This is a genomic window from Amycolatopsis sp. NBC_00438, from assembly GCF_036026695.1.
Lineage (GTDB): Bacteria > Actinomycetota > Actinomycetes > Mycobacteriales > Pseudonocardiaceae > Amycolatopsis.
Window position 1 is genome coordinate 3,694,477 of record NZ_CP107923.1, and the last position, 53,697, is coordinate 3,748,173.

Consider the following 53,697-nt stretch of genomic DNA (forward strand, 5'->3'; position numbering starts at 1 on the left):
ATGATCCCGGCCTTGTCGGAACCGGTCGCCTCGACCAGGTCCCGCTGCGTCGTCGGCCCGCGGTCCACGAGGATGACCAGCACGGCGAAGTGCCGCAGCTCCAACCCGTGCGGGCGCATCGCGGCGGCCATCGCCCCCGCCGCCCGGGCGTGCGCCCGGCGCAGCAGCAACCCCAACGCGAACGGGGACACGTCCCCCGGGCGGTCGGTGGCGCGGGTCCTGGACTTGGCGGTCATGCGAGCACCCTACCCCCACGGGTATCGGATGATACGGTTTCATTCGATACGGAACGGCGGTGGTCACGATGATCGGCCTCGGCGTCGCACCCCGCGCGGGCGAAGTCGCCGCCCCCGCACCCGGCGACGACCTCGTCCCCTGCCCGGACGTCGTGCTGGACCGCGGGTTCACCCTGAACGCGCCGCCCGAGCGGGTCTGGCCGTGGTTCGCCCAGCTCGGCAAGAACCGTGCCGGCTGGTACCTGCCCACCTGGGTCGAGGCGCTCCTCCCCCGGCGCCGCCGCGCGCTGCGTCACCTCGATCCCGCGCTGCAGCACCTGAGCCCGGGCGACGTCATCGACGACTGGGGCGGCCGCGACGCGACCTTCGAGATCGTCACCCACGACCCGCCGCACACCCTCGTCCACCGCTCCACCCGCGGCCGCCTGGAGATCAGCTGGGCGATCCGCCTCACCGGCGACGGCGACGGCACCACCCGGGTGCACCTCCGGTTCCGCCTCAGCGGCGCACGCCGCCCCCGTCTGGTCGAATACGGCGGCGGGTTCGTCGACCTGCTGACCGTGGCCGGTCTCGCGGCCGGTCTGCGCGACCGGCTGCGCCCGGCCTGACCCGGGCGTCGGTGCGTCCGTCAAGGATTTCCGGTTGCCGTCTTGAATTCTTCGCGCCTGGCCGGTGACTTTCTGCGAGCGAACCAGACGATGAAGACGATCACCGGCAGCCCGGCGAGGCCGAGCCACCACCACCCCGACGTTCCGGCCGCGGCCGTATCCGGGTGCTGGGCGAAGCCGAGGCCGCCGTCGCGCTGGTACTGAGAGCCGGGTTGTTTGTCCGCGTACCGGTCGTGGACCTGGCGCTGGTAGTCCGCCAGCGGCACGAACGCGCCGACCGGCGTCTGCGGCAGGCTGGCCTGCAGCAGCCGGACGCCGTCGGCGCTCAGCGCGTACCAGCCGTTGATCTGCGGCTCGTCGAGCAGGACGGCGCCGGCCGGCAGCCGGGTGCCGAGCCGGGTCTCGTCGTCCCCGGACAGGACGCTGCCGACCCGCCACCCCGCCGCGCCGGGTGCGGCCTGGATGGTGGCGGTGCGGCCGTCCTGGGCGCGCGCGACGACCGCGACGTACTCGAGGACCGCCACCCGGCCGGCACCGTCGCCCCGCACGAACGCCGGGTCGAGCGTGTAGGCCGGGACACCCGTGTCCGCCACGGTGATGACACCCGGGTCGGGCTGACCAGGTCTGCGGAAGTTGGTCCTGGCGAAGCTGATCGCCTCGGCCGAGTGGGCCGCGGTCACCGCCGCGGCGACCTGCGCGCCCGGCAGCGGCACCCACGCGGGTGGCGCGGCCGAGGCCGCCGCGCCGAACCCGGCCGAGCTCGCCAGCGCCAGCAGCACCGCCGTCAGGACCTTCACCGCAGACCTGGTCATGGCCTAGCTCACCGCCCGCCCGTGATGCCGACGACCGTGTCGCCCCAGGTGAACTCGCTGTTGCGCAGGTAGTCGTTGTAGGACTGGGTGCGGTAGCGCTGGTAGGTCGGCCACGGGTCGCCGACGTCCATCGACTGGTTGCCCGCGTCGTAGCCGTAGATCACTTCGGCGTGGCCGCCGCCGGAGGTCCAGTAGATCCCGGTGAGCGCCGGGTTGCCGGCGTCGATCTGCTGGGTGATCGTCGAGAACGACACCGCTCCCCCGGCGCTGCTGGCGGAGAACCCGGTGCCGCGGAACCCGTTGACGATCTCGCCGATCTGCGCCGCCTGGTTCGGGCAGTTGCCCGCGGTGGTGCCCTTGCCCGCGGCGCAGAACTGGTCCTGCGACGTCGACGCGCCGTGGAACTGCTCGATGCTGGCGCCGTCCGCGGCCCAGCACCATTCGTCGTTCTGCTGCACCTGCTGGCTGTAGTCGAGGCTGCGCGCGGCCCTGGCGTCGCGGGCCGCGTTCGCGGCGGCCGGGAGCCGCAACGCGCTGTTGTCGGTGAGCGGGTGGGTGAGCGTCACGCCGTTCGGCGCCGCCGGCGCGACCGGCTGGGCCCCGGCCACCGGGGTCAGCGCGAGCGTGGCCGTGACCACGACCGCACCACACGTGAGAACCAGGCCCATCATTCGTTTGTCCAGCGCGATGACCACGAGCTTCTCCTTGCGCAAAAGGGAAAGGGGGACGACGGGGAACGGTTCCGGACCCATTCCGCGGCAACTTCGCCCCACCACTGTGCGACAGGAGAAAATCTCCAACAACCGACGCAAGTCGGTAAACGATGAGTAAACGACCGGCGCGCCGTGCCGTGGCCCGCGTCACATATCCGCTGGTCGGGACGCTGCCGTCCCGGCGGGCGGCAGGTGCGGCCGTCTCGGTGTTATGCCAGGTGTTATGGGTGCGGGCCGGCCTCGCCGCGTGCGGTTTTCCGGGCCTTTCGGTTCCCGGCGGCGGGCGGGCTGACAGACTCGACCGGTGATCCTCGGATACGTCCTCGCCCTGCTGGCCGCCGTCGCGTCGGGCAGCGGCTCGATCCTGGAGTCCGCCGGGGTCCGGCGGGCCGGTGCCTACGGCGGCGCGCCCCAGGACCTCGTCGCTCTGCGCGGCCAGCCGCTGTACTTCCTCGGCGTGGGCGTGGACCTGCTGGGCTTCATCTTCGCCGCCGCGGCGCTGCACCGGCTGCCGCTGTTCCTGGTCCAGTCGGTGCTGGCCTTCAGCGTCGGCGTCACCGCGACGATCTCCGCGTTCCTCGGCATCCGGCTGGCCTCCGCCGGCTGGGCCGCCCTGGGCGTCGGTGCGACCGGCCTCGTCCTGCTGGGCCTGTCCGCGGACCCGGGTCCGGCGCACCTGCTGCCCACCTTCGGCAAGTACCTGCTGCTGGCGGCGGCGGTGCCGATCGCGGCGACCGGCTTCTACGTCCAGCGCCACGACCACCGCTGGTCGGCGCCCGTGCTGGGGTTCTGCGGCGGCCTGGGCTTCAGCGTCGTCGGCATCTCGGCCCGCACGCTCGACACCTCGGGCCCGGCCTGGCGCCTGGCCCTGGAGCCGGCGATCTGGGCGATGATCGCCAACGGCCTGGTCGCCGCGGTGGTGTTCGCGATGGCCCTGCAACGCGGCCGCGCGACCGCCGTCACGGCGACGATGTTCACCACCAACACCGCCGTGTCGTCGCTCATCGGCGTGACGATCCTGGACGACCGGGTCCGCGACGGCTTCACGGTCGCGGCCATCGCCGGGTTCGTGCTCGCCGTCGCCGGCGCGATCGGCACCGCGCACTACGCGGCCGCCCACAAGGCACCCGCCAAGGAGACCGCGGAACCGGTCTAGCCTGCCGCAGGGGATCACCCGGCGCCGGGTGGCCGGGCTGCGCCGCGAGGAGATCGCGCAGCTGCCGGCCGGGTCGAACTCGTGCCCGGCGACCGTCAGGCTTTCCGGTGGCGCCCTTGATGACCGCCTCGTTCGCCGCGCGGACCGCCGCGAAGTCCATCTTCTTCACCTGCCGGTCGTAGGTGAAGAAGCCGTTGGCCTCCTTCTCGACGTCAGTGGTCTGCGTGTAGACCCCGGCCGAGACGCCGCACCGCTGGGCGACCAGCACCGTGTTGGCCACTCCGGTCGGCATGGCGGCTGACGGACGGGCCCGGCGACGCACCGCAACGGCCACCACGCGACGCTAGGCCGGGACTACCCCGGCTTTGAAGCCCGCCGCCGCGGCGAGGCCGGGGAGGTCGGCGGCCCGGGCGTGCGGCAGGAGCACCAGCGGGTAGCAGTCGGATTCGATGTCCAGGACGGCGAGCGCGGTGCCCGTGGCCGCCAGCTGCCCGCCCGCCAGTTCGAGGAACTCGAACGTCGGCAGGTCCGCTTCGGCGAGCGACGCCCAAGCGCTGTCCTCGGCCGGCGCGGACCGCAGGGCGCGCAGCCGGCCGACGATCTCGTCCGGCGCTTCCTTCCAGTCCACTTCGGCCAGCAGCCCGTGGTCGGCGAGCGCGTCCACGAGAGCGATCCAGGCGAGTTCGGGCAGCGGTTCGTCGATGCCGCGCTCGTCGAGGCTGTCGGCGTGTTCCCGCAGGTAGGCGTCGGGATCGTCGTGCGCGGCCGCGGCGCGCTCACGCACCTGCGGCACGTCCGGCGCCAGCAACGCGGCCACGGCGATCAGGGCTTCGCGAGCGGTCATGAGTGTCCTCCCAGGACGCCCATGATCGCACCCGGGCCGACGAATGGCGGCTTGACCCCCGCCACGTTCAGGAGTCACATGTACGCCGTGATCCGACTGCGCTCGTCCGCCGTGCTCCTCGCCCTCGCCGGCCTCGTCGCGGCCCCGGTGCCCGCACTGGCCGCCGCCGCTCCCGCTCAGGCCGGCCCGTCTCTGGGCTTCGACCTGGACGCGGCCACCATCCCCGAGCTCCAGCAGCGGATGGACCACGGCCGGCTGAGCGCCGTGGCACTGACGACCGCCTACCTCCGCCGGATCGACGCGCTGGACGGCAAGATCCACTCCGTCGTCGCCGTCGACCCGACGGCGTTGCGCGCGGCCGCCGCCAGCGACGCGCGCCGCCGCAGCGGTCACTCGCTCGGGCAGCTCGACGGGATCCCGGTGCTGCTCAAGGACAACATCGACACCCGGACGCTGCCCGCCACCGCGGGTTCACGCGCCCTGCCGCGCAGCCGGCCGGCGGCCGACGCCGCCCTCGTGGACCGGCTCCAGCGCGGCGGCGCGGTGATCCTCGGCAAGACCAACCTCTCCGAATGGGCCAACTACCGCTCCACGAACGCGACGTCGGGCTGGTCCGGGATCGGCGGCCAGACGAACAACCCGTACGTCCTCGACCGCAACCCGTGCGGCTCCTCCTCGGGCTCCGGCGCCGCGGTGGCGGCGAGCCTGGCGCAGGTGGCGATCGGCACCGAGACCGACGGCTCGATCGTCTGCCCGGCCGGCGCCAACGACGTCGTCGGCGAGAAGCCGACACTGGGCCTGGTCAGCCGCACTGGCGTCGTGCCGATCTCGGCCGAGCAGGACACCGCCGGGCCGCTGGCGCGCCACGTCGTCGACACGGCCATCACGCTGTCCGTCCTGCAAGGACGCGACGCCGCCGACCCCGCGACGGCCGCGATCCCCGCGGGCCAGCCGAAGGACTACGCGGCCCTGCTGCGCCCCGGCGCCCTGCGCGGCGCGCGGATCGGCGTCTGGCGGAAGGCCGGCCAGGACGCGGACGTCGACCGGGTCGTCCAGGACGCCGTCCGCACGCTGACGTCCCGCGGCGCGACCGTCGTCGAGGTCGACCTGCCCTACCAGGATGAGATCGGCGCGGCCGAATCCCCGGCCCTGCTCACCGAGTTCAAGCGCGACGTCAACGCCTACCTCACCCACCGGCCGGGCCACCCCGCGAACCTGAACGAGCTGATCGCGTTCAACAAGAAGGACCCCATCGAGCTCTCGAAGTTCGGCCAGGAGCTGTTCGAGCAGGCGGCGGCCGCGCCGGCCCCGACCGACCCCACCTACCGCGCCCAGCGCGCCACGGCCACGTCGCTGGCGCGCCGCTCGATCGACGAAACCCTGGCGGCGCACCACTTGGACGCCATCGTGGCGCCGACCAACAGCCCGGCGTGGAAGACGACCTACGGCACCGGTGACGCGTTCGTCCTGGGTTCCTCGACCCCGGCGGCCGTCTCGGGCTACCCGAACGTCTCGGTCCCGGCCGGCTTCGCGGGCCCGCTCCCGATCGGCATCTCGTTCTTCGCCGGACGCTGGGCGGACGCGCGGATCCTCGCGCTGGCGGCGGCGTTCGAGAAGGCCGCCCCGGCCCGGAAGGCACCCACCTTCATCCCGTCGATCGGCTGACCGTCCACAGCGGACTACCGGGCGGCGCGGTACTGCGACGGGCTGCTGCCGCGCGCCCGGCGGAACGCCGTGCCCAGGTGCTGCGGGTGGCTGAACCCGGCCACCGCCGCGAGCTGGTCCACGGTCACCGGGTCCCGCAAGTTCCGCCGGACGTGGGCGTCCAACCGTGACAGTGTCCCGGCCAGCAGTCCGGCGGCGGGCGTACACGTCGATCATGGGCATGGTGGTTCTCCGTTTCGACCGGTCCAGAGCGGTTCAGCGGTGCAGTCATCCTCGAGTGGCCCGGCGGCGGTGCACTTCCACGAGGCCGCCGTCTGCTACACCTGAGCGTCAGGAAACGAGGAGGTGGCCGGAGTGGCCGATCTGCTGGGACCACGGATTTCCGGGCCGGCGCGACTGCGGGACCTGCTGGCCGGCGAGGAGATCGTCGTCGCGCCCGGAGCGTATGACGCGCTGAGCGCCCGGCTGGTCGAGGCGGCCGGGTTCCCCGCCGTCTACATGACCGGGTTCGGCACGACGGCGTCGCTGCTCGGCCGGCCGGACGTCGGCCTGCTGACGATGACCGAGATGGTCCAGGCGGCGAGCCGGATCCGGTCGGTGGTCGAGGTGCCGGTGATCGCCGACGCCGACACCGGCTACGGCAACGCCCTCAACGTGATCCGCACGGTCCGCGAGTACGAGGCCGCCGGCGTCGCCGCGATCCACCTGGAGGACCAGGTCGCGCCGAAGCGCTGCGGGCACCTGGAAGGCAAGCGCGTCGTGCCCGCCGAGACGATGACCGACCGGATCCGGGCGGCGGTCGACGCGCGGTACAACCCGGACTTCGTGCTGATCGCGCGCACCGACGCCCGCGCCGTCGAAGGCCTCGACGCCGCGATCGACCGCGCCCGCCGCTACTCCGACGCCGGCGCCGACATGCTCTTCGTCGAGGCGCTGCAGTCCGAGGCCGAGATCGAACGGGTCGCCGACACCTTCCGCGACGTGCCGCTGCTGTTCAACTGGGCCGAGGGCGGCAAGACGCCGCCGCTGGGCCGGGATCGCTTGCGGGAGCTGGGTTTCCGGCTGGTGATCTGTCCGATCTCGACGCTGCTGGCGGCCACCGAGGCGATGCGGTCCGTGCTCGCTCGCATCGCGCAGGACGGCACTCCGGTCAACGCCGTCCGGGACCTGCCCGGGCTGACGGACTTCGCCGAGCTGGTCGGCCTGCCCGAGATCGAGGACATCGGCGACAAGTACGGCCAAGGCTGACCCGAGTGTTGTGCCCTGCATCACTCCTCTTGACGACTCTAAGACGACCGGTCATATTGAATCGAGCGAAGAGAGGACGAGGACATGAGCGAGATCAAGCCCCGGTTCCGCAGCGTCGACGGGCTGTCCGTCCGGTACGCCGAGAGCGACGGGCCGCACGAAACCGAGGCGATGCTGCTGAGCCCCTGGCCGGAAAGCCTGTACGCCTTCGACGCGAGCTGGTCGCGGCTGGCGGAGCACGCCCGCCTGGTCGCCGTCGACCTGCCCGGGTTCGGGCACTCCGAGCTGCGGGAGGACATGCTCGCACCGCAGGCGATGGGTGAGTTCGTCGTGCGCATCGCCGACGAGCTGGGCCTGGCGAAGCCGCACGTCGTGGGGCCGGACGTCGGCACCAGCGCGGCCTTGTTCGCCGCGGCCCGGCACCCGGGCCGGTTCGCCACGGTGACCGTCGGCAGCGGCGGGGCGTCGGTCCCGCTGAACCTCGGCGGCGTGCTGGACGAGTGGGTGCGGGCCGAGGACCTGGCGCCGTACCGGGCCATGGGACCCAAGGACATCGTGCGGTTCGCGCTCGGCACCATCGAGGGTTACGAGCTGCCCGACGTCGTGCGCGAGGACTACCTGGCCGCCTACCGGGGTCAGCGGTTCGCCGACCAGATGCCCTACGTCCGGGCGTACCCGACCGAACTGCCGATCCTCGGCGACCTCCTGCCCGGCATCGAAACGCCGGTCCAGATCGTCGCCGGCGGCAAGGACCCGGTCGTACCGGTGGCCAACGCCGAGTACCTGCACGAGCGGCTCCCCCACAGCAAGCTCGACGTCCTCGACGCGGGTCACTTCACCTGGGAGGAAGCCGCGGCCGACTACGCCCGCGTGACCACCGGCTGGTGGCGGGCTAACATTTGACCGGGCGTAGACGACCGCCCATATTGCACGGGAGGAGACCCCGATGGCCCGGGCCAGTGTGCGGGAACAGATCGTGGACGCCGCGTACGAGCAGTTCCACCGGCACGGTTACAACGCGTGCGGCGTCAAGCTGATCACCGACAGCGCGGGCGTGCCCAAGGGGTCGTTCTACAACCACTTCGAGAGCAAGGAAGCGCTCGCGCTGGTCGTCATGGAGCGCTACGGCGCCACCCGGCGCGTGCCGGACCTGGCCAAGGCGGACGTCGCCCCGCTGGCCAGGCTGCGCGCCCACTTCGACTTCCTGGCGAGCGACATCGAGAAGTACGGCTACGAGCGCGGGTGCGTGTTCGGCAACTTCAGCAACGAAGCGGCCGACCACAGCCCCGCCATCCGCGACGGCCTGGTGACGAGCTTCGCGACCTGGTCGGCGGCCGTGGCGGGCGCGATCCGCGAAGCACAGGCGGACGGTTCGGTCACCTCGGCCCAGGACCCGGAGGTGCTGGCCCGCTTCCTGGTCAACGCGTGGGAAGGCGCCATCGTGGGCGAACGCGCGGCGAAGGACGGCTCGTCCTTCGCCGCGTTCTTCACCCTCGCGTTCGGCACGCTGCTGCGCTGAGCGGACATCGAGACCCGTCCGGGAGTCGAACCCGGAGTCGAACGGCGTTGCAGGCCGTCGCACGACCGTCGTGAAGCGGGCCGGGAGTCGCGCGTCCTGGTGTCGAGCCAGGCATCCCGGGGTTATGGGTCCCAGGTGGCCGCCGGGCCACGCGCGGGGTGGAGTGACCGGCCGGACTCGCACCGGCTGAACCCAGGGCCACAGCCTGGGGCCTCGTCTCCTTCGGCTTCGGTCACGGTGGAAGACGAGGGGGTCGAACCCTCCCCGGTGATCGTGCGAGGATCACCCGCGCTCCGGCGCGCCTCCCCGGACCGGATGACAGGCCTGGTTCGCCTTCATGGTCGCCATCACGGCCTGCCCTCCCTCGCCCAGTAGTAGTAGCTCCACCCCAGGATGCGCCATCACCGATGCCGGCGGCCACCCATTTACCGTGGCATCAGTTCCGGGTGATCCGGCGGCGTTCGGTCAGGTAGCCGACAAGGATCGTCCCGAGGATGGGCAAGGCGAACTTCAGCTGCGGCCAATCGTCTTCGCCGGGCGGGTCGACGCTCGCCGTTCCCGGGTAGAGCCCGGCGGAGAGCTGGGTGAACCAGTACAGGCTCGCGGTGATCGTCGCACTGTCCAATGACGCCCGCGAGCGGCCCGGTTTCCACAAGTGGTACAGCGTCGCCAGGGACAGTGCGGCGCCCATGCTCATGGTCTGGGCGTTGTGGAACTTGGCGTGCGGCGGCCATTTCGGATTGCGGATGTGGGTTTCGTTCCAGTCGAAGACGTAGGGGCCCACCATGGTCGCCAACGCGGTCAACGAAATGAGGCCCCGCCCGACCGGAGTCCTCTTGAGACTGAGCTTGGTCACCGGACTCCCCTCAATCGGTCGTGATGACGAGCTTGCCGCCCTTGGGCGTGCGGTCGACTTCGAGCTCCGTGAGCGCCGCGATCGCCTTGGCGAGCGGCACGGTGCGGGCGATCGGCAGTCGCAGCACGCCGTCGGCCGCCGCCTGGGCGACCGCGTCGAGGTCCGCCGCGGCGACTTTCGCGACCAGCAGGCGATACGGCCCCGGCAAGGCGCTTCGCACGAACTTCGCCGGCGTGGGGTTGATGTCGAGAATGCGACCGCCGGGCTTGAGCAACGCCTGCGCCACTTTGCCCGGCAGCGTGCCGGCGGTGTCGAAGACGACGTCGAAGCGCCCGGCGAGGTTCGCCGCGTCGAAGTCGAATTCGACGATCGGGCTGACGCCGAGGTCGCGCGCTTCCTGCGTCGCGGTGGCGCGGCAGCTGCCGGCCACGGACGCGCCGCGCGCCATCGCGAGCTGCGCGGCCGACCGGCCGACTCCGCCGAGGCAGCCGTGGACGAACACGGCCTGCCCGGCGCGCAGCTCGCTTTTGCCGACCATGGCTTGAAAAGCGGTGAGCCCGACGATCGGGAGCGCGGCGGCCTCCTCCCACGAGAGGTTCGCGGGCTTCTTCACGACGGCCTTCTCGTCGGCGACGACCATCTCGGCGAACGCCCCGGCCGCCTTGATGCTCGCCCCGCCGAGCACCTCGTCACCGACCTCGAGCCGGCTGACGCCGTCACCGACCGCCGCCACGACACCCGCGAAGTCGTGCCCCAGACCGCGCGGGAACTTCCGGCCGGTCAGCACCTTCATCTCCCCGCCGCGGATCTTCCAGTCCATCGGGTTCGCGGCCGCCGCCTTCACGCGGACCAGGACCTCGCCGGACCCGGGCCGCGCCGGCTCGAAGTCCTCCAGCCGCAACACTTCCGGGCCGCCGTACCGGTGGTACTGGATGCGCTGTGCCGTCATGGCGAAGTCCTCTCACGCACTGATGTCATCGAGTGACATCACTCTAGCACGGTGATGTCACTCCATGACATCAGTGATCGGTGAGCGGCGGCTTTAAACTCGGGGCATGGGACGATGGGAGCCGGGAGCCGGCGGCCGGCTGCGCGAGGCCGCGCTGGCCTTGTACCTCGAACACGGCTTCGAGCAGACCATGGTCGCCGACATCGCCGAACGGGCCGGCGTGACCGCCCGCACCTTCTTCCGCCACTTCGCCGACAAGCGCGAGGTCCTCTTCGACGGGTCCGCCGAGCTGACGGAGGCGTCGCTGGCCGCCCTGGACGCGGCGCCCGCGACGGCGTCGACACTGGAGGTCGTCGCGGCCGCACTCGACGCCGTGGCCGGCCTGATCGGCCAGGACCGCGAGCTCGTGCTGACGCGGCACGCGGTGATCATGGCCCACGCCGAGCTGCGCGAACGTGAGCTGATCAAGCTCGCCGAGATGACCACCGCACTCGCCGACGGCCTCCGGCGGCGAGGCATCGGCGCCACGGAAGCGACGCTGGCCGCCGAGACCGGCGCGGCGGTGTACCGGGTCGCCTTCCAGCACTGGGCCGACGCCGACGACCTCGACCTGCGCGACGCCATCCGTAGATCGTTCGACCAGCTGCGCGCCCTGACCGCCACCCCCTGATCGCCGCGGCCCGGCCCTCAGGGGCCGCTCGGCCCCACCGGTTCGGCGGCCGACGAGGCCGGCGTCTCTCCCGCAAGTCCAGTGACCTGCCGCCGCTCGTGAACGTCCGGAGGGTTTCCGGCAGCGCGGGGTGCTCGTCGAGCGGCGCGAGCTGCACGGACGCGGCACCGGGCCGGGTGAGCCGGTACTCGACGCCGCACGCCCGGCCGGACTCTCCCCCGCGGTCGTCCGGCGGGAGCTGCGGCGGCGCAACGGTTTCTCCGGCGTCACCGTCACCGACGCACTGGTCACCGCCGCGCGCAACGGAACCCTGCCCAGCACGGACGTCACGGCCACGGTCAACCGATTCTCCGACCTGCGCGGCCGGCTGCCCCGACACGGCAACGTCGCGGGGTTCCCAGCCGCTCTCCCGCACCCGGGCGCGCAAGTCCGTGAAGGCCTCCTTGAGGGACTCTGAGTCCCTCAAGGAGGCCTTCACGGACTTGGCATCAGCTCCGCACGCCCCGGGTATCGGCGGGGGTCAGATACCGCAGGACGACGCCGACCAGAACCGGCTCGATCGGTGCGCCACGTGCGTGTGGTCGCTGTGGCCCGGGTATCCCGGCCCGAGGATCTCGCTGAAGCCGTGGTTGCGGGCCTGCAGGGCCAGTCCGCAGAAGCCCTGGGCTCCCGCGCCGAGGTCGACCGCGTCCCCGTAGAGGTGCCGGCTGGCCGCCGCTCCGCCGACCGCGTTGTTGCAAGCGACGCTGCGGAAACCGCCGTTGACCACGATCGGGCGGTCCCCCATCGCGTGCCGCATCGCCTGCAGCTTCCACATCGACACCAGCGCGTTGGCCTTCGCGGTCGCGGCGGGGACGTTGCCGCCCGACCAGTCCGCGTTGCACCTGTTCAGTTCCGCGTAGCCGAAGTTGACCGGCGTGCAGTCGTCGTCCTGCAGCTGGTAGATCTTCGCGAACGTCGCGGGCCCGGCGATACCGTCCGCGCCGAGCCCGTAGGCCTGCTGGAACCGGGTGACCGCGGCCTTGGTGCCCGCGCCGAACTGGCCGTCGAGGGCCAGGACCCCGCCGTAACCCGGGTAACCGGCGACCCGGATCTGCAGTTGCCGGACGTCGTCCCCGGACGCCCCCTGCGACAGGGTGCGGCCCCAGGAGTAACAGGCGTCGGCCGTGCTCCCGGCCGTCATCGGTCCCGGATCGGCGGCCGCCGGAGCAGCCACCGCCGAACCGAGTCCGGCCACCAGGGCGAGCAGGGGCAGAACCAGACGAAGGCGCATGACAGGAACACCTTTCAAGCAGGGAAGGTGAAACCCGTGACCCCACGGATTGTCGACGATTCACTGCCCCGCACGCTAACGCGGTTGCGGGCACCCTGCTGTGGGGCGTTCGCACCACACGCCGCGCGGTGACCGCGGCGGCCACCCGCACCTAGGAAGTGGACGCGATGAAATAAACGACAACGCCGATCAGCGCGAGCACCTCGGTCAGCACGAAGGTCGAGTAACCGATGGTCTGCAGTTTGCTCCGCGCTTCCGGCTGACGAGCGGTGCCATTGATGACAGCGGCGAAAATCAGGCCCACACCGATTCCCGGGCCGATCGAACTCAGTCCGTAGCCGATGGCGGCGAGGCCGGGGTTGATGGTGGCGGCTTGGGCCAGAATCAGGTCGCTCATGGGCATTCCCCTCCACATCGGTCCACGCGCGTTCGCGCGGACAGCGGCCGGCGAGGTCACGCCGGACGTGCGATCGGAGCAATGGCGGAGCTGTGCGAAGGCATCGGGAATCGACGGCTTTCGCCGGGATCGATCGAAGATCGCTGGAATTCGCCGGGCAGGATATTCGACTGGCCGAGTTTTCGCGGAAACCGAGCTGTTCGGTCAATCCGATGATATCACCTGATTCGGACATGCTCGCCGCCTCGCGGGTCGACGCCGGGATCGACCTGGACGGAGCAGCGGGGTGGCCGGGCCGAGGTTGCCCTCCGGCGCACGCAGGGCTACGTTTGATTACGTGCCCGTTTCGTTTCGTAACTAGGAGGTGGCCGTGCCCAGTGCCCGCGACGCGCAGCCGGCCCGGGGCCGGCCGCGTGACACCGGCCGCGACCTGGCGATCCTCGACGCGACCCTGAGACTGCTGGTCGAGGTCGGCTACGACCAGCTGTCCATCGAGTCGGTCGCGGCCGAAGCCGGCGTGGGCAAACCCACCGTCTACCGGCGCTACGCCGGCAAGGCCGCGCTGGTGGCCGCGGCCGTCGAGCACCGCGCGGGCAGCGTGCCGCCCGCGACCGGGACCCGTGATCTGCGGCAGGCCCTGCTGCAGACCGTGGGGTGGCTGGCCGAGCAGATCGCCGAGCAGGAGGTCGGGTTGCTCGGCGCCCTGTTCGCCGGCATGCGCAGCGATCCGGACCTGGCGGCGCACATGCGGCGGATCCTGCGACGCGACGAAGCGGCGATGACCGAGCAGCCGTTCGGCGGCGCGCGAGGCGAACACCTCGTCCCCGGAGCGGCCGGACTGTTCGCCGAAATCGTTCCGGCGCTCATCGTGCACCGGCTCGTGGTCGTCGGGGAGCCCAGCGACCGGAGCTTCGTCGAGCACATCGTCGACGACGTCCTGCTGCCGCTGCTCCGGCGCCGGTGAGTGCCGGTGAATGCCGGTGAATGCCGCTGAGCAACGATCCCCGATACGACGGAGGCCATGATCATGATCGTCATCACCGGCGCGACCGGCGCCCTGGGCGGCGCCGCCGTCGAGCACCTGCTCGAGCGCGTCCCCGTGGACCGGATCGGCGTCAGCGTCCGCGATGTCGCCAAGGCCCGGCGTTTCGCCGACCGTGGTGTGCGCGTGCGGGGCGGCTCCTACGATGACCCGGCCGCACTGCGTGACTCGTTCGAGGGGGCCGAGCGCGTGCTGCTGGTCTCCCAGAACGATCCCGCCGGCGACGGAATCGGCTTGCACCGCACCGCGATCGAGGCCGCGGTCGCCGCGGGCGCCCGGCGCATCCTGTACACCAGTCACCAGAACACCCGCGCCGACAGCCCGTTCGCCCCGGCGCACGAACACGCCGCCACCGAAGCGCTGCTCGCGAAGTCGGGGGTCGCCTGGACCGCTCTGCGCAACGGGTTCTACGCGCACAGCCTCGACTGGCTGCTCGGCCCTTGGCGTCAGACCGGCGTCATCGCCGCGCCGGCCGACGGCCCGGCGTCCTGGACCGACCGCGCCGACGCAGCCGAAGCGGCCGCGATCCTCCTTACCGGACAACGTCCCTTCGACGGCCCCGTCACGCTCACCGCGCGCCGCGCCGTCACCTTCGACGACATCGCCACCACCGCGACCGAGCTCACCGGCCGCGAGATCACCCGGGTCGTCGTCGAGGACGACCAGTGGCTGGCCGACCGGATCGCCGCCGGCACACCCGAGCCGATGGCGGCCATGCTGCTGAAGTTCTTCCACGCCGCGCGGCGTGGCCACTTCGCCGACACCGACCCGTTGCTGGCCGAACTCCTGGGCCGCGAACCGCGCACGGTCACCGACTTCCTCACCGGCCGGGTCGGCGCCTGAGTTCCGGCTGAACGCAAGCGCGTCCCGTCGGGCTAGGCGCCGTCGTCGCGCAGGGAACGGATCATGCTCCGCAGGATCCGGAACGCGCCTGCCTGCTCGGCCTCGGTCATCCCGGCCAGCATCCTCACCTCGACCGACCGGACCGCCACGGTCGCCTTCTCCAGGCTCCGCCGGCCGCGAGGCGTGAGCCGCGCGGGGAGCACCTTCCCGACGGGCGCCGCCGCGGGCCGGGTCACGTGACCCTCGCGTTCCAGGGCCTGCAGCAGCACGTTCATCGACTGCCGGGTCACGAACGCGCCCCGCGCGAGTTCGGAGTTCGACAAGCCCGGACGTTGAGCCAGCAGCTCGAGGCAGGAGTAGTGCGTCACGCTCATGCCGAGCGGCCGCAGCACCTCCTCCATGGCTGCGCGCAGGACGCTCGACGCCTCTTTCAGCAGGTAGCCCAGTGACGTCTCCAGGTCGACGCCGGCACCGTCTTGACTCATGTCAGCATTCTGACATACAGTGACCCGTGTCAGAAGACTGACACACAACGAAGGAGCAGCATGCCCGCCACCGGCCCCGACTTCATCTCCCTCCAAGCGAGCGACCTCGACGCGTCACAGGCGTTCTACGAGCGGTACCTCGGCCTCGTCCGCTCGCCGGCCGGACCGCCGCACGCGGTCGTCTTCGAGACGAAGCCGATCGCGTTCGCCCTGCGCGACGTCCTTCCCGGCACCGACCTCGCCTCCGTCGACCAGCCCGGCATCGGTGCCGCGATCTGGCTCCACGCCACCGACGTCCAGGCCATCCACGACGCTCTCGCCGCGGACGGTCACACGATCGTGTCGGCCCCGATCGACGGCCCCTTCGGCCGGACGTTCACCTTCGCCGACCCCGACGGCTACCGGATCACCCTCCACGACCGCAGCTGATCGGCAGGCAGGGTCACGCCGAATCTCGGGTGCACACGGCGGTAGCTCGACCTACCCTGCCCAGGTGATCGAAATCGGTTCGCGGGCGCGCACACTGCCGGCACCTCCGTCCGTCGTCTGGGACTCACTCGTGGAGCCTCGCCGGCCGGGAACCCGGCAGTGGCTCCACTTGCTCGACGACGAAGTCGATCCCCGAGTCCTGGCCGCGGAGAAGCCCGGTCACGCCGTGTGGTCGTCGCTGTGGCCGAGCCGGCCCGATGATCGAATACAGTTCGCGCTGACCACCGCGGCCGACGGAGGGACCTTGCTGAAGTTCACCTTGCTCGCGTCCGGCGAGGCCCCCGACCAGAGCAAGACCGGCCACCTTCGGCGCCGGCTCAACCAGCTGCTGTTCGCGGATCTTCGCTTCTCCTACGGCCAGTGACCGAAACCGGCTCCGGCGTCGCTCCCCCGCTACCCCGAAAAGTTCGCCTGGCCTGGGAACTTTTCCAGCCTGTCGGTCCGCGCCGAATGGTTTCCTTCATTTCACTCTGATGGAACCGGACACGACGTGATTTCCGCGTTAAAATAACTCCATGCAAATGGGGGTAATGCGCCGCTTGGCCACGTACGGAGCTGTAGTCCTGTCCCTGCTCGCCTCGGCGCTCGCACTCGGCGCGTCCGCCGCGCAGGCCGCGTCGGCGCCGCTCGGCAAGCAGAACTGGGTCGTCAGCGTCGCCGGGTTCACGAATGCGGTCGGCAACAACTACCTGCGGCTGGGCTACCTGGTGTTCGACCCGGCCAGCAACGTCGTCCGGCACAACTTCTGGACCTGGAGCCAACGCGACAACCCGGTGCCGGTCAACAGCGGGGACGTGTACTTCTGCGGCCAGTGGCAACCGGGCACCAATCCGCGCAACAATTGCGCGATCAAGACCGCGCCGGGTTTCACCGGTGACCCGAACGGCCATTTCACCGGGACCTACGATTACGACGCCACGTCCGGCCGGGTGGCGATCACCTGGACCAGCAGCACCGTCAACGGCGCCACGACCACGGTGAACCTCGGCGAGACCTGGGCGGTGTCCGAGCTGCACCCGGGACTCGGCCGGCTGCAGCTGGTGAACGACACGTACTCGATCACCGGCGGGTTCGGCTACGGCAGCAACGCCTCCCTGGCCCAGACCACCAAGGCCCCGATGAGCGCCGTCCGCGCCACGAAGCGGGCGTACCTCTACGAGGCCCACAGCTGGCACGGCAGCACGATCACCGACTCGCCCCGGGGTGCGGCGGGCAGCGGGAGCTTCACCGTCGGCCCCGACTGGAACGCCTGCACGGACGGCTCGTGCCTCGGGTTCGTGCAGTACAACGCGCACTGCGACGAAGCTTCCTGCTGTGGCCTTCCGAGTGCCCCCGGCTACGCCGCGTGCGTGCAGAAGCTCGCCGACAGCGGCAACCGCCGGTTCTACTACCTGACCGGCGACCTGGGCGGGCGGCGCAACAGCTATGAATTCTGGTGCGAATGCCTGTCCTACGACGGGTGTTACCTGCTCAACAGCCACGTGCGACCGCTGCTCCAGGTGATCGACGACTCGGGAGCCTTCCAAGGCTGGGTCGGGGCCGAAGTCAACCCGGACCGCAGCGGCACCCGCGATCCCTCGGGTGAGTACTACGCCAGCTTCGCGATGGTGGCGTAGCGCTCGCCCGGCAAAGCGTCCCCCGAAGGCCTTCGGTGCCGTCACGCCTCACCCGCGGTCGAGAGCGTCCTCGGCGCGTCCGGGAATAAGTCAGCCGTCTTGATTAAGACAGCTGACTTATCTAGGCTGCGGGCATGTCCACCGACAGCGCGCACGCAGGTGACGACCAGGCCGGACTGCCGCCCTACCCGTTCCCGAACCCCACCGCGCTGGAGCCGCCGCCGGAATGGGCCCGGCTGCGGGCGCGGTGCCCGGTGGCACGCATCGAACTCGCCAGCGGTGACGAAGCGCTGCTGCTGACCCGTTACGACGACGTCCGGACGATGCTTTCGGACCCCCGGTTCAGCCGTCAGCTCGACGCCGACGACGCCTCCCGAGTCTCCGACAGCGACGACGGCGGGGTGTTCAGCCGGCCCTCGGCGTCGACCGGCACCGAAGTGGCCACGGACGAGCCGGCGGCGTCGATGCTCGGCGGTCCCGGGCACCGGCGCTGGCGGCGACTCGTCGGGAAAGCGTTCACCGTCAAGCGGGTGCAGGCGCTGCGGCCGGGCATGACGGAACTGGCCGAACAGCTGATCACGGACATGGTCGAAGCCAGTGCGCCCGCCGACATCGGCCCCGCGCTGGGATTCCCGCTGCCGGTGTTCGTGATCTGCGACCTGCTCGGCGTCCCGAGGGAAGACCGGGGCCGGTTCGCGCACTGGTCCGACACGATGCTGAACATGACCCGGTTCACCCAGGACGAGATCGACCGGTCGGGCTGGGAGTTCCACCGGTACATGACGGAGCTGGTCGCCGCCAAGCTGTCCGCGCCCGGTGACGACCTGCTGAGCGACCTCGCCGCCGACATGACCGCGGCCGAGCTGGTCATGACCGGGCAGGGCCTGCTCATCGCCGGCCACGAGACCACCGCCACCATGATCGGCAAGATGGTCGCGATGCTGCTGGCGGACCGCGAGCACCGCTGGGAGCGGCTGCCGGCCGACCCGTCCCTGGTGCCCTCGGCCGTCGAGGAGGCGCTGCGGTTCGACGCCAACCCCGGGTTCGGGATGCCGCGCTACGTCTCCGAAGAGACCGTGATCGGCGGCACCGTCCTGCCGCGCGGCACGACCGTGGTGTGCAGCATGGCCTCGGGCAACCGCGACACCGACGCGTTCGACGGCGCCGGCGACATGGACCTCGCCCGCCGGCCCAACCCGCACCTGGCCTTCGGTGCCGGGCCGCACTCGTGCGTCGGCCAGCAACTCGCGCGAGTCGAGCTGCAGACCGTCCTGGAAGTGCTGCTGCGCCGCCTGCCCACCCTCGAACTCGTCGAGGACGCCGCGGATCTGCGCGCCCGGCAGGGCCTGATCGTCGGCGGCATCGACCGGGTCCTGGTGCGGTGGTGACGGGCGGGAGGTCGGCGGCCACCCGGGCGCGGCTGCTGGCGACGGCGGAACGGCTGATCGCCGAGGACGGCGTCGCGCAGGTGTCGAGCCGGCGCCTGGGCCAGGAAGCCGGACAGGCCAACAACTCCGCGGTCGCCTACCACGTCGGCACGATGGCGGAGGTGATCCTCGCGGTGCTGCGCGAACACGGCGAAGCGATGGACCGCATCCGGGCCACGATGGTGGCCGCGGCCGAGGGTTCGACGCGGCTGCGTGACCACGTGGCCGCGCTGGTGCTGCCCACTACCCTGCACCTCGCCGACCTCGGCGTCCCGAGCTACTACGCCCGCTTCGCCGCCCACGTCGTCAGCGATCCGGTCCTGCGCGCGCCGGCGATGGCGGTGACCACCTCGACACCCGTGATGCAGCGCGCGATGCGCGTGGTCGCCGCCCACGCCGGCGACGCCACGGATCCCGCGATCCTCACCCGCTCGGCGATGGCCCGGCACGCGATCGTCCACACCTGCGCCGAACGGGAGGCCGAACTGGCCGCCGCGGGAGACTCCTCCGGCATCCCCGGCTGGGCCGAGACCGGCGAGATCCTCGTCGACGGCATCACAGCCCTGCTGACCACACCGCCCCGGTCCGCCGGTTAAGCGCTTGCCCGCTTCTTCGCGCCGCCCCGGCGGGCCGGGTCGGTCAGCCGGTGCATCATGGTGACGCTCGCCCGCCGGGGCACCAGGCGGCCGATGCTCGCGCCCAGGCGGTTCGATCGGCCGTCGATGACGCTCGGGCCGGGGTTGCGGCTCTCGAGGTGGGACAGCGCGGTGGCGACGACGTCCTCGGGGGTGCGCGCCTTGGCTCCCGCGGTGGCGTCGTCGGTGCCGACGACGGCGTTGAACTCGGTGCTCGTCGCCCCCGGGGACAGCGCGAACGCGGTGACCCCGCTGCCGCGCAGCTCGGCCCAGAGGGATTCGGTGAAGCTGAGGACGAACGCCTTCGTCGCGCCGTAGACGGCCATCCGCGGGGTCGGCGTGTAGGCGGCCATGCTGGCGACGTTGATCAGGAAACCTTGCGCCGCAACGATGTCCGGGAGAAACGCGGAGCTCAGCTGCACCGGGGCGGCGACGTCCACCGCGATCTCCTGGGTCAGGCGGACCGGGTCTTCGCCGGCGAACTCGCCGAACGTGCCGAACCCGGCGTTGTTGATCAGGCTGGTCGCCGTGAGACCGGCGTCGGCCACCGCCGCTTTCAGCTCGGCGCCGACGGCGGGCGAGGTGAGGTCGAGCGCGATCGCCGTCGCGGCGACCCGGTGCTTGCTCTCCAGTTCCGAAGCCAGCTCTCGAAGGCGGTCGAGCCGGCGCGCCACCAGGATCAGGTTCGCGCCCCGGGCGGCGAGGGCGTGCGCGAACGAGGCGCCGATGCCGGAACTGGCTCCGGTGACGATGACGGTCTGGCTGCGGTAGTCCGGTCGCGGCATCGGTTCTCCAAGGGGGTGATCGGCCGGCTGGTCATTTCACCGTATGCCCGTCTGGCACTCAGTGTCAATCTGGCGCTCAGTGTAGGATCGCGGGCATGGCCAAGCAGGACGACCTCTGGACCCGATCGCGCAAGGCGGCGTACGCGGAGATCACGCGCGTCGCCATGAACTTGTTCCTCGAGCAGGGGTTCGACGGGACGACGATCGATCAGATCGCGGCGACCGCGGGCATCTCGCGGCGCTCGTTCTTCCGCTATTTCGGGACGAAGGAGGACATCGTCCTCGGCGACCTGGCGGACCAAGGCGCGCTCGTGCGCGACATCCTGGAAAGCATTCCCGTGTCGGTGCCGCCTTGGGAGGCGTTGCGCGAAGCGCTCTGGCGCGTCGACGGCGAAGGACTGCAGTCCGAGGTGGCGCTCAAGATCGCCAAGATGATGTACGAGACCCCGTCACTGAGGGCGCGCAGCATCGAGAAGCACCTCCAGTGGCAGGAGCAGCTCGTCCCGAACATCCGGCTGCGGCTCGGCGTCGCGGCCGACGACGTGACCGACCCGGCGGCCGACGCGATCGTCGCCAGCGCCATCGCCTGCCTCGACGTCGCGGGCCAGATCTGGGCGAACGCCGACGGCGCGCTCGACCTCGCCGAGCTCTACGACCGCGCGGTGCGCGCCGTGGGAAACCCCGGCTGAGGACACGAACGCCGCGTTCCGTTCCTCGGCCGCCCCGCTACGAGACCGGCTCGCCTGCCGACACCTAGGCCGCCGGCACACCGGTCACCGGCGCCAGACCCGCCAGGGCGGACTCGGCCCCGACGGTTTCACGCCGAGGCGTCAGTCGGATTCGAGGAGCTCGGCCAGCCGAAGGGTGTCTTCGAGGTAGCGCTCGTAGGGGAACCCGGCGGCGACGAGCCCGGCGCGGAACTCGTCGTAGAGCGGTTTCCCGTTGACGTGGAAGGCTTTGCGGCCGGTTTCGGTGAGCGTGACCAGGCGCCGCCGCGCGTGGGCGGGGTCGACGACGACCTGCACCAGGCCGTCCGCCTCGAGGGACCGCAGAGCCCGGCTGATCGCCGGGTCCGACACCGACAGCGCCTGCGCCAGGCGATGCTGCGTCGCCGGTTCGATGTCCTCCAGTGTGCCGAGCAGCCGTATCTGGCTGTAGGTCAGGCCGTCCCGGCCGTCGGTGCGCCGCCGGGCCGCGTCGCCCAGCAGCATGACCACGCGGTGCAGCAAGTCTGCGAGTCCTTCGTCCACGTGGTCAGCCTAACAGAGTGTTGACTAGTTAATGTTAACCATGCAAGATTCACGGCATGGACAACTTCGGTTACGTCGCCCAGTCAGCCTTTCCCCTGGTCTGGATCGTGGTCCCGGCCATCGGCGCCTACGTGCGAGCCCGCCACGTCACCTCGGCCCGGGAGCGGCTGGAGATCTGGCAGCGCTGGTGGGCCATCGGCGCCTTCGGCATCGGCAGCCTCTGGATGACGGTGGCGTTCCTCGCCTTCCCGGACGTGATGGCCACCGCGATCGGCTTTCCCCGCACGCCTTTCCTGTTCGAGATCGCCTTCGCCAACCTCGGGCTGGCCATCATGGGCTTCCGCGCCGCATCGGCATCGGCGCGTGAGCGCATCACCATCGGCCTCGGCGGCGGCATGTTCCTGTGGGGCGCCCTCGCCGGCCACGTCTACCAGTGGTTCGCGAACGGCGACCACGCCCCCGGCAACACCGGCGGCGTCCTCGTCAACGACCTGCTGATCCCGGCGGTCATGATCATCCTCGCGGTGCGCTCGCGGCGCCTGGCCGCCGTCACGCCCCCGCCGGCCGTCACCGTCTGACCACCATGGAAACCCAACCCAGCCGCCACCATGACGACAAGACCGGCGACGCGCGAACGGCCGCCGCCGACCGGCTCACCATGTTCGTCGACGCGGTGATCGCGATCGCGCTCACCCTGCTCGCCCTGGAACTGCCCGTCCCCACCGGCGACACGACCGACGCCGTGCTGAGCTCGGCTTTGGCGCACGGCAAGGAGTACCTGGCGTTCGCGCTCAGCTTCACGGTGATCGCCGCCCACTGGCGCGCCCACCACGAGATCTTCCGCTACGTCGGCTCGCTGAGCCCGCGCCTGACCAGCCTCACCCTGGCGTGGCTGTTCATGCAGGTCCTGATGCCGTTCGCCACCCGAGCGCTCACCGCCGAGGGCGCTTTCCCGCCCCGGTTCAGTTTTTACGCGCTCGTCCAGGTCCTCGCGTCCACGACGTTCGCGCTCATCATCCGCGAGATCCGGCGCGAGCACCTGTACCGCACGGACGTCACGCCCCCGGAATTCGCCCAGAGCCTCGTACGCAGCATCTGCCTGGCAGCCGTCTTCGGGGTGTCGGTTCCCCTCTCGTTCCTGATCACGGGCACCGGCGCGTACCTGTGCTGGCTCGCGGCGCCGATCGTGCTCGCCGCCGCCCGCCGCATCCAAGGTCGCAGGGTCCGATGAGCACCCGTGCTGATAGCAGGCGGAGGTCATCTACGCCGTACCGACGCCAGCCAGTCCTCGGAGGCCAGAAGGATCGAGTGGCCACCGATCTCGTCCCAGGCGCCTGACCCGCCTCGCCACCATGCGATGGCTGCGACAGCGGGCGACGGGAAGGTGCTCAGCTCGAGGCTGACCGAACGTGGTGGAGCTTCCGCCGGTCACGCAGGGCCGGGCAGCTCAGCCGCGCTCCTGATCCTCGCCATCGATTCGCTCGGCCGCGTCGAGCAGGTACCGAGGCAGCTTGGAACTCGCTGCAAGCACCTCGACACCGACGAGCTGTCCGCCTTCATCGAAGTCCAGGTTGATCATCCCGCCCACCCCAACCGGGTCACACGGGTACATGCGCAACACGCTCCGGCGTTCCCGCGGTTCGGTGAAGTAGACGTAGGCCGCATCGGCCCCCTTGTCGTATGTGACTTCGACGACTGCCACGACGGACGGCCTCCCTGCTGACGACGGAGATCTGGCCGACGGCAGAGACTACAGCTAACCGCCTGCGACTTCGCCAACCTTGACGACCGCACGGTGACGGCTTCACATCAACGCGCCTGCCGATTACCGCCGAACGAGATGGTCAGTCGGTGGCGAGGAGGCGTTCCAGCCAGTTGTGGCGCGCCGCGATAGCGGCCTTGCTGATCCGCGCGTCGGGAACCTCCCGATCGAAGGCGTGGAATCCGCCGGGCCACACGTGCAGTTCGGCCCTACCACCCGCCTCCCAGATCCTGCCGGCGTAGCCGATGACCTCGTCACGCAGGCCCTCCGCAGAACCGACATCGAGGAACGCGGGCGGCAGACCGGCCAGGTCTGTGGCGCGTGCGGGCGCGGCGTACTGCGGTACGTCCGTGCCGCCCTGGAGATCGCCCAGCAGCGAGCTCCAGCCGAACAGGTTGTGGCTGCGGTTCCAGAATTCGATCCCGTCCATCTGCATGGCCGAAGCACTGTCGTTGCGATCATCAAGCATGGGAGCCATCAACAGTTGGCCGAGCAGGCGAGGACCGCCCTTGTCGCGCACGGTCAGGGCCAGCGCAGCACTCAGTCCACCGCCGGCGCTGGGACCGGTGACGACGATGCGGTTCGGGTCGATACCGAGTTCGTCCGCGTGGTCGACGACCCACAGCAGACCGGCGTAGGCGTCGTCGACCTGGGCGGGATAGGGGTGCTCGGGCGCGAGCCGGTAGCCGATCGAGATCAGGGTGGCTCCGAACCGCTCGGCCGTGTCGAGGAACTGGTCAAGCCCGGTGCGGTGATCGTTGCAGAAGAAGCCACCACCATGCATGAAGTAGAGCACCGGCCGCGACACGGGCGCACCGGCGGGCGTGCAGATCAGCAGCGGGATCTCGGAGTCGCCATCCGGACCGGGCACCGAAGGCTGGGAGACGGTGAAACGCCCACCGCGGCCGAAGTCGTCGAGCATGGCCACCGCGGCGTCGACCTCCGCACGGATCCCCGCCAACATCTCGAGGCTCATCCGCTTCAACTCCGGCTCTTCCGCCATGAAGGCGTCGTAAGCGACCTGAAGTTCGGCATCGAGCGGAACGGTCACGGTGGAGACTGTCTTCCCCGGTTCACGATTCACACGCCCAAGCTAGTACCCCCGTTCCCTGCAACCAACCGATTTCGATACTCGCCGACTACGCAGCAAGGGCCGGCGGGCACCTCTCACAACGCACTCTCATGCCGCTGATCAGTCGCCCGCTGGGAGTGGTCATGGTTGCGGTTGGTGACTCCGACACGTGAGGATGCGGCTGCAGTGAGCTGGAGGATTCGTGCACGAGTTGAGCGATCAGGAGCTGGTTGCCGAGCGCAACCGCCGCCTTCTTCACCCGGGCTGCCGGCTTCGAAATCGAGTTTTTCGCGCGCGGCAGCAGCACAGCAATGCGGTTCACGGACGGCCAGGGTCAGACGATCGCCGGCTTTCCGTGGTGGGACGGCGTCTGCCGCGATCTGCGGACGTGGACCTTGGCTGATGTCCCCTTGGGCGACGTCAGCCATCCGTACTGCGATCTTGATCAGTGCTGGCACATCCTGATCTGGCGACACGTCGGCCGTGTCTACATCGCCGAGGGCGAAGACGAGACATCGTTCCACAACCTGCACTGGGTGGCAGCTGACGAGTACGACAGCGCCTGGACCGACGCTCTGGCGCAAGCGCGAGCGATGCCATCCTGACACTCGACCTCTATGGCACGGCGCACTCGTCTGCCGCGTGTGGGTGTCTGCCGTAGTGACGCCGACCGTGGATCCATGACCACAACACCGGAAACTCGCCCAACGCCACCGTAGAATGATGACCTTGTGCTCCGACTTGCCGCGGAGGCCCACCTAGGCCGCTATACCGGTTTGTCCCGCGTCCACACACAGTCTGACCTGCGACTATTCTTCGTATGGTGCGCCGATCACGACATAGGCCCCCTGGCGATCCGGCGGACACAGATCGAACGCTAAGTACGGTGGATGCAGGAGGTCCGCCGGTTCAAGCCGTCGACGGTGTCGCGTCGGATGGCGGTGGTCACCGGCTTCTACCGGACCTGCGTGATCGACGCCGTGCTCGAGCACTCACCTGCCGACTACGTCCGCCGGCCCCTCGTCCCCGCGGAATCACCCACCCTGGGACTGTCGCATCTGCAGTTCGAAGCGTTGCTGTGTGCCGCCCGTGAATCAGACAACCCGAATGACTTCGCATTGGTGGCGATGCTCGGGCTGCTGGGCCTTCGGATCTTCGAAGCCTGCGGCACCGACGTCTCCGACGTCGGCGAGGAACACGGACACCGGGTACTGCGAGTGGTCGGCAAAGGCACCAAGATCGTGCTGGTGCCGCTGCCTCCTGCGGTCGGACGAGCCATCGACCGAGCTGCCGGTGACCGGCCGGTCGGAGCGATCCTGCTCAACCGGCGGGGACGGCGGATGGACCGGCACTGCGCCACCCGCCGGCTCCACCGGCTGGCCGAGCAGTCAGTGGTGCGATTGCCGCGGATGCACCCGCACATGCTGCGTCACACCTTCGTCACCACGATGCTGGACGCCGGAGTCGACCTGCGGGGCGTGCAGATCGCCGCTCGTCACGCCGACCCGCGCACCACCATGCGTTACGACCGGGCACGCAAGAACCTCGACCGACACCCGAACTACATCCTCGCCGCCTACATGGCCTCCGGCACCTGACCGCACGAACCTGGCAATGACCGTGTGAGCTAACCGCGGATGTTCGTCGGTTGTGATGCGCTGAAGAGGCTAGGTCGACTGGTGTCCGCGGCTGATCCAGCTGCGCATGATTTCGGCGGCCAGCCAATGCCCGCGGATTTCTGCTTCTTCGACGACAGGCATGCCGTTGCAGCGCCGCAACGGGTCGGCTCCGCGGGCAAGCAGGAACGCGGTGGTATCGGCGTGGAGTGGTTCGCCAGTCTGAACATGACCATCGTGTTCGACATCAATGGCGTGGCGCAAAAGGGTCCAGCCGTCCCCGCAGTCGTCTTCGATATCGTGACCAGCGTCGAGCAGGTCTCGTAGCTGGGGCAGGTCTTCGTGTTCGACGGCGTGGTGAGCTGGTGAATAGGGCATTGTGTGGCCTCTGCGTGGTCGATCGGGTGCTGGTGCTGCCGGCACGATATCGGCCGTGGGCAGGAAGCCGCTCGGCTGCGAGGGAGCTCGATCAGTGTCAGTGGCTGTCGGCGATGGTGTTCCGGGGTCGTAGCGGAGTTGCGCGTCGTCGGGGCTGGCGCCGAGGTGTGGACTAGCCTGGCCCGGCATTGGTCGTACCGCCATTCCACGGAGTAGCCGATGAGCGGACGCAGATACGGTCGATCGGTGCAGACAGCCACGACCGCACCGGCTACCTCAGCTGGGCATCACCCGACGCCGACCTGGTGCCGTCGAGATCAGATCTTCGACACGGAGCCCGCGTGCGGCGAGGCAATGACGGATCCACTCCTGTTGGTACCGACTCCGGTTGTCCCAGGTGAACTGCAACGCGTCTTGAGGGCGACGTGGACCGGTCGACCGCAACCCGGGCACGAGGTTGTCACATATGTCCGCCAGCTCATGGATCTGCTGCTGGTAGTCACAACCGGGGAAGAACTCATCGCACATGCTTTCCCGTCGATGCGACATCGCCCTCATGAACAGGACCGATTCGTGAACCACGGTGACGATCGCCTCCGCGATCACCGACGCCCGGCCTGACTTGCCCCTCCACATGAAGCTCAGTCTCCCAGAACCGTCCTCGCGAGCTGAGCGCACGCTCGTACCACTGGTCCGGCATGCACGTCCGCTCGTGCCGATGAGCGAGCGAACTGCCCGCGCGGCTCCTCCCACGGGCGCCAGGCCGGTTCAGCGCGCCTGATGTGTGCGCGGCTTGGTCGCTACGTCCGGCTCGCGGCCTGCTTGACGGTCCTGATCACCGGTGCGGTCTCGATGTGGGCGATGGCGGGCAGTATGGCCACCCGGGTGGTCAGGTACCGGTACAGCACTCGCTGGTCCGCGCACACCACGGTCGCGTAGAGGTTCGTCGGCCCGGTCGTGGCAGCGGCGAACGCGATCTCCGGATGCCCGGCCAGCGCCGTACCGACCTCCTCCAGGTACGCGGGGGCGACCGAGAGCCAGAGCAGCGTCCGAGGTCCGATACCCAACAGGCTTCCGTCGACGTCGATGTCCAGGTACAGCACCCCGCGTTCGCGAAGCTCGGTCATCCGGCGCCGGACCGTCGTCGGCGACCAGCCGGTCACCGCGGCCAGCTGCTCGAGCTCGGCCCGGCCGTCGGTGGCGAGCGCGGCGAGGAGCTCGCGGTCGCCGTCGTCGAGCCGCACCGGTCCCGGCCGGTACGGCACCGGGGGCGGGCGTAGCCGCTCGATCGCCTCATCGTCCAATGACCCGAGCTTGGCGACCAGGCTGTCCGGGCCGCCGTAGAACGCGTGCAGCACGGAGTGCGCGGTCACGCCCTCGACGCGTGGGGTGCGGGGGAGCTTGGCCAGCAGCAGCGCTTCGCTGTCGGCCTCGCTTTCGGTGCGGACGGTGCAGGTGATCTCGGTGCCGCCGGAGGTGATGCTCACCCAGGACGTGTCAGGGCGCCGGGCGAGCGCCTCGGCGACCGGGACCGACGCTGCGGGCGCGCAGCGCACCCGCAGGAACCACAGCACCGCGCCCAGTGCGGTCGGGTCGACGCCGCCGAGCACCCGCACCGCCCCGGCCGCCCGCAACCGGGCGTACCGGCGGGCGATGGTGCGATCCGACACGCCGAGAACCTCGGCGATCGTGCTGAACGGGGCCCGGCCGTTGATCTGCAGGGCGTGCACGAGCCGTCGATCCAGCTCGTCGTAGTCGGATTCCACTGGCCAGAGCGTAACAGCGTCGGATACCGACGCAATCGACGCCGTTTCTGGCGCATTCGTGTCATCGGGCGGAGCGTCGTTCTCGTCCTGATCGACACAACCAGGGGAGAACCCATGGACACCGAGGTGCTCGTCGTCGGCGCCGGCCCGACCGGCCTGACGCTGGCCAACGAACTGCGGCTGGCGGGAGTGCCGGTCGTGCTGGTCGACAGGCTGCCGCGGCGCAGCACGTTGTCGAAGGCGGGCGGTGTGCAGTCCCGCACGCAGGAGGCCTTCGACCAGCGCGGCCTGCTGGAACCGTTGCTGGCCACCGGAAACCACCCGGCAGGCATCGCCCACTTCGCCGGTATCACGCTCCCGCTCACCCGGGACAGGCACCGCCATCCGTGGCGGTCCGTCCCCCAGGTGGTGATCGAGGGATTCCTCGAGCAACACCTTGCCACGCAAGACATCCACGTGCGACGCGACCACGAACTGACCGGCGTCGCCCAGGACGAGGACGGGGTCACCGCGACCTTCGCGAGCGGCGGTGTCATCCGCTCCCGCTACCTGGTGGCCGCGGACGGCGGCCACAGCACGGTGCGGTCGCTGGTGGGCGCCGAATTCCCCGGCAGGCCGGGCACGGTGACCGTGGTCGCCGCCGACGTGCGATTGAGCGGCGACGACCAGGCGATGACGCACACCCGCAGCGAGGACGGGCACTGGGCGTCGGTGTTCCCGCTCGGCACCGACCCGCGGGGCAGGCCGCTGCGCCGGCTCTCGCTGGGTGGGCCGGGCCGGTCGCTGCCCCGGGAGGTCCCGGTCACCGAGGACGAGCTCCGCGTGGGGCTGCGCGCCGTCTTCGGTGACCGGGTGCGACTGCTCGAACTGCGTTACGCCCGCCGCATCACCAACGCGGCCCGGCAGGCGGCGCGGTACCGGCACGGGCGGGTGTTCCTGGCCGGCGACGCCGCCCACGTGCATCTCCCGATCGGCGCGCAGGGCATGAACACCGGCATCCAGGACGCGCTCAACCTCGGCTGGAAACTCGGTGCCGCGGTGCACGGCTGGGCCCCGGAGCACCTGCTCGACAGCTACCACGCCGAACGCCACCCGGTCGCGGCCGCGGTGCTGCGCAACGTCCAGGCGCAGAGCCTGCTGATGGACCAGCAGGGCACCGGCGACCCGGATCTGCTGGCCGCCAAGGACCTGTTCGCGACCCTGACAAAGCTGCGGGACGTGCAGTACCACCTCGACGACCTGTTGTCCGGGATGGGCATCCGCTACCCGCTGCCGGGCACCGAAGCCCAGCCGCTCATCGGCCTTCCCGCGCCGGACCTGAACCTCGGCCCGGTCCGATCGCACGAGCTGCTCCGCTCCGGACGCGGCCTGCTGATCGACCCGGCCGGCAGGTTCGCCAAGGTCGCCGCCTTCTGGCCGGATCGGGTCGACCGCGCGGGTCAGGACGCCGGCGTCGAGCCGATGCTGATCCGGCCGGACGGCTACGTGTGCTGGGCGGGCGATCCGGACGCCCTCGAACCGGCGCTCGGTCACTGGTTCGGTGAGCCGCACTGATCAACGGCGCCCGACCGATTCCGGCGTTGCCGAACATCCGCACATGCCGCTGAGGATGCGGTCGGCGGCACTCGCGTGGCCGCTGTGGTGGTATCCCGATGGGATCACCGCCGGGACACCACCCGGCCGGCCGCGACGAGGAGCCGCCGGAGTTCGCGCCGATCGTGTTCGTCGAGCTCGGCCAGGACCCGATCCTCGGCCTCGGCCACCTCGGGATCGAGGCGCGCAAGCACGGTCACACCCTCGCGCGTCAACGTGGCAGGCAACGACCTCCCTGACGACACCGTGGCGGGTCGCGTCACCAGGCCGCGATCCTGCAACGCGAGAACCACCTTGTTCATCGCCTGCGGTGACACCTGCGCCTCGCGGGCCAACTCGGCGTTGGACTTCGGCGACTGCGACAGCATCCGCAGGCAGAGGTACTCGGGCGCCGCCAGCTCCGCCGGCTCGAGCACGGTGGCGGCCACCTCGGCGCGCAACGCCGCGGTGACCCGGTGCAGCAGGTAGCCGAGTGGCTCGTCCCGGGAGGTTTCCATGTCAACCATGTTGACATATATCAACCTGGTTGACATCCTCGGGTGCATGACGAGCTCATCCAGCGACGCGCTGTTCGAATCCGCCTATCGTGGTCAAGCTCCCGAGATGGGGCAGGGCTTCCGGCCGCCGTGGAGCATCGGCGAACCGCAACCCGAGATCGCCGCGCTCATCGACACGGGCGCATTCCACGGCGAGGTCCTCGACGCCGGCTGCGGCGAGGGCGCAACGTCGCTCTACCTCGCCGAGCGGGGCTTCACGACGGTCGGCCTGGACCAATCACCGACCGCGATCGAGCTCGCGCGTGCGGAAGCCGCCCAACGCGGCCTCGCCAACGCCGCCTTCACAGTCGCCGATATCAGCACCTTCACCGGCTACGACAGCCGTTTCGGCACCGTTTTCGACAGCACCTTGTTCCACTCGATGCCGGTCGAGCTGCGCCGGGGGTATCAGGAATCGATCGTGCGTGCCGCGGCGCCCGGCGCATCCTATTTCGTGCTGGTGTTCGACAGTGCGACCGTGCCCTCCGGCAGGGTCAACCCGGTCTCCGCGGAGGAACTGCGGGAAGTGGTGGGCGAGTACTGGACGATCGACGAGATCCGGCCGGCCCGCATCCACGCCAAGGTCCCCGAGAACTTCCCGGACTTCGCGGACTTCGCCGGCAGCGATGTCCGCGACGAGGGCAACGGCCGCAAGTCGACACCGGCCTGGCTGCTGTCGGCCCACTTGTCCTGACCATGACGTCGTGCCGAGCCACTACCCCACCAGGTGACGCCGGTCACTCATCTTGACTGTCTACCAACTAGAAGGTAGAAATTGTCGCGTGACCACGACAGCGGATCGGATCCTGGACAGCGCTCAGACGCTGGTGCAGGTTCGGGGGTACAACGGCTTCTCCTACGCCGACATCAGTGCCGAGCTGTCCATCACGAAGCCGAGCATCCACCACCACTTCCCCACCAAAGCCGCACTGGCCGAGGCGCTGATCGCGCGTTATCGGGAACGGTTCGCCGTAGCGCGGAAGGAAGTCGACGACGACGCGGCGGGCGCGCGGCAGCGCCTGGTGGGTTACGCCGGGCTGTACGCCGAGACCTTTGCCCAAGGCGGCCGCATCTGCCTCTGCGGCGTCTTCGCCGTGGATGCGGAGAGCCTGCCCGCTCAGGTACGGCAGGCGACGGACGCGTTCTTCGCCGATCAGCGGCACTGGGTGGCCGGCGTGCTGGCCGAGGCGGGCATGCCCGCCACCCGGGCCGGTGCGGCGGCCGAGGCTTACCTGGCGTCCCTGGAGGGGGCACTGCTCCTGGCCCGCGCCCACGGGCAGCCGGACAGCGCCGCCGGACAGGATCGGGATGTGGTCCGGTCGGTGGCGGCAACCCTGGTCGACGCCCTGCTCTGAAAACGCACCACCGCGGCGCCCTTTTTCATGACCAGTCAACCTTCCAACTAGTAGGTAGTCAGATGAGGAGAATCACCATGGGACAGGACTTCACTGGTCGCAAGCTCGTCGTAGTCGGCGGCAGCAGCGGCATGGGCCGTCAGATCGCCGAGGACGTCGTCAGCGGCGGCGGCAGCGCGGTCGTCATCGGTTCCCGCCCCGAGCGGGTCGAGAAGACCGTGGCCGACCTGGCCACCCGCGGACAGGCGTGGGGCATCACCGCCGACCTGCGCGATCCCGCCGAGGTGACGCGGGTGCGCGAGGAACTGGCCGGCCAGCACGCTGACACGGCGTTGCTGGTCAACGCGGCAGGCGTCTTCAGGCCGCTGCCGTTCCTCGAACACACCCCCGCCGACTACGACGCCTACCTGGACCTGAACAAGGCCACCTTCCTGATCACCCAGACCGTGGCGCAGAACATGGTGAACAGCGGCCGCGGTGGCGCCATCGTCACCATCGGCAGCATGTGGGCCAAGCAGGCCATCGCCGCGACGCCGTCCTCGGCGTACTCGATGGCCAAGGCCGGCCTGCACGCCCTGACCCAGCACCTCGCCCTGGAACTGGCCGCCCACAAGATCCGGGTCAACGCCATCTCCCCGGCCGTGGTCGCCACCCCCATCTACGAGGGCTTCATCCCACCGGCCGAGGTCGACACCGCCCTGGCGGGATTCAACGAGTTCCACCCGATCGGCCGGATCGGCACCACCGAGGACGTCTCCGCCGTGGCCACCTTCCTCCTCTCCGACCAGGCCGGCTGGGTCACCGGCGCGATCTGGGACGTCGACGGCGGCGTCATGGCAGGCCGAAACCAGTAACCTCCGAGGCGCTTCCAGGCCTGTACGGGTTTTGACGGTTCGGAGCCCGTACAGGCCCTCACTCCCCTTGGGTGCTCAGCACTTCGCCCACCACAAGGCACAACTGCGGATACCACCGGTTCGAGACCAGCCGAGGACCCGCTCACGCCGCTGATCGCGCGCTCAGCGAGGTGCGCTCGACCCGATCTTCCACAGCGCAGAGAAGACCGAGCGGGGTACTGAGGTGAGGCCGGGTTCGGCGACGTCGAGTGCCTGATCGGTGAGTCCGCCGGCGTCATCCTCCAGATGCCGCCACCAGTAGCAGCGAGCGGCCCCGGACGAACCCAGCTCGATCTGCCTGATGGCCACCGTCTCGTCGTTGACGACGACGGCCTCCCACAGCCAGCGAGCTCCCATGTCGACCAGGCCTTCGTGGTCTACGTACTCGAAGTACTGACGAGGTTCGGAGCTCTCGTCCAAAGCGCGGTACCACGCGACGGCTGCCCGGAAGGCGGCCTCGGTCTCCGGCGACCAGCGGTGTTGCACCGCCAGACGCCGGCAGTGCGCCTCCACGTCCGCCGGAAAATCGGTCACCGCCGGAGTATTCCAGTGACACCACGTCTCGCATTCTCATGCCCGTGATCGTGCGCTGGCATCCGTTCATGACCGGATGCCGGCGGCGGTCACCGGCCTGCCGCGGTAGAACCGTTGCCCCGCCACGGTTGCCGGCATTCTCGTCACCGTTCAGCTCGACGGACGCGTTGCCTGCACGAAGGTGATGCGGCCGAGCCGGCGCTCGGCGTGGCCGACTTCCCGGGCGTCACCGAACCCGGCGTCGGTCAGCAGCGCGACGTTGGCGTCGTCGTGGCCCGCGATCGGGCTCTGGGCCACCCCGTGACGCCGGGGCAGGTGCCGGAAGGGGTGGGCCCGGCCGTGGCCATGGCCGTGTGCGGGAGCACCCGCGTCGGGCACCGGGCCGCCGAAATCGAGGATGGTGATCCGTCCCCCCGGCCGGAGTGCGCGAAACGCGTCGCGCGCGAACGCCACCCGCCCGGCGTCGTCGAGGTGGTGCAGGGCCAACGACGAGATCACGTGGTCGAGCGAGGCGTCTTCGGCGGGGATCCGGTCGGCGTACCCCTGCACGAGGATGAGGGCGACACCCCGGCGGCGGGCCTTGCGCACGCCCCGGCGCAGCGCGTCCCCGTCGGGGTCGAGACCGGTCACCCGGGCACCCGGCCGGGCCGCGAGCACGGTCAGCGACAGGTTGGCCGTGCCGCAGCCGACGTCGAGCACCGCCTGCCCGGACTCGATGCCGGCGAGCTCGGCCAGCCGCTCGTGCAACGCGCGGACGCCGGCCAACCGCGTGAACACGTCGTAGAGCGGGAGAAGCCAGGTCTTCCTCATGCCCGGCAGGAACGGGCGGTCCCGCTCCTGCGGGGTGCGCTGATCGAGGAACCGTACGTCGGTCGTAGCCATGAAGTTGCTCCCTGCGCGGTCGGTGTCGCTTACCTCCAGTCTTGGACATCCTGCGATCCTCCAGCAGGATGTACGTTGGTCGGCGTGGGACATTCTTCGGACCGTGACACGACTCGGCATTCCGGCGTGCTGCGCACGGTGCGCTCCGACGGAACGCCGGTCTACCGCCACCGGCAGCGGCCCGGCGTGCCGCCGGTCTCGGTGGTGCGCTTCGACACCGAAGACGCCCACGCCCACCTTCCGCCGGACCACCGGCACGCCCACGACTTCCTCGTCCTGGTCTACGTCGAGGAAGGCGCCGGCTCGTTCGCCGTCGACGGCGCCGAACGGACGCTGCGGGCCGGCGAGGTCCACGCCGTGCCTCCCGGGCAGGTCATCGACGTCGCGGCCGTCGCGGGGCCCGCCCGCGGCCGCGCGTGGTCGGTCGCGTTCACGCCGGACGCCGTCCCCGCGTTGTCCTCGGTCTCCCCGCTGGCCTGGGCCCACCATCCGCTGCTCGCCCTGTTCGTCCCCGGCGCGGCGCCCGGCCGGGTCGCCGGGCCCGACCGGGCGAGCTGGTCGGCTTGGCTGACGGACCTGACCGACGAACTCGCCGACCCGGACCGTCTCGGCGCGCACGAGGCCGTCGCCGCGCTGCTCACCCGGCTCCTGGTCGCGGCGGCACGACTGGCCCCGACCGCTCCGGGCCGGCCGGACGCGCTCACCGAGCGCGTCTTCGCCCAGATCGAAGCGACGTTCCGGGAACCGGTCTCCGCCGCGGACGTCGCCCGCGCGCTCGGCTACACCCCGGGACACCTCACGACCGTGCTCCGCAAGCGCACCGGCCGCCCCCTGCTCGAATGGATCACCGAACGGCGCATGACCGAAGTCCGGCGCATGCTGCGCGAAACCGACCTGCCACTCGACGCCGTGGCCACCCGGACCGGCCTGCGTGACGCCACCTATCTCGTCCGCCGCTTCCGCGACCGTTACGGCATCACCCCCCAGCGATGGCGCCGCACGCAGTCGCGGTGACCGCCGTCCGGGCATGCCCCGAAGACCGGGACATTTCTCCAAAATGTTGGTAAAACTTTCACGTGTTCGGGCCCGCAGATGGTTTCCTCTGTTAGGTAACTTTCCTAACGAACTGTGGAGGGTCCCCGCTCATGTCATCCCGCAAGCGCTTCGCTGTGGTAGCCGCCGCGGCTCTGACGCTCATCGCGCCGCCGCTCGGCGCCAAGGTCGCCGAGGCGGCCACGACGAACACCGCTTCCCCGGCCTCGGCAGACAGAACGTACACGGCCGCCGAGGTACTGGCCGGCGTCCAGAAGAACAGCACGACCGCGAACAAGGTCAATTCCAAGCCCCACATCAACACCATGACGCGGTCCCAGAACGTCAACGTGTTCCAGGTGTCGTCGGGCGTCTACGCCTACAGTTCCTCCTTGGCCGTCGACGACGACGGCAGCGACCCCGATTCCGACCCGGATCACCAGGGCGAGACGACGTTCCAGGACAGCAACGGCGCGCAGCTGGCCGCGCACCACGTGCCGTTCTACGTGCTGGGCGACGACTGCTACGACCGCAAGAGCCCGTGCCCGCATTTCTTCTACAAGGAGCACGGCATCAAGGGGCGCCAGTTCGCGCTGATGTTCTACAAGAGCAAGGTGATCGGCGCGATCTTCGGCGACACGCAGACGGGCAACGACCAGACCACTTCGGACAACGACTCCCGCGAACTGGGCGAGGCGTCGGTGAAGGCGGCCTCGTCGCTCGGCATCCCCAGCAGCGGCACCACCGGCGGCGTCGACAACGGCGTGACCGTGGTGATCTTCTCCGGTTCGTCCTGGGTCGTGAACGGCACGAACTCCAACCTCAACGCCAACGCCCAGGCCTTGGTCCAGAAGGCTCTCGACAGCCTCGGCGCCGGCATGGGCCTCTGATTCCGCGCGAAGAAAGCACGTTGACCGCGACCACCGCCACGGCGACCATGGCGGTGGTCGCGGCCGATCAGGCGGTCGCGATGTGGCGACCCCACCGCGGCACCCGGCGGTGGGAGCACAAAAGTTCACCAGTACCGCACGGAGCAGATCCAGCACGGCGCCGTCGTCTCGTCGTGCTCGCACAGCGCGTTGCAGGCGGCTTCCGAACGCCGGTGGTCCGTCAGCCGTCCGCGCAGCCATTCGCGCGCGGTCAGCCGCCGCACCCCGGTCGGCTCCGGGGCCGGAGCGCGACGCGGATGCCGAAACCGTTCTCGAGCGGCCATGGGAACGACACCTCGTCGGTGATGCTAGATGAAAGCGCTTTCCTGTTGATCACACGCCGAGCATGCGCCGCAGATCCGGGGCGTGGCGCCGGGAAACGGGCACGAACTCGTAGGTCCGGGAGTCCATGATCAGGAACAGCTCCCCCTTGATGCCCCGCTCGACTTCCGCCACCCGGCGCAGGTTCACCAGGAACCGCCGGTGCGCCCGGCGGAATCCGTAGGAGGTCAGGGCTCGCTCGACGTTGTCCAGGCCGCGGGTCGCGGCCTGGATCCGGCCGCGTTCCGTGACCAGCCAGACGATGTTCCGCTCGGCCTCGGCGTAGCGGATCTCCGACGGGGCCAGCAGGACCAGCCGGTCGTTGCGCATCCCGATGACGCACCGGGGCAGCGGCCCGGCGACGTCGTCGGCGCCTCCCTCGTAGGCTTCGCCCTCTTGCACCCCGAACGCGCACAGCATGCCCACCACGTGGTCCGCGTCGACGACCGACCGCATGGTCACCGGCGTCGGCTCTTCGCCGGGACACAACGACAGCCGCGCGTAGCCGCTCCACCCGGCGCTCCCCCGCGCCCGGTCTTTCGCCCACCGCAGCACTTCCGGCAGCCCCGTGATGTCCGGGGTCCACCGCCGCGCCGGTTCGGTCACTCCCGCGACGATGGCGGCTTCGGCCGCCAGCCCGAGCATCGCGACGGCCGGTTCGTTCGCGGCGAGCACGTTTCCCCCGCGATCCAGCGCCACGAACGCACCACCGGCCTGCGCGCACTTCCGGGTGAACTCGGCGATCACCTTGTCGGCTTCGTAGATGGCGCGCCGGTAGATCTCCTGTTCCACGAACGCGGCCGCTTGTGTCAGCCACGGCGGCACGCGCTCGGACAGCGTCGCGTTCCACCGCGAGATGTTGATCGAGGCGACCGGCGCGCCGGTCACCACGTCGCGGATGGAGGTGCCCGCGCACGCCCAGTGGTGAAACGCTTCGCACCAGTGTTCCGGCCCCGTCACGGTCACCGGACCGGACACCTCGAGCGCCGTGCCCATCCCGTTCGTGCCGGTGCACTCCTCCGACCACGACGACCACGGCGCGAGGTTGTGCAGTTCGGCGCGCCGCTGTGCGGTGGGGTCGCCCCACGCGCCGAGGACCCGCCCGTCCCCGTCCGTCACGGTGACGACGGCGCCGTCGCGCTCCACTTCCCGGCCGGCCAGCGCGCCGAGGCCGCCGAGCGCCGTGAAGATCACGCCGGTGTCGCTCCGCCGGCCCTCGTCGCCCCGGGCCCCCGGCGCGACGTCCAGCGCGCGGTCCACGTCGTAGCGATCCCGGCACCGGTACCACGAAGCGAGGATCTCGGGCCGCACGCCTGTTTCGACGTTTTCGCCCCCGGCGAAGTTTTCCCACGCGCGGGCCACTTCCTTCGCCGACGGGGTGGCCATCAGGGATCCGGCGGACACGCGCTCGCGTCCGCCGGGCCGGCTCGGCGCGATCACCAAGGGCGGCACTCTCCCGGTCATCGCGACCTCCTTGTCGCCGGGCGACGCGTCTCACGACATGTTCACGCCGTTCGACTACTTCGCTGTAGAACTACCCGCGCGGACGGGTAGGCTGGGAGAAGCAATCCGGGCAGGCTTCGAGCATATGCCCGGCCGGTGGCGAAACGCCGTCCCGACCGCTGGTGGGTGAATGGCCGCCGCCCGTCATCGCCGCACCACCGTTCGTGGGACGTTCGCCCGCGGTCATCACGCGCGGCTTGCCCTCGATCCGATACCCGGTTTAGCTTGCTACGAAGGCCAATCGCCGCGCCCGGGCCCGACAGACCAAAGGCGGTCTCCCCATGGCACAGGTACGCCGGCTCGACCCGGGCTCCCGCGGCCCTGGCGGCGCGACGGTGTACCAGGCGTGGGAACGGTTCGCGCGCGGCGGGGACGACCTCAGCGGGGTGCGACCCGAGATAGCGATCTCCTGGCACCGGTGCCGGGACCAGTACCGGGTCGACCCGGGCCTGACCGAAGCCCCGGCGGCCGTCGCGGAGGTCGGCCACGCGCTGGAGCACGACGTCGTGTTCGCCGAACTCGGCTTCCGCGCCGCCTCGCTGGCGCACGAGGTCGGCACCCTCGGCGGCATCGTGACCATCACCGACGGCACCGGCCGGGTGCTGGCCCAATGGGGTGACCAGGCCACGCAGGACGTTGCCGCGGAAGCCAACCTGGCCCGGTGGTTCTGCTGGTCCGAGGGCGCCACCGGGACGAACGGCATGGGTACCGCGCTGATGTCCTACGCCCCGGTGCTGATCCGCGGCGCCGAGCACTGGTGCCGGGCGTTCCACGACTGGACCTGCGCCGGGGTGGCGGTACGGGACGTGGTGACCCGGGAACCGGTCGCCGTGCTCAACATCTCGTGCTGGCGCGGCGATCTCCCCGGCACGGTGGGAGCCTGGCTCGGCAACGCCGCCACGATGACCCAGCGCATCCTGCGCCGGCGCGCCAAGGACGACGGCGCCGAGCTGATGGCCGCCTTCAGCCACGTCAGGTCGGGCTCGAGCGCGGCGCTCGCGGCCGTGGACGCCGCGGGCCGGGTCGTGCTCGCCGACGACACCGCGGGCGTGCTCCTCGGCATCCCGGGCTCCACGCCGGCACCCGATCCCGCGGTGCGGTGGAAACCGGAGCTGCCGGAGTTCATCCGGGCCGCCAAGCACGCCGCCGCGCAGGCGGTGCGCAACCCCGGCTGGGCCGGCTCGACGCAGATCTCCACCCGGCTCGCCAGCGAACCGACGTCGATCAGCTTCCAGCCGGTCTTTCTGTCCGGCCACCTGGTCGGCAACGTCGTTTCCTTCGGCGTGGCCGACGGGGATCCGTTGCCACGGGCGAAAGAGGACGTGCCGCCGCACGTGCAGCCGCACCGGATGGTCGCGACCCGTGAGAACCGCATGGTCCTGTTGTGGCTGCCCGAAGTCTCCTTCGCGCAGTCGGACGGCAACGACGTGTGGCTGTCCACCGACCAGGGACTGCTGCGCTCGGCATCGCCGGGCCTCGACCGGCTCGAAGCCGAGCTGACCGATTCCGGGTTCCTCCGGGTACACCGCCAGTACGTGGTGAACCTCAGCCGGATCCGGGAGGTCGAGCGCCGGCACAAGGGCGAGCTGTTCCTGGTCATGGACGACGACGCCCAGACCATGGTGCCGGTTTCCCGGCGCAACGCCCCGACCGTGCGCCGGGCGCTGGAGATCTGACCCGGCGGGTCAGCCGCGGTACCGGTGCACGTCACAGACGCAGTACATGAGCCGGCAGTCGAAGCACGCGGGCTTGTCGACGCACGTGATGCAACGCCCGCAGCGCACCGGCTCGGTGTGCCGCACGACGTCGCCGGGCCCGTAGCGCTCGCCGCAGTACAGGCACGGCAGCCGCGCACTTCCTTCGCCCGGACGGGGTATCGACGGCTGGTCCATCACATCACCTCGGTCCCGTGGCCGGGTCGCCGAAGCGGCGACCCGGCCACGTCGTCAGCGGTGGTTTCCCGTCACAGGGAGAACACGATCAGCGCGGCACCGTGTCCCTGACCGGACATGCCGGGGACGATGCCCTCGAGCCAGCCACCCCAGCCGACCGGCACCGCGATGTACTGCTTGCCTTCGACGGTGTAGGTGCTCGGGCTGCTGTGGTGACCGCTGCCGCACTGGAAGCTCCAGAGCTTCTCCCCCGTTTCCGCGTGCAGCGCCAGGAAGTCACCCGCCGGCGTGCCGGCGAACACGACGTTCCCCGCCGTGCTGAGGGTCGAGGCGGCCATCGGCATGCCGTCGAGCCGGTGGCGCCACTTCTCTTCACCGTGGGAGTCGAACGCGCTGACCGAGCCGGCCATGTTGTCGATGTCGACCTCGACGGCGGCACCCCAGTAGGGCATGCCTTCCTTGAACTCGCGACGCCGCCGGGTGGCGGTCGCACCGACGTCGGCCACCGGGACGTAGAACAGGTCGTGGTCCGGGTTGTACGAAACGTGCGTCCATTCCTTCGCACCGGCGGGGCCGGGGAAGAAGTGGCAGGGCTCGCCTTCCTTGTCCGGGTACTTCCGCGCGGTCACCTTGCCGTCGCGGGTGATGACACCCCAGTCGATCCGGTCGACGAACGGCGTGACGTGCTGCAGTTCGCCGTTGGTGCGGTCGAGGACGAACATGTACCCGTTCTTGTCGAAGTGGGCCAGCAGCTTCTTGCCGTCCCGCTCGAACAGGGTCATCTCCATCGTGGAGTCGTAGTCCCACAGGTCGTGCGGGGTGAACTGGTAGTGCCACTGGATCTCGCCCGTGTCGACGTCCAGCGCGACCACGCTGTCGGTGTAGAGGTTGTCCCCTTCGCGGACCTCGCCGTCGAAGTCGGGAGCCGGGTTCCCGGTGCCCGCGTAGTAGAGGTTCAGCTCCGGGTCGAAGCTGCCGGTGACCCAGTGGTTCGCGCCGCCGCGCTGCCAGGCTTCGCCGTCGGCGGGCCAGGTCTCCGAGCCGGGCTCCCCCGGCTTCGGCACGGTGTAGGTGCGCCAGCGCCGCTCACCGGTCTCGAGGTCCCAGCAGTCGATGTGGCCGCGGACGCCGTACTCGCCCCCGGAGGACCCGGTGATGAGGGTGTCCTTGATGACCAGCGGCGCGATCGTGGCGCTCTCGCCGGCCCGCACGTCGCCGATGGGCTTCTGCCAGACCTTCCGCCCGGTGGTGGCGTCGAGCGCGAGCAACTGGGCGTTCTGGGTCACCATGTAGACCTTGCCGCCCGCCACCGCGCAGCCGCGGTTGACGTTGGCGCAGCACAGGGTCACGTCGATCGGGATCGCGTGCTTGTAGCGCCACAGCTGCTCGCCGCTCTTCGCGTCGAGCGCCCAGAGCCAGCCGTCCCAGCCGGTGACGAACATGACGCCGTCGACGACCAGCGGGCAGGCCTCGAACGCGTAGGTCGACGTGGACGCGATCATCCCGCTCGCGCCCGCCTGGAAGATCCAGGCGACCTTCAGGTCCTTGACGTTCCCGGCGTCGATCTGGTCGAGCAGGCTGTGCCGCTTGCCGTCGTAGTCGCCGTAGTAGGTGATCCAGTTGTGGGATTCGCTGCGCGCCTGGAGGATGCGCTCGTAACCGAGGCCGCGCGTCACGTCCGGCGCGCTGTGCGGCAGGTTGGACAGCTTGCTGTGGTCGAACGCCTTGCCGGCGTCGAGGTATTCGAGTGTCATGGTGTCTCCTGCCTTTCTACGGCCGCGGCTGGGCGGGTCGGTCGAGCTTGGCCTCCGGCGGCACTTCGCCGGTCACGACGATGGCGGCGGTCAGGCCCCGGCCCTCGTCGTTGCCGGCCGGCGAGCCGTACCAGTAGCAGCCGGGACCGTCCAGTTCGATGGTCGCGCTGCCCTTCGAGTGGTTCAGCAGGCCGATGAACTGCTTGTCCCCGTTGCTGGGCAGCAGGCAGGCGTGGGTGTTCTTGTCGTCGTTGATGATCGTCAGCTCGAGGACGCCGGAGTGCGGCATGATCAGCACCCCCGGCTCCCACGCCATCGCGTCCTCCCGGATCCGGATGGTCGCTTCCATCGTCCCGTCGGCCCGCTCGGTCGCCTTGTCGATCGTGCCGGACCCGAGCACGGCACCGATGGTCGCCTTGTTCTGTCCGCGCAGTTCGGCCAGGAGATCTTCTCGTTCCTGGGTAGTCGTCATCGGACCTCGCCTCCAGGTGCTGGTTCGCACTCTTGTTGTCCTGCAACGAGTTCGGACTCTACCGCCGAGGGCGCCGGCACGATATCCGTTGCCACAGAACAGCCGGGGCCCACCGTTCGCCCGCCGAGAGGTACCGTTCACCGCAGGTCGAACCGGTCGAGTTCCATCACCTTCACCCACGCCGCGACGAAGTCCCGGACGAACTTCCCGCCCGCGTCGTCACTCGCGTAGACCTCCGAAAGCGCTCTCAGTTCGGAGTGCGAGCCGAAGAGGAGGTCGACCCGGCTCGCGGTCCACTTCACCTCCCCGGTGCCCCGGTCGCGGCCCTCGTAGATCGCGCTCCACCTGTCCCCGCCCCGCTTCGGTGTCCACACCGTCGCCATGTCCAGCAGGGTGACGAAGAAGTCGTTCGTCAACGACCCCGGCGTCGAAGTCAGCACGCCCACCGGAGAACGCCGGTGGGTGACGCCGAGCACCCGCAGCCCGCCGAGCAGCACCGTCATCTCGGGCGCGCTCAAGGTCAGCAGGTTCGCCCGGTCGACCAGCAGGTGCTCCGGTGGCAGCCGGAAGCCGTCGCGCAGGTGGTTCCGGAAGCCGTCCGCCCAGGGTTGCAACGCGCCGAACGACTCGACGTCGGTCCATTCCTGCGTCGCGTCGGTGCGCCCGGGGCGGAACGGGACGTCGGCCTCGTGGCCACCGGCCGCGGCGGCCTGCTCCACCGCGGCACACCCGCCGAGCACGATCAGGTCGGCCATCGAGATCCGCTTGTCCCCCGGCTGGGCGGCGTTGAACCGCTCCTGGATCGTCTCCAGCGCGGGCAGGACGACGTTCAGCTGCGCGGGCTCGTTGACCGGCCAGCCGCGCTGCGGTTCGAGCCGGATCCGCGCGCCGTTCGCCCCGCCGCGTTTGTCGCTGTCGCGGTAGGTCGAAGCCGACGCCCACGCCGTCGCCACGAGCTGCGTGATGGTCAGGCCGGAGCCGAGGATCTCGCGTTTGAGGGCGGCGACGTCGCCGGCGTCCACCAGCGCGTGGTCCACGGCCGGCACCGGGTCCTGCCAGATCAGCCGTTCGGCCGGGACGAGCGCCCCCAGGTACCGCCGGCGCGGGCCCAGGTCGAGGTGGGTCAGCTTGAACCAGGCCCGCGCGAACGCGTCCTCGAACTGGTCCGGGTGTTCCAGGAACCGCCGCGAAATCGCCGCGTAGACCGGGTCCTCCTGCAACGAGAGGTCCGTGGTGAGCATGACCGGGTGGTGTTTCACGTCCGGGTCGAAGGGGTCCGGCACGGTGCCCTCGCCACCGCCGTCGGCCGGGATCCACTGCCACAGGCCGGCCGGGCTGAGCTCGACGTCCCACTGGTACTCGAAGAGCGTCTCGAAGAACGTGTGGTCCCATCGGGCGGGCGTGCGCGTCCACATCCCCTCCAGCCCGCTGGTGACCGTGTCCGCGGCGATGCCGCTGCCGTACCGGCCGGTCCAGCCCAGGCCCTGCGCGGTGAGCGGCGCGGCCTCGGGTTCGGGCCCGCACGTCACCGGGTCCGCGGGGCCGTGGGTCTTGCCGAAGGTGTGCCCGCCGGCGATGAGCGCCACCGTCTCCTCGTCGCCCAGCCCCATCCGCTTGAAGGTCTCCCGGATGTCGCGGGCGGCGAGCCGCGGGTCGGGATTGGTGGCCGGGCCCTGCGGGTCGACGTAGATCAGCCCCATCTCGGTGGCGGCCAGCGGCTCGTCGAGCTCGCGCAGGCCGCTGTAGCGCTCTTCGGCCAGCCACTTGCGTTCCGGGCCCCAGTACGTCTCGTCGGGCCCCCACACCTCGGCCCGGCCGCCGCCGAACCCGAAGGTCCGGAAGCCCATGGACTCCAGCGCCCGGTTGCCCGCGAAGACCATCAGGTCGGCCCAGGAGATCCGGCGGCCGTACTTCTTCTTGACCGGCCACAGCAACCGGCGCGCCTTGTCGAGGTTGCGGTTGTCCGGCCAGCTGTTCAGCGGGGCGAAGCGTTGCATACCGGCAGCGGCACCACCTCGGCCGTCGCTGACGCGGTAGGTGCCCGCGGCGTGCCAGGCCATGCGCAGCACGAGCGGGCCGTAGTGCCCGAATTCGGCGGGCCACCAGTCCTGGGACGTCGTCAGCACTTCGTCGACGTCCCGCGCCAGTTCGCCGAGATCCACGGTCGCGAATTCCGCGGCGTAGTCGAAGTCCGCGGGCCGGCGCCGGTGCAGGGCCGTCAGGTCGACCCGGTGCGGCCACCAGTCGTTGGCGTCGCCGCTCGCCACCGGCGGGTTCCGCCGCCGCGGCTGCCGGGTCTCGTCCAGGACCTTGTCGTAGGTGCGGTAGACGTGGGTATCGGGATTCTCGGGCATCCGGTGTCACCGACGGTTCAGCCGAAGGCCAGCGGCAGCAGGATCGCCGCGCCGACCAGCGAGATCCCGCTGAACAGGTCGGACCGGACCCGGACGACCCTGGCCGCCAGCCGCCCCACGTACAGGCCGGCGAACGACATGACCACGGTCATGGCCCCGAAGACCAGCATCGGGACCACGAGGGAGAACCCGGCGATGCCCAGGCCCGCTCCGGCGATGAAGTTGTCGACGGTCAGCGAAAGCGGCATCCCGAAGAGCGTCACCCACGGGTGGTCCATGTCTTCCGGCTCCGGGTGCCGGATCGCCCCGACGATGAAGTACACCCCGTACAACCCGAGCGCGGCCGCCCCGATGTACTCGGCCCAGTCACCGAGGAAGTCGCCCAGGAAGTGACCGAGGAATCCGCCCAGCAACGGCCCCACCGCGTCCCACACGCCGAAGACGAGGGCCACCTGCAGAGCACGCCGCCAGCCGAACGGGATGGTGCCGATGGCGATCGACGAGCGGAAGTTGTCGAGACTGAGCCCGAAGGCAAGAGCGATCAGCGGAAGGAATTCGAGCGTCACCGGAACCACCTCGGGAGAAGGACCAGGGTGGCGGAAGGCCCCGGTCGGATTCCGGGAGCCGGGGCCTTACGCCGACACGGGGACTCTGCTGTCAGCCCCGGTAGAAGTAGCCGGTGACCTCAGCGCACACCTCGACGATCGTGTACTCCGGAGTTTCCCATTCCATGTCTTCCTCCTCTTCCGCGGACATCGAAGAGCATCTGGGATTCGACGGAGGCGCTACAACCGATCTTGGACCAGTGGTCGGCAACCGGTGCCGAACGGCGCCCCAGAACCCACGAATGGGACTACCGCTCGCGCGCCGGAACCGTCGGCCGGCGGTGGACGAGCTGCCCGCCGGAGTCCTCCTGGTTGGCCCGCAGCACGGCGTCCTGCACCAGGTGGTGGTCCGGCGAGTGCCGGCACACCGGGTCGGTGCGTGCCGCGTCGCCGGTCAACGCGAAGGCCTGGCACCGGCAGCCGCCGAAATCCAGCTCTTTGCGCGGGCAGCTCCGGCACGGGTCGGGCATCCAGTCCGTGCCCCGGAACGCCTCGAACGCGGTGGACTTCGCCCAGATCCACGCGAGATCGTGGTCGCGCACCGAGGGGAACTCCAGCGTCGTGATCCCGGCGGCCACCGGACAGGGGTAGGCCACGCCGTCCGGGGCGACGGTCAGCGCCGTGCGCGCCCAGCCCCCCATGCACGGCTTGGGGTAGGTCTCGTAGTAGTCCGGGAGGATCCAGAGCAGCTCCAGCTGCTCCGCCAGCTCGGCCTTCCGGCGTGCGTAGACGCCGACCGCCTCGTCCAGCTGGGCCTTGCTCGGCATCAGCGGTTCGCGGTTGCGCAGCGCCCAGCCGTAGTACTGGGTGTTGGCGAGCTCCAGCCGCTCGGCGCCCCACTTCACGCAGACGTCGATGATCGCGTCCAGCCGGCCCAGGTTCAGCCGGTGCAGGACGACGTTCATGTTCAGCGGCAGCCCGGCGTCGCGGATGACGCGCGCGGCCGCTTCCTTCTTGTCGAAGCGTTTGCTCGCCGCGATCAGATCCGTCGCTTCGGCGGCGTCGCCCTGGATGCTCAGCTGGGCGCTGTTGAGCCCCGCCGCGACGAGCGATTCCGCGCGGCGCTCGGTGAGCCCGAGGCCGCTGGTGATCAGGTTCGTGTACAGGCCGAGGCGGCGGCACTCGGCGACCAGCGTCTCCAGATCGCCGCGGACGAGCGGTTCCCCGCCCGAAAAGTGGACCTGCAGGACACCCAGCTCGGCCGCTTCGCCGAGCACCCGCAGCCAGTGCCCGGTGGTGAGCTCGTCCTGCCTGTCGAGCAGTGCCAAGGGGTTCGAGCAGTAGACGCAGTGCAGCGGGCACCGGTGGGTGACCTCGGCCAGCAGGCCGTAGGGCGGCGGCGGCCCGGTCATGTGACCACCACCCAGCCGCGTCCGCTGGCGTCCTGGAGGAACGCCATGACGTCGCCTGCGAGGTCGGTCGCCTCGAAGTCGTGCTCGAGCCTCTCGACCAGCTGCCGCACCGTCCGGCTGCCGTCGCAGAGTCCCAGGATCGCCGCCCCGGACTTGTTCAGGAGCACCACCCTCTCGGGCAGCAGGAGCAGCTCCACGTCCCGGACGCTGTCGTGCTTGAGCATCGCCTTGGTGGCCAGCCGTGGCGTGGCCGTCAGATCGTCGACGTCCATCACGAACTCTTGCCGTAGGCGAGCTGCACGGCGTCGAGCAGGCTCCAGAGGACGTCGCACTTGAACTCCAGCGCCCGGGCGCAGGCGTCCTGCTGCTCCCGGGTTTTCGCGTGGCCGAGCACCAGGTCGAGCAGGTGCGCGATGTCCTTCGGCTGCTGGGTGAGCCGGGCCCGGAAGTAGTCCAGGCCTTCCGGCGCGATCCACGGGTAGTGGTGCTCGACGTCGGTGATCCGGCGGCTGAGCAGATCCGGCGCGAACAGCTCGGTCAGCGCGGACGCCACGGATTCCAGCCACGGCCGCCGGCGGCAGAAGTCCACGTAGGCGTCCACGGCGAAGCGCACGCCGGGCAGCACCGTGTCGTTGTCGAACAGCTGCTCGCGGGTCAACCCGACGGCTTCGCCCAGGCGTACCCACTTCTCGAGGCCGCCCTCGTCCCCGGTGCGCCCGTCGTGGTCGATGATGCGCCGGATCCACCGGCGCCGGTCTTCCCGGCCGGGGAGCTTGGTCAGGATGAACGCGTCCTTCACCGGCAGGTTCACCTGGTAGTAGAAACGATTCCGCACCCACCCCCGGAATTCCTCTTCGGTCAGCGAGCCCGCGTGCATGCGTTCGTTGAACGGGTGCAGGTGGTGGTACCGCTTCTCCCCGATCGACCGCAGCCGCGCTTCGAACTCCTCCGTCCCTTCCGAGGACCAGGCGTTCACACTTCCACCTCCAAGCCGGCTCGGCCGACCTCGATGCCCAGGTCCGTCAGCCGGCGCCGCTCCGGGGACTCGTCGTCGAGAATCGGGTTGGTGTTGTTGATGTGCGTGTAGATCTTCCGGGTCGCGGGCAGCGCGGCCAGCGCGCGAGCGGAGCCGTCGGCCCCGCCGACGGGCAGGTGCCCCATCGAGCGCCCGGTCCGGTTCCCCGCGCCCTGGCCGGACATTTCGTCGTCCGTCCAAAATGTACCGTCCAGGAAGACGCAGTCGGCCGACACGACCTGCTCGGCGAACGCCGCGTCCCACCGGGGCAGCGTCGGCGCGTACACCACGGTTCCGCCCGTCACCCGGTCTTCCAGGCGGAAGCCCACCTCCCACTCGGCCGACTCGCAGGGACGCCCGACATAACGAGGCGCTTTGGACCCGGTCGGGAAGGCGGTCACGCGCAACCGGTCGTCCAGGTCCAGGGGCAGGCCGGTTTCGAGGCGGGACCAGGAGAGGTCCGCGTAGTCGCTCAGCAGGTCCCGGACCGGGAAGGACGAGGTCAGCGCTTCGAGCACGGGCGAAGTCCCGTACACCGTCAGCGCCGACCCTTCACGCAGCACCAGCAGGCCGATCGTGTGATCGAACTCCGCGTCCGTCAGGAGCACCCCGGCCACCGGCGTTTCCCGGACTTCCGGACCCGGGTGCAGCGCGGGATCCGCCGCGATCTGGTGGTGGACGTCCGGGGTCGCGTTCAGCAGGAACCACCGCTCACCGGTTCCGGAGACGGCGATCCCGGCGTGGGTCGTCGCGACCTCGGGCTTGGCACGGGCCTTCCGGCAGCCGGCGCACGCGCAGTTCCACTGCGGATAGCCGCCGCCGGCCGCGACTCCGAGACAGTGAACGAACATGTCCCTCCCGAGCTCGGCTTTCTCCCGCAACCTTCATCGCCCCGCGCCGGACCTGGCAACCGATCACGCACGACCGGTGCCGGATCACGGACGAACGGCGACCGTCCCCTCACGAGCGGGCCGCGCCGGCCGCTCAGCCCGTCGAGGTCCGGATTCCGGCCAGGCGGGCCGCGGCGGCGAAACCGTCGTCGGTGCCGGGCCAGTGGGCGCGCACGGCGTCGAGCCCCGCCCGGCGGACGACGCCGCGCAGGACGGCCACGACGATGATGGCGTCGTCGGCGTGGCCGAGCACCGGGATGAAGTCGGGGATCAGGTCGACGGGCATGGCGAGGTAGACCAGCAGGAGGCCGAGCCGGATCCGGACGCCGCGGGGCAGCGTGGGGTCCGCGGCCAGGCGCCGGATGAGCCGCAGCACGTCGGGCAGCAGCCGCAGGGCCTCGCGCAGGAGCCCGCCCCGCGGCCGGACGAGGACGAGCGCGACGATCAGCGCGAGCCAGGCCAGCACGAGCGCGAGGGCGACGCCGATCAGCAGGTCCCCCCAGACCGAGCCGGTCACGGTCGGTCGGCGGCGCGGAGCCGGGGTGCCGGCTGGGCGGGGGCTTCGGACTGGAGGGCGGCTTCTTCGAAGTCGGCGAGTGCGGCAGCGGCCTCGTCGACGGCGTTGCGGGCGTCCTGGCCACCCGGTGCGGCGAAGTGGTCGCGGGCGGCGATCTTGTCCAGCCAGCTCCGGAACCGCTGCAGGTCGGCCTCGGACTCCTCGACTTCGGCGTAGGTGAGGTTGCCACGGGCCCGTTCGTCGGCGAGTTCCCGGCGCAGCGCGGGGAGCCGCTCGAGGACTTCGCCGTACTCGACGTCGCGGGCGGCGTCGAACTCCGCGATCACGGCCTCTTCCTCGGCCGGCTCGGTGAAGGTCATCGACAGCACCCGCGCGGTGCCGCCCTGGTGGCGAACCCGGTCGGCCAGGCCACGGATCTCCCGCACCACCTCGGGGCGGGCGGGCAGCAGGCACACCGACTGCTGCAGGTAGAGCGCGCCGAGGGACCGGAGCTTGCGCCAGACCTGCACGCGCAGCGAGTCGGGCGCGCCGGCGGTCGACACGCTGATCAGCAACCAGCCCCGGTCACGGGGTTCGACACCCATCCTGCGGATGTTACGCCCGTAACACCAGTACCCCCACCAGGATTCGAACCTGGACTGGACGCGTTCTGAGCGCGTTGCCTCTTCCGTTGGGCTACAGGGGCGTGCTTGCGTACCCGATCAGGGAGTCGAACCCTGTCCTCCGCGGTGAAAACGCGGCGGCCTGCCGTCAGCCGCATCGGGCTTGGTCCGGCACCCACGAGGGGGCCGGCGGAGCGGTCGGAGGGCATCGAACCCTCTGCTTCGGTTCGGAGGACCGACGTGTCCGCCGAGTTCACCACGACCGCGGATCACCTGCGCACCGGCGGGAGGTATCGAACCCCCTGGATACGGTTTTGGAGGCCGTTCCGCTGCCTCAGCTCGCCGACAAGGAATTGTTTTCCGGTGCACGAAAACGAGAAGCCGCCCGGATCGGTTTCCCGATGGGCGGCTCCCGTGTCCCGACGAGTGCACGTCAGGGCGGGGAGCCCGGACCGCCCAGAAGGCGTTCCTGCCACAGGCAAGCGAGCAGCCAGGACCGATGCGTCGCGGCGTGCTGCCGCGTGCCGCGTTCCCGCATGCTCGCCATGACCACTCCTCGAGTTCGTGTTCCAGAACTATGACCCGGCCCCGCCGGGGCGTCAATCGGTTATTCCGGCGCGGAATGCGCGCGGTTATCCGGCGGCGTCCCGGAGCCCGGCGGCGAGCAGTTCCCGCAACGCGTCGGACAACGACGCGAACATCGGGACACCCGCGGCCAGGCCCGTGATGCGGAACAGCCGCGCGAGCGTCCGGCCGCTCGCCACCAGCCCGAAATGCCGCCCTTCGGCGCCGGCCTGTTCGGCGGCCGCCGCCAGCGCGCGGGCGCCGGCGAGGCCGACGAACGCGATCTGGCTGAGATCCACCAGCGTCGTGCCCGGCGGGGTGTCCCGCAGCTCGCGCTCGAGGATCGGGACGGTCAAGGCGTCGATCTCGCCGGCGAACGTCAGGATCGACAGGCCGGGTCGGTACTCCGTCCGGCGCGCCGCGAGGGGGCGGGCGCCCGGGACGGGGATCGGTAGCTGAGGGGACACGGGTTCGGCAGGCCTTCCGCGCCGGCGGGCCGGCGTCGCGGGGAGCTGATCAAGGACGGGATCTTGATACCCAAACCTCGGGCGGGGAAACGCGCTATCCGGGTGGGATCGGTCGCTCTATGCTGCACATCGTGACCGCCGGTAGCTGGACCTGGGATCCGTCGCTGTATTCCGGCAGCGCCGCGTACTACGCGCGCGGCCGCGCCGCTTATCCGGACGCCCTCGCGGAGGCGTTCACGACCGAACTGGGGCTGGACGGCTCGGGCCGCCTGCTCGACGTCGGCTGCGGGCCCGGCTCGCTGACCTTGCTCCTGACCGGCAGGTTCGAGGAGTCCGTCGGCCTCGACGCCGACCCGGACATGCTCGCCGAGGCGGCCCGGCTCGCGGCGGACGCGGGAATCGGCAACTGCCGGTGGCTGCACCGGCGCGCGGAGGAGCTGCCGGCGGGCCTGGGCGAATTCCGGCTGGTCACCTTCGCCCAGTCGTTCCACTGGCTGGACCGCCCGAAGGTCGCGGCGGCCGTGCGCGGCATGCTGGCCGCCGGGGGTGCCTGCGCCCACGTCCACGCCGCGACGCACCAGGGCGTCGATCCCGGCGACCTGGCGCCGCCGCACGACGCGATCGCGGACCTGGTGCGGCGGTACCTCGGCCCGGTCCGGCGTGCGGGCCAGGGCGTGCTGCCCGACGGCACGGCCTCGGGTGAGACGGAGATCTACCGGGCGGCCGGCTTCCGCGGCCCGCGGCGGTTCGAGGTCCCGGGCCGGGTCGTCACCAGGACCGCCGACGACGTCGTCGCCGCGGTCTTCTCGCTGTCCAGCTCGGCGCCGCACCTGTTCGGTGACCGGCGCGACGCGTTCGAGGCCGAGCTGCGAGAACTGCTGCGCGAAGCGAGCCCGGCCGGGACGTTCAGCGAGCGGCTGCAGGAGATCGCCGTCGACCTCTGGCGGCCTTGAGCCGTTCGGAGCAAGGCATGCGGCCAGATCGCCGGACACATCCCCGGTCGGCTCTGGACAGCCGTCGAACGCCTGTGCTCTGATCACCACCACCTGATTTACAACGTTGTAAGCGGTCCGGGGAACGGAGCAGCCCGTTGGCATCGAACGGTTGGCGTAGGTCTTGCGCGGTCGTCGCGGTCCTGAGCACGGTGGCGGCGTTGACGGTGGCGGGATCGGGTCCCGCGGCCGGCACCTCCCGGCCGCGGACGGTGTCCGCGGGCGACGCGCGGTTCCAGGTGCTCTCACCGACCCTGATCCGGACCGAGTACGCCGCCGACGGCAAGTTCCTCGACCGCCCCACCTTCACCGCGATCGGCCGCGACGCGTTCGCGCCGACGTCGTTCAGCTCCACCACCTCGGGCGGCTGGCTGACGATCCGGACGAGCGCGGTCACCCTGCGGTACCAGCTGGGTTCGGGCCCGTTCACCGCGCAAAACCTCGTCGTGCAGGAGAACGCCGGCCCGGCGCCGGTGACCTCGACGCCGTGGCAGCGCCTCACGTGCGCCGTCGGCGCCCTGTGCGAGGCCGAAGATCTCCCGTACAGCGGGCTGGCCGTCGCCTCGGACCACACCGGGTACACCGGCGGCGGTTTTGTGGCCGGGTTCGAAGGCACCGGCAACTCGCTGTCCGCCGAGGTGGACGTCGCCACGGCCGGCGCGTACCGCTTCGACGCCCGGTACGCCAACGCCGTCGCCGGGGACGGCCAGCACGTCACGCGGACCCTGTCCCTGTCGGTCGACGGCGGTACGGGCCGGACCGTTTCCCTGCCGGTGACCGCGGACTGGGACACGTGGAGCGTGGCGTCCGTCCCGCTGCAGCTGGCCGCGGGCCGGCACACGGTCACCCTGACGCGCACGGCCGCGGATTCGGGCAACGTCAACGTCGACAGCGTCGCGCTCCTGGCTCCGGACGCGAGTTACCCGCCGTCCTCGGCGAAGGCGATGCCGGACTGCCGTTTCGGGGTCGACTGCGAGGCGGAGACCGCGCGCACCGCGGGTTCGGCGAAGCTCGCGACCGACCACGCCGGGTACGCCGGCCAGGGCTTCCTCGCCGAGCTGAACCAGGGCTCGAGCCTGACTCAGCGGGTGGTCGCCGTGCCCGCCGACGGCACGTACTCCCTCCAGGTCCGCTACGCCAACGGCGTCGGCGGCGACGGCCTGCACCAGACGCGCACGGCGACGGCCTCGGCCGGCGGCGCCACGCAGGTGCTTTCCCTGCCCGCCACGGACAACTGGGACACCTGGGGCACCGCGTCCGTCCCGATCGCGCTCAAAGCCGGCACGAACGACGTCACCCTCGGCTGTCCCGACCCCGCCAGCTGTCACGTCAACCTCGACACCCTCGCGGTGACGCCCGCCGGCGCGCCCGCCCCGGCGCCGCACCTCGCGCTCGGTGGCTACCGCCGCGGCCTCGACGGTGTGAACGGCGACAACGGCGACCCGAAAACGGTCCCCGGCCTGCTCTACCGCGACGGCTGGTACCTCCTCGACGACACCGTCTCGGCGGTCTACGACCAGCGGGCCGGCAAGCCCACTCCGCGCGGTGACCACGGCGGGAAGCCGTACCGCGACGGCTACGTCTTCGGGTACGGGCACGACTACAAGCGGGCGCTGAACGACCTGGCCACCCTCACCGGGCCGCCGGAGCTGCTCCCCCGCTGGGCCTACGGCGTCTGGTACTCGGAGTACATCGACCGCACCGCGGCGGACTACGAGAACACCATCCTGCCGCGGTTCCGCGCGGAGGGCGTCCCGCTGGACGTCCTGGTCACCGACACCGACTTCAAGGCGCCCGACACCTGGAACGGCTGGGAGATCGACCCCGCGAAGTTCCCCGACCCGAAGGCGTTCTTCGACTGGTCGGCCTCGCAGGGCCTGCACAACACGTTCAACACGCACCCGAGCATCCGCAGCACCGACCCGCAGTTCGCGCAGGCGCAGGCGACGGCCAAGGGCAAGCTCACGAAGTCGGCCAACTGCGGGTCCGGCGGAGGCGGTGGCGACTGCTACACCTTCGACTGGGGCGACCCGAACCAGCTGAAGGCCTACCTGGACCTGCACCGGACGATGGACCGCCAGGGTGTGGACTTCTGGTGGCTGGACTGGTGCTGCGACGGCTCGCAGTCCTCTTTGGACGGTGTGACACCGGACGCGTGGATCAACCAGCAGTACGCCGACGACGCGGACCGGGCGATCGGCCGGGGCTTCGTCATCTCCCGCGCCTACGGCTCGCTGCAGTCGGGCGGCTACGGCAACCCGGCCGCCGTGCCGACCGGCCCGTGGGCCGACAAGCGCTCGGCGATCCACTTCACCGGCGACACGTCGTCCACCTGGGGCACCCTGCGGATGGAGGTCGGGTACACCCCCGGCGAGGCCGCGGCAACCGGGATGTCCGCGGTCAGCCACGACATCGGCGGGCACAACGACACCACCGGCCTGCCCGGCTCCGAGACCTACGACGGCGGGCGCACCAAGAAGCTGCCGGACGACCTGTACGCCCGCTGGGTGCAGCTCGGCACGTTCCAGCCG

The 53,697-nt window shown here is 70.5% G+C and carries 63 protein-coding genes and 5 tRNA genes (2 of these 68 cut by a window edge); 30 read left to right on the forward strand and 38 right to left on the reverse strand.

The features are described from left to right. Positions 1-236, reverse strand: partial view of a MarR family winged helix-turn-helix transcriptional regulator gene (locus OG494_RS16335; RefSeq protein ID WP_328456544.1) — the 5' portion only. Its footprint begins 235 nt before the window's first position; the window shows 236 of its 471 coding nt (coding positions 1-236); it begins with the start codon at positions 234-236; its stop codon lies off the left edge, out of view. A gap of 68 nt (positions 237-304) precedes the next feature. Between OG494_RS16335 and OG494_RS16340 the strand changes: the two genes are divergently transcribed. Next, positions 305-844, forward strand: a complete 540-nt coding sequence (locus tag OG494_RS16340) for an SRPBCC family protein (RefSeq protein ID WP_442874483.1) — start codon at positions 305-307, stop codon at positions 842-844. Between the two features lie 20 nt (positions 845-864). On the opposite strand, the gene OG494_RS16345 is transcribed toward OG494_RS16340, so the two are convergent. Then, positions 865-1,656, reverse strand: a complete 792-nt coding sequence (locus tag OG494_RS16345; RefSeq protein ID WP_328456548.1) for a hypothetical protein — start codon at positions 1,654-1,656, stop codon at positions 865-867. A gap of 8 nt (positions 1,657-1,664) precedes the next feature. Then, a complete protein-coding gene (locus tag OG494_RS16350; RefSeq protein ID WP_328456550.1) occupies positions 1,665-2,408 on the reverse strand; it encodes a papain-like cysteine protease family protein in 744 nt (247 codons plus the stop codon). A gap of 265 nt (positions 2,409-2,673) precedes the next feature. Between OG494_RS16350 and OG494_RS16355 the strand changes: the two genes are divergently transcribed. Beyond that, positions 2,674-3,525 (forward strand): hypothetical protein, encoded by an 852-nt coding sequence (locus OG494_RS16355; RefSeq protein WP_328456552.1) that lies wholly within the window; start codon positions 2,674-2,676, stop codon positions 3,523-3,525. Positions 3,526-3,868: 343 nt separating this feature from the next. On the opposite strand, the gene OG494_RS16360 is transcribed toward OG494_RS16355, so the two are convergent. Then, a complete protein-coding gene (locus OG494_RS16360; RefSeq protein ID WP_328456554.1) occupies positions 3,869-4,369 on the reverse strand; it encodes a DUF6630 family protein in 501 nt (166 codons plus the stop codon). A 78-nt stretch (positions 4,370-4,447) separates the two neighbouring features. Between OG494_RS16360 and OG494_RS16365 the strand changes: the two genes are divergently transcribed. Continuing rightward, positions 4,448-6,034 (forward strand): amidase, encoded by a 1,587-nt coding sequence (locus OG494_RS16365; protein ID WP_328456555.1) that lies wholly within the window; start codon positions 4,448-4,450, stop codon positions 6,032-6,034. A gap of 14 nt (positions 6,035-6,048) precedes the next feature. On the opposite strand, the gene OG494_RS16370 is transcribed toward OG494_RS16365, so the two are convergent. Next, on the reverse strand, positions 6,049-6,198 hold the full coding sequence (locus tag OG494_RS16370) for a helix-turn-helix domain-containing protein (RefSeq protein WP_328456557.1): 150 nt from the start codon (positions 6,196-6,198) through the stop codon (positions 6,049-6,051). 190 nt (positions 6,199-6,388) lie between these two features. Between OG494_RS16370 and OG494_RS16375 the strand changes: the two genes are divergently transcribed. The 3 genes from OG494_RS16375 to OG494_RS16385 all read left to right on the forward strand — a co-directional run bounded on the left by OG494_RS16375 (position 6,389) and on the right by OG494_RS16385 (position 8,801). Beyond that, entirely contained in the window at positions 6,389-7,282 is an 894-nt protein-coding gene (locus OG494_RS16375) for an isocitrate lyase/PEP mutase family protein (protein WP_328456559.1), read from the forward strand. A gap of 84 nt (positions 7,283-7,366) precedes the next feature. Beyond that, the gene (locus OG494_RS16380) at positions 7,367-8,185 is read left to right on the forward strand and encodes an alpha/beta fold hydrolase (RefSeq protein WP_328456561.1); all 819 of its coding nucleotides are present in this window, start codon (positions 7,367-7,369) and stop codon (positions 8,183-8,185) included. 43 nt (positions 8,186-8,228) lie between these two features. Further along, complete coding sequence (locus tag OG494_RS16385; RefSeq protein WP_328456563.1) at positions 8,229-8,801, forward strand: TetR/AcrR family transcriptional regulator; 573 nt, start codon at positions 8,229-8,231, stop codon at positions 8,799-8,801. Between the two features lie 10 nt (positions 8,802-8,811). On the opposite strand, the gene OG494_RS16390 is transcribed toward OG494_RS16385, so the two are convergent. The 4 genes from OG494_RS16390 to OG494_RS16405 all read right to left on the reverse strand — a co-directional run bounded on the left by OG494_RS16390 (position 8,812) and on the right by OG494_RS16405 (position 10,606). Beyond that, positions 8,812-8,883, reverse strand: a tRNA-Cys gene (locus OG494_RS16390). 77 nt (positions 8,884-8,960) lie between these two features. Then, positions 8,961-9,037: transfer RNA gene (locus tag OG494_RS16395), tRNA-His, on the reverse strand. Between the two features lie 200 nt (positions 9,038-9,237). Next, entirely contained in the window at positions 9,238-9,657 is a 420-nt protein-coding gene (locus tag OG494_RS16400) for a DUF6640 family protein (protein ID WP_328456565.1), read from the reverse strand. A gap of 10 nt (positions 9,658-9,667) precedes the next feature. Next, complete coding sequence (locus tag OG494_RS16405; RefSeq protein WP_328456567.1) at positions 9,668-10,606, reverse strand: NADP-dependent oxidoreductase; 939 nt, start codon at positions 10,604-10,606, stop codon at positions 9,668-9,670. Positions 10,607-10,712: 106 nt separating this feature from the next. Between OG494_RS16405 and OG494_RS16410 the strand changes: the two genes are divergently transcribed. Further along, positions 10,713-11,276, forward strand: a complete 564-nt coding sequence (locus OG494_RS16410) for a TetR/AcrR family transcriptional regulator (protein WP_328456569.1) — start codon at positions 10,713-10,715, stop codon at positions 11,274-11,276. A gap of 130 nt (positions 11,277-11,406) precedes the next feature. Then, entirely contained in the window at positions 11,407-11,733 is a 327-nt protein-coding gene (locus tag OG494_RS16415) for a hypothetical protein (RefSeq protein WP_328456571.1), read from the forward strand. A gap of 63 nt (positions 11,734-11,796) precedes the next feature. On the opposite strand, the gene OG494_RS16420 is transcribed toward OG494_RS16415, so the two are convergent. Both OG494_RS16420 and OG494_RS16425 read right to left on the reverse strand, forming a co-directional pair. After that, positions 11,797-12,549 carry a D-Ala-D-Ala carboxypeptidase family metallohydrolase gene (locus OG494_RS16420; protein WP_328456573.1) on the reverse strand — a complete coding sequence of 251 codons (753 nt, stop codon included), beginning with the start codon at positions 12,547-12,549 and terminating at the stop codon, positions 11,797-11,799. A gap of 151 nt (positions 12,550-12,700) precedes the next feature. Further along, positions 12,701-12,946: an ATP F0F1 synthase subunit C gene (locus OG494_RS16425; RefSeq protein ID WP_328456575.1), complete on the reverse strand. Its 246-nt coding sequence runs from the start codon at positions 12,944-12,946 to the stop codon at positions 12,701-12,703. A gap of 370 nt (positions 12,947-13,316) precedes the next feature. On the opposite strand from OG494_RS16425, the gene OG494_RS16430 reads away from it, so the two are divergent. After that, complete coding sequence (locus tag OG494_RS16430; protein WP_328456577.1) at positions 13,317-13,910, forward strand: TetR/AcrR family transcriptional regulator; 594 nt, start codon at positions 13,317-13,319, stop codon at positions 13,908-13,910. Between the two features lie 57 nt (positions 13,911-13,967). Continuing rightward, a complete protein-coding gene (locus OG494_RS16435; protein WP_328456579.1) occupies positions 13,968-14,831 on the forward strand; it encodes an NmrA family NAD(P)-binding protein in 864 nt (287 codons plus the stop codon). 32 nt (positions 14,832-14,863) lie between these two features. Here OG494_RS16435 and OG494_RS16440 read toward each other — a convergent pair whose 3' ends face one another. Further along, the gene (locus OG494_RS16440) at positions 14,864-15,316 is read right to left on the reverse strand and encodes a MarR family winged helix-turn-helix transcriptional regulator (RefSeq protein ID WP_328456581.1); all 453 of its coding nucleotides are present in this window, start codon (positions 15,314-15,316) and stop codon (positions 14,864-14,866) included. A gap of 60 nt (positions 15,317-15,376) precedes the next feature. On the opposite strand from OG494_RS16440, the gene OG494_RS16445 reads away from it, so the two are divergent. The 5 genes from OG494_RS16445 to OG494_RS16465 all read left to right on the forward strand — a co-directional run bounded on the left by OG494_RS16445 (position 15,377) and on the right by OG494_RS16465 (position 19,444). Beyond that, positions 15,377-15,745: a VOC family protein gene (locus OG494_RS16445; protein ID WP_328456582.1), complete on the forward strand. Its 369-nt coding sequence runs from the start codon at positions 15,377-15,379 to the stop codon at positions 15,743-15,745. 64 nt (positions 15,746-15,809) lie between these two features. Continuing rightward, positions 15,810-16,169: an SRPBCC family protein gene (locus OG494_RS16450; protein ID WP_328456584.1), complete on the forward strand. Its 360-nt coding sequence runs from the start codon at positions 15,810-15,812 to the stop codon at positions 16,167-16,169. Positions 16,170-16,320: 151 nt separating this feature from the next. Further along, positions 16,321-17,421, forward strand: coding sequence for a hypothetical protein (locus OG494_RS16455; protein WP_328456586.1), 1,101 nt, complete (start codon positions 16,321-16,323; stop codon positions 17,419-17,421). Positions 17,422-17,555: 134 nt separating this feature from the next. After that, the gene (locus tag OG494_RS16460; RefSeq protein WP_328456588.1) at positions 17,556-18,809 is read left to right on the forward strand and encodes a cytochrome P450; all 1,254 of its coding nucleotides are present in this window, start codon (positions 17,556-17,558) and stop codon (positions 18,807-18,809) included. Continuing rightward, a complete protein-coding gene (locus OG494_RS16465) occupies positions 18,806-19,444 on the forward strand; it encodes a TetR/AcrR family transcriptional regulator (RefSeq protein ID WP_328456590.1) in 639 nt (212 codons plus the stop codon). The genes OG494_RS16460 and OG494_RS16465 overlap by 4 nt, the downstream gene beginning before the upstream one ends. Here OG494_RS16465 and OG494_RS16470 read toward each other — a convergent pair. Further along, positions 19,441-20,268, reverse strand: coding sequence for an SDR family NAD(P)-dependent oxidoreductase (locus tag OG494_RS16470; RefSeq protein ID WP_328456592.1), 828 nt, complete (start codon positions 20,266-20,268; stop codon positions 19,441-19,443). The two genes, OG494_RS16465 and OG494_RS16470, sit on opposite strands and share 4 nt — an antisense overlap. A 95-nt stretch (positions 20,269-20,363) precedes the next feature. On the opposite strand from OG494_RS16470, the gene OG494_RS16475 reads away from it, so the two are divergent. After that, the gene (locus tag OG494_RS16475; RefSeq protein ID WP_328456594.1) at positions 20,364-20,957 is read left to right on the forward strand and encodes a TetR family transcriptional regulator; all 594 of its coding nucleotides are present in this window, start codon (positions 20,364-20,366) and stop codon (positions 20,955-20,957) included. A 141-nt stretch (positions 20,958-21,098) separates the two neighbouring features. On the opposite strand, the gene OG494_RS16480 is transcribed toward OG494_RS16475, so the two are convergent. Beyond that, positions 21,099-21,518: a MarR family winged helix-turn-helix transcriptional regulator gene (locus tag OG494_RS16480; RefSeq protein ID WP_328456596.1), complete on the reverse strand. Its 420-nt coding sequence runs from the start codon at positions 21,516-21,518 to the stop codon at positions 21,099-21,101. A 56-nt stretch (positions 21,519-21,574) separates the two neighbouring features. Here OG494_RS16480 and OG494_RS16485 point away from each other — a divergent pair, with 56 nt between their 5' ends. Both OG494_RS16485 and OG494_RS16490 read left to right on the forward strand, forming a co-directional pair. After that, positions 21,575-22,096, forward strand: coding sequence for a DUF6790 family protein (locus tag OG494_RS16485; RefSeq protein WP_328456598.1), 522 nt, complete (start codon positions 21,575-21,577; stop codon positions 22,094-22,096). 5 nt (positions 22,097-22,101) lie between these two features. Further along, on the forward strand, positions 22,102-22,749 hold the full coding sequence (locus OG494_RS16490; protein WP_328456600.1) for a TMEM175 family protein: 648 nt from the start codon (positions 22,102-22,104) through the stop codon (positions 22,747-22,749). A gap of 216 nt (positions 22,750-22,965) precedes the next feature. On the opposite strand, the gene OG494_RS16495 is transcribed toward OG494_RS16490, so the two are convergent. Together OG494_RS16495 and OG494_RS16500 are read right to left on the reverse strand one after the other, a co-directional pair. Further along, a complete protein-coding gene (locus OG494_RS16495) occupies positions 22,966-23,220 on the reverse strand; it encodes a DUF2283 domain-containing protein (RefSeq protein WP_328456602.1) in 255 nt (84 codons plus the stop codon). A gap of 142 nt (positions 23,221-23,362) precedes the next feature. Then, on the reverse strand, positions 23,363-24,331 hold the full coding sequence (locus tag OG494_RS16500) for an alpha/beta hydrolase (protein ID WP_328456604.1): 969 nt from the start codon (positions 24,329-24,331) through the stop codon (positions 23,363-23,365). 251 nt (positions 24,332-24,582) lie between these two features. On the opposite strand from OG494_RS16500, the gene OG494_RS16505 reads away from it, so the two are divergent. The 3 genes from OG494_RS16505 to OG494_RS16515 all read left to right on the forward strand — a co-directional run bounded on the left by OG494_RS16505 (position 24,583) and on the right by OG494_RS16515 (position 26,295). Then, a complete protein-coding gene (locus tag OG494_RS16505) occupies positions 24,583-24,957 on the forward strand; it encodes a hypothetical protein (protein ID WP_328456606.1) in 375 nt (124 codons plus the stop codon). Positions 24,958-25,242: 285 nt separating this feature from the next. Continuing rightward, on the forward strand, positions 25,243-25,950 hold the full coding sequence (locus OG494_RS16510) for a tyrosine-type recombinase/integrase (RefSeq protein ID WP_328456608.1): 708 nt from the start codon (positions 25,243-25,245) through the stop codon (positions 25,948-25,950). Positions 25,951-26,031: 81 nt separating this feature from the next. Beyond that, a complete protein-coding gene (locus OG494_RS16515; protein WP_328456610.1) occupies positions 26,032-26,295 on the forward strand; it encodes a hypothetical protein in 264 nt (87 codons plus the stop codon). 851 nt (positions 26,296-27,146) lie between these two features. On the opposite strand, the gene OG494_RS16520 is transcribed toward OG494_RS16515, so the two are convergent. Beyond that, on the reverse strand, positions 27,147-28,112 hold the full coding sequence (locus OG494_RS16520; RefSeq protein WP_328456612.1) for an Lrp/AsnC family transcriptional regulator: 966 nt from the start codon (positions 28,110-28,112) through the stop codon (positions 27,147-27,149). 114 nt (positions 28,113-28,226) lie between these two features. Between OG494_RS16520 and OG494_RS16525 the strand changes: the two genes are divergently transcribed. Beyond that, a complete protein-coding gene (locus OG494_RS16525; RefSeq protein ID WP_328456614.1) occupies positions 28,227-29,666 on the forward strand; it encodes an FAD-dependent monooxygenase in 1,440 nt (479 codons plus the stop codon). 104 nt (positions 29,667-29,770) lie between these two features. Here the strand turns inward: OG494_RS16525 and OG494_RS16530 are convergent, their stop codons facing one another. Then, entirely contained in the window at positions 29,771-30,202 is a 432-nt protein-coding gene (locus tag OG494_RS16530; RefSeq protein WP_328456616.1) for a MarR family winged helix-turn-helix transcriptional regulator, read from the reverse strand. A gap of 46 nt (positions 30,203-30,248) precedes the next feature. On the opposite strand from OG494_RS16530, the gene OG494_RS16535 reads away from it, so the two are divergent. The 3 genes from OG494_RS16535 (at position 30,249) to OG494_RS16545 (ending at position 32,450) form a co-directional block, all read left to right on the forward strand. Next, positions 30,249-30,935, forward strand: a complete 687-nt coding sequence (locus OG494_RS16535; RefSeq protein ID WP_328456618.1) for a class I SAM-dependent methyltransferase — start codon at positions 30,249-30,251, stop codon at positions 30,933-30,935. An 88-nt stretch (positions 30,936-31,023) separates the two neighbouring features. Further along, on the forward strand, positions 31,024-31,596 hold the full coding sequence (locus OG494_RS16540; RefSeq protein WP_328456620.1) for a TetR/AcrR family transcriptional regulator: 573 nt from the start codon (positions 31,024-31,026) through the stop codon (positions 31,594-31,596). 77 nt (positions 31,597-31,673) lie between these two features. Beyond that, positions 31,674-32,450 carry an SDR family NAD(P)-dependent oxidoreductase gene (locus tag OG494_RS16545; protein WP_328456622.1) on the forward strand — a complete coding sequence of 259 codons (777 nt, stop codon included), beginning with the start codon at positions 31,674-31,676 and terminating at the stop codon, positions 32,448-32,450. Between the two features lie 162 nt (positions 32,451-32,612). Here OG494_RS16545 and OG494_RS16550 read toward each other — a convergent pair whose 3' ends face one another. Together OG494_RS16550 and OG494_RS16555 are read right to left on the reverse strand one after the other, a co-directional pair. Next, entirely contained in the window at positions 32,613-33,023 is a 411-nt protein-coding gene (locus tag OG494_RS16550; protein WP_328456624.1) for a hypothetical protein, read from the reverse strand. Positions 33,024-33,173: 150 nt separating this feature from the next. Then, positions 33,174-33,905 carry a class I SAM-dependent methyltransferase gene (locus OG494_RS16555; protein ID WP_328456626.1) on the reverse strand — a complete coding sequence of 244 codons (732 nt, stop codon included), beginning with the start codon at positions 33,903-33,905 and terminating at the stop codon, positions 33,174-33,176. An 84-nt stretch (positions 33,906-33,989) separates the two neighbouring features. Here OG494_RS16555 and OG494_RS16560 point away from each other — a divergent pair, with 84 nt between their 5' ends. Next, positions 33,990-34,919, forward strand: a complete 930-nt coding sequence (locus OG494_RS16560; RefSeq protein WP_328456628.1) for an AraC family transcriptional regulator — start codon at positions 33,990-33,992, stop codon at positions 34,917-34,919. Between the two features lie 131 nt (positions 34,920-35,050). Then, positions 35,051-35,827 (forward strand): glycoside hydrolase family 75 protein, encoded by a 777-nt coding sequence (locus OG494_RS16565; protein WP_328456630.1) that lies wholly within the window; start codon positions 35,051-35,053, stop codon positions 35,825-35,827. A gap of 125 nt (positions 35,828-35,952) precedes the next feature. On the opposite strand, the gene OG494_RS16570 is transcribed toward OG494_RS16565, so the two are convergent. Together OG494_RS16570 and OG494_RS16575 are read right to left on the reverse strand one after the other, a co-directional pair. Beyond that, on the reverse strand, positions 35,953-36,150 hold the full coding sequence (locus OG494_RS16570; protein ID WP_328456632.1) for a hypothetical protein: 198 nt from the start codon (positions 36,148-36,150) through the stop codon (positions 35,953-35,955). 49 nt (positions 36,151-36,199) lie between these two features. Next, positions 36,200-37,651, reverse strand: a complete 1,452-nt coding sequence (locus tag OG494_RS16575; protein ID WP_328456634.1) for a DNA-binding protein — start codon at positions 37,649-37,651, stop codon at positions 36,200-36,202. A 320-nt stretch (positions 37,652-37,971) separates the two neighbouring features. On the opposite strand from OG494_RS16575, the gene OG494_RS16580 reads away from it, so the two are divergent. Next, positions 37,972-39,366, forward strand: a complete 1,395-nt coding sequence (locus OG494_RS16580; protein WP_328456636.1) for a DNA-binding protein — start codon at positions 37,972-37,974, stop codon at positions 39,364-39,366. Positions 39,367-39,375: 9 nt separating this feature from the next. Here the strand turns inward: OG494_RS16580 and OG494_RS16585 are convergent, their stop codons facing one another. From OG494_RS16585 to OG494_RS16660, 16 genes are all read right to left on the reverse strand, one after another. Further along, positions 39,376-39,582, reverse strand: a complete 207-nt coding sequence (locus tag OG494_RS16585; RefSeq protein ID WP_328456638.1) for a recombination activating protein 1 — start codon at positions 39,580-39,582, stop codon at positions 39,376-39,378. 71 nt (positions 39,583-39,653) lie between these two features. Continuing rightward, positions 39,654-41,336 (reverse strand): PQQ-dependent dehydrogenase, methanol/ethanol family, encoded by a 1,683-nt coding sequence (locus tag OG494_RS16590; protein ID WP_328456640.1) that lies wholly within the window; start codon positions 41,334-41,336, stop codon positions 39,654-39,656. Between the two features lie 16 nt (positions 41,337-41,352). Further along, positions 41,353-41,808, reverse strand: coding sequence for an MSMEG_3727 family PQQ-associated protein (locus OG494_RS16595; protein WP_328456641.1), 456 nt, complete (start codon positions 41,806-41,808; stop codon positions 41,353-41,355). 137 nt (positions 41,809-41,945) lie between these two features. Further along, complete coding sequence (gene katG / locus OG494_RS16600) at positions 41,946-44,162, reverse strand: catalase/peroxidase HPI (RefSeq protein ID WP_328456643.1); 2,217 nt, start codon at positions 44,160-44,162, stop codon at positions 41,946-41,948. 17 nt (positions 44,163-44,179) lie between these two features. Further along, complete coding sequence (locus OG494_RS16605) at positions 44,180-44,728, reverse strand: manganese efflux pump MntP (RefSeq protein ID WP_328456645.1); 549 nt, start codon at positions 44,726-44,728, stop codon at positions 44,180-44,182. 91 nt (positions 44,729-44,819) lie between these two features. Next, entirely contained in the window at positions 44,820-44,918 is a 99-nt protein-coding gene (gene pqqA, locus OG494_RS16610; RefSeq protein WP_328456648.1) for a pyrroloquinoline quinone precursor peptide PqqA, read from the reverse strand. A gap of 97 nt (positions 44,919-45,015) precedes the next feature. Next, positions 45,016-46,119 carry a pyrroloquinoline quinone biosynthesis protein PqqE gene (pqqE, locus tag OG494_RS16615; protein ID WP_328456650.1) on the reverse strand — a complete coding sequence of 368 codons (1,104 nt, stop codon included), beginning with the start codon at positions 46,117-46,119 and terminating at the stop codon, positions 45,016-45,018. After that, entirely contained in the window at positions 46,116-46,391 is a 276-nt protein-coding gene (gene pqqD, locus OG494_RS16620) for a pyrroloquinoline quinone biosynthesis peptide chaperone PqqD (protein ID WP_328456652.1), read from the reverse strand. Before pqqD ends, pqqE begins: the two co-directional genes overlap by 4 nt. Continuing rightward, on the reverse strand, positions 46,391-47,095 hold the full coding sequence (pqqC, locus tag OG494_RS16625) for a pyrroloquinoline-quinone synthase PqqC (RefSeq protein ID WP_328456654.1): 705 nt from the start codon (positions 47,093-47,095) through the stop codon (positions 46,391-46,393). Before pqqC ends, pqqD begins: the two co-directional genes overlap by 1 nt. Then, positions 47,092-47,985 (reverse strand): pyrroloquinoline quinone biosynthesis protein PqqB, encoded by an 894-nt coding sequence (gene pqqB / locus OG494_RS16630; RefSeq protein ID WP_328456657.1) that lies wholly within the window; start codon positions 47,983-47,985, stop codon positions 47,092-47,094. Before pqqB ends, pqqC begins: the two co-directional genes overlap by 4 nt. A gap of 133 nt (positions 47,986-48,118) precedes the next feature. Further along, positions 48,119-48,541, reverse strand: coding sequence for a YkvA family protein (locus tag OG494_RS16635; RefSeq protein WP_328456659.1), 423 nt, complete (start codon positions 48,539-48,541; stop codon positions 48,119-48,121). Further along, positions 48,538-49,125 (reverse strand): Chromate resistance protein ChrB, encoded by a 588-nt coding sequence (locus OG494_RS16640; protein ID WP_328456661.1) that lies wholly within the window; start codon positions 49,123-49,125, stop codon positions 48,538-48,540. The genes OG494_RS16635 and OG494_RS16640 overlap by 4 nt, the downstream gene beginning before the upstream one ends. A 28-nt stretch (positions 49,126-49,153) precedes the next feature. Continuing rightward, positions 49,154-49,226, reverse strand: a tRNA-Leu gene (locus OG494_RS16645). 9 nt (positions 49,227-49,235) lie between these two features. Next, a tRNA-Glu gene (locus OG494_RS16650) sits at positions 49,236-49,306 on the reverse strand. A gap of 30 nt (positions 49,307-49,336) precedes the next feature. Beyond that, positions 49,337-49,409 (reverse strand) — tRNA-Gly (locus OG494_RS16655). A 366-nt stretch (positions 49,410-49,775) separates the two neighbouring features. Further along, positions 49,776-50,174 carry an STAS domain-containing protein gene (locus OG494_RS16660; RefSeq protein ID WP_328456663.1) on the reverse strand — a complete coding sequence of 133 codons (399 nt, stop codon included), beginning with the start codon at positions 50,172-50,174 and terminating at the stop codon, positions 49,776-49,778. 131 nt (positions 50,175-50,305) lie between these two features. Here OG494_RS16660 and OG494_RS16665 point away from each other — a divergent pair, with 131 nt between their 5' ends. After that, positions 50,306-51,127: a class I SAM-dependent methyltransferase gene (locus OG494_RS16665; protein WP_328456665.1), complete on the forward strand. Its 822-nt coding sequence runs from the start codon at positions 50,306-50,308 to the stop codon at positions 51,125-51,127. 137 nt (positions 51,128-51,264) lie between these two features. Next, positions 51,265-53,697, forward strand: the 5' portion of a protein-coding gene (locus tag OG494_RS16670) for a TIM-barrel domain-containing protein (RefSeq protein WP_328456666.1). 792 nt of this gene lie beyond the right edge of the window; only the first 2,433 of its 3,225 coding nucleotides appear in the window; the start codon lies at positions 51,265-51,267; its stop codon lies off the right edge, out of view.

What these genes read in the sequence shown, in the direction of transcription:
- OG494_RS16340 (WP_442874483.1), top strand. Translation starts at nt 305, where the DNA reads ATGATCGGCCTCGGCGTCGCACCCCGCGCGGGCGAAGTCGCCGCCCCC.
- OG494_RS16345 (WP_328456548.1), bottom strand. Translation starts at nt 1,656, where the DNA reads ATGACCAGGTCTGCGGTGAAGGTCCTGACGGCGGTGCTGCTGGCGCTG.
- OG494_RS16350 (WP_328456550.1), bottom strand. Translation starts at nt 2,408, where the DNA reads ATGGGTCCGGAACCGTTCCCCGTCGTCCCCCTTTCCCTTTTGCGCAAG.
- OG494_RS16360 (WP_328456554.1), bottom strand. Translation starts at nt 4,369, where the DNA reads ATGACCGCTCGCGAAGCCCTGATCGCCGTGGCCGCGTTGCTGGCGCCG.
- OG494_RS16365 (WP_328456555.1), top strand. Translation starts at nt 4,448, where the DNA reads ATGTACGCCGTGATCCGACTGCGCTCGTCCGCCGTGCTCCTCGCCCTC.
- OG494_RS16380 (WP_328456561.1), top strand. Translation starts at nt 7,367, where the DNA reads ATGAGCGAGATCAAGCCCCGGTTCCGCAGCGTCGACGGGCTGTCCGTC.
- OG494_RS16385 (WP_328456563.1), top strand. Translation starts at nt 8,229, where the DNA reads ATGGCCCGGGCCAGTGTGCGGGAACAGATCGTGGACGCCGCGTACGAG.
- OG494_RS16405 (WP_328456567.1), bottom strand. Translation starts at nt 10,606, where the DNA reads ATGACGGCACAGCGCATCCAGTACCACCGGTACGGCGGCCCGGAAGTG.
- OG494_RS16410 (WP_328456569.1), top strand. Translation starts at nt 10,713, where the DNA reads ATGGGACGATGGGAGCCGGGAGCCGGCGGCCGGCTGCGCGAGGCCGCG.
- OG494_RS16420 (WP_328456573.1), bottom strand. Translation starts at nt 12,549, where the DNA reads ATGCGCCTTCGTCTGGTTCTGCCCCTGCTCGCCCTGGTGGCCGGACTC.
- OG494_RS16425 (WP_328456575.1), bottom strand. Translation starts at nt 12,946, where the DNA reads ATGAGCGACCTGATTCTGGCCCAAGCCGCCACCATCAACCCCGGCCTC.
- OG494_RS16435 (WP_328456579.1), top strand. Translation starts at nt 13,968, where the DNA reads ATGATCATGATCGTCATCACCGGCGCGACCGGCGCCCTGGGCGGCGCC.
- OG494_RS16440 (WP_328456581.1), bottom strand. Translation starts at nt 15,316, where the DNA reads ATGAGTCAAGACGGTGCCGGCGTCGACCTGGAGACGTCACTGGGCTAC.
- OG494_RS16445 (WP_328456582.1), top strand. Translation starts at nt 15,377, where the DNA reads ATGCCCGCCACCGGCCCCGACTTCATCTCCCTCCAAGCGAGCGACCTC.
- OG494_RS16455 (WP_328456586.1), top strand. Translation starts at nt 16,321, where the DNA reads ATGCAAATGGGGGTAATGCGCCGCTTGGCCACGTACGGAGCTGTAGTC.
- OG494_RS16460 (WP_328456588.1), top strand. Translation starts at nt 17,556, where the DNA reads ATGTCCACCGACAGCGCGCACGCAGGTGACGACCAGGCCGGACTGCCG.
- OG494_RS16470 (WP_328456592.1), bottom strand. Translation starts at nt 20,268, where the DNA reads ATGCCGCGACCGGACTACCGCAGCCAGACCGTCATCGTCACCGGAGCC.
- OG494_RS16475 (WP_328456594.1), top strand. Translation starts at nt 20,364, where the DNA reads ATGGCCAAGCAGGACGACCTCTGGACCCGATCGCGCAAGGCGGCGTAC.
- OG494_RS16485 (WP_328456598.1), top strand. Translation starts at nt 21,575, where the DNA reads ATGGACAACTTCGGTTACGTCGCCCAGTCAGCCTTTCCCCTGGTCTGG.
- OG494_RS16490 (WP_328456600.1), top strand. Translation starts at nt 22,102, where the DNA reads ATGGAAACCCAACCCAGCCGCCACCATGACGACAAGACCGGCGACGCG.
- OG494_RS16510 (WP_328456608.1), top strand. Translation starts at nt 25,243, where the DNA reads ATGCAGGAGGTCCGCCGGTTCAAGCCGTCGACGGTGTCGCGTCGGATG.
- OG494_RS16525 (WP_328456614.1), top strand. Translation starts at nt 28,227, where the DNA reads ATGGACACCGAGGTGCTCGTCGTCGGCGCCGGCCCGACCGGCCTGACG.
- OG494_RS16530 (WP_328456616.1), bottom strand. Translation starts at nt 30,202, where the DNA reads ATGGAAACCTCCCGGGACGAGCCACTCGGCTACCTGCTGCACCGGGTC.
- OG494_RS16535 (WP_328456618.1), top strand. Translation starts at nt 30,249, where the DNA reads ATGACGAGCTCATCCAGCGACGCGCTGTTCGAATCCGCCTATCGTGGT.
- OG494_RS16545 (WP_328456622.1), top strand. Translation starts at nt 31,674, where the DNA reads ATGGGACAGGACTTCACTGGTCGCAAGCTCGTCGTAGTCGGCGGCAGC.
- OG494_RS16555 (WP_328456626.1), bottom strand. Translation starts at nt 33,905, where the DNA reads ATGGCTACGACCGACGTACGGTTCCTCGATCAGCGCACCCCGCAGGAG.
- OG494_RS16565 (WP_328456630.1), top strand. Translation starts at nt 35,051, where the DNA reads ATGTCATCCCGCAAGCGCTTCGCTGTGGTAGCCGCCGCGGCTCTGACG.
- OG494_RS16570 (WP_328456632.1), bottom strand. Translation starts at nt 36,150, where the DNA reads ATGGCCGCTCGAGAACGGTTTCGGCATCCGCGTCGCGCTCCGGCCCCG.
- OG494_RS16575 (WP_328456634.1), bottom strand. Translation starts at nt 37,651, where the DNA reads ATGACCGGGAGAGTGCCGCCCTTGGTGATCGCGCCGAGCCGGCCCGGC.
- OG494_RS16580 (WP_328456636.1), top strand. Translation starts at nt 37,972, where the DNA reads ATGGCACAGGTACGCCGGCTCGACCCGGGCTCCCGCGGCCCTGGCGGC.
- OG494_RS16585 (WP_328456638.1), bottom strand. Translation starts at nt 39,582, where the DNA reads ATGGACCAGCCGTCGATACCCCGTCCGGGCGAAGGAAGTGCGCGGCTG.
- OG494_RS16590 (WP_328456640.1), bottom strand. Translation starts at nt 41,336, where the DNA reads ATGACACTCGAATACCTCGACGCCGGCAAGGCGTTCGACCACAGCAAG.
- OG494_RS16595 (WP_328456641.1), bottom strand. Translation starts at nt 41,808, where the DNA reads ATGACGACTACCCAGGAACGAGAAGATCTCCTGGCCGAACTGCGCGGA.
- katG (WP_328456643.1), bottom strand. Translation starts at nt 44,162, where the DNA reads ATGCCCGAGAATCCCGATACCCACGTCTACCGCACCTACGACAAGGTC.
- pqqA (WP_328456648.1), bottom strand. Translation starts at nt 44,918, where the DNA reads ATGTCCGCGGAAGAGGAGGAAGACATGGAATGGGAAACTCCGGAGTAC.
- pqqE (WP_328456650.1), bottom strand. Translation starts at nt 46,119, where the DNA reads ATGACCGGGCCGCCGCCGCCCTACGGCCTGCTGGCCGAGGTCACCCAC.
- pqqD (WP_328456652.1), bottom strand. Translation starts at nt 46,391, where the DNA reads ATGGACGTCGACGATCTGACGGCCACGCCACGGCTGGCCACCAAGGCG.
- pqqB (WP_328456657.1), bottom strand. Translation starts at nt 47,985, where the DNA reads ATGTTCGTTCACTGTCTCGGAGTCGCGGCCGGCGGCGGCTATCCGCAG.
- OG494_RS16640 (WP_328456661.1), bottom strand. Translation starts at nt 49,125, where the DNA reads ATGGGTGTCGAACCCCGTGACCGGGGCTGGTTGCTGATCAGCGTGTCG.